The 57,671-nt window shown below is 62.4% G+C and carries 46 protein-coding genes, 1 other RNA gene and 1 pseudogene (2 of these 48 cut by a window edge); 24 read left to right on the top strand and 24 right to left on the bottom strand.

Annotated elements, in window-relative coordinates; genetic code table 11:
* The 3 genes from ccoS to hemN all read left to right on the top strand — a co-directional run.
* Nucleotides 1–193, top strand: the 3' portion of a protein-coding gene (ccoS, locus tag BLL38_RS02745; protein ID WP_057960320.1) for a cbb3-type cytochrome oxidase assembly protein CcoS. The gene continues 35 nt to the left of window position 1, outside the view; only the last 193 of its 228 coding nucleotides appear in the window; its start codon lies beyond the left edge, outside the window; its stop codon occupies nucleotides 191–193.
* On the top strand, nucleotides 186–869 hold the full coding sequence (locus BLL38_RS02740) for a sulfite exporter TauE/SafE family protein (protein WP_076961236.1): 684 nt from the start codon (nucleotides 186–188) through the stop codon (nucleotides 867–869). The genes ccoS and BLL38_RS02740 overlap by 8 nt, the downstream gene beginning before the upstream one ends.
* 102 nt (nucleotides 870–971) lie before the next feature.
* Entirely contained in the window at nucleotides 972–2,354 is a 1,383-nt protein-coding gene (gene hemN / locus BLL38_RS02735; RefSeq protein WP_076961235.1) for an oxygen-independent coproporphyrinogen III oxidase, read from the top strand.
* A gap of 6 nt (nucleotides 2,355–2,360) precedes the next feature.
* On the opposite strand, the gene BLL38_RS02730 is transcribed toward hemN, so the two are convergent.
* Nucleotides 2,361–2,831, bottom strand: coding sequence for a hypothetical protein (locus tag BLL38_RS02730; protein WP_076961234.1), 471 nt, complete (start codon nucleotides 2,829–2,831; stop codon nucleotides 2,361–2,363).
* A gap of 154 nt (nucleotides 2,832–2,985) precedes the next feature.
* Between BLL38_RS02730 and fnr the strand changes: the two genes are divergently transcribed.
* Nucleotides 2,986–3,720, top strand: a complete 735-nt coding sequence (gene fnr / locus BLL38_RS02725; protein WP_076961233.1) for a fumarate/nitrate reduction transcriptional regulator Fnr — start codon at nucleotides 2,986–2,988, stop codon at nucleotides 3,718–3,720.
* 90 nt (nucleotides 3,721–3,810) lie between these two features.
* On the top strand, nucleotides 3,811–4,359 hold the full coding sequence (locus BLL38_RS02720; RefSeq protein WP_076961232.1) for an adenine phosphoribosyltransferase: 549 nt from the start codon (nucleotides 3,811–3,813) through the stop codon (nucleotides 4,357–4,359).
* A gap of 118 nt (nucleotides 4,360–4,477) precedes the next feature.
* Here the strand turns inward: BLL38_RS02720 and BLL38_RS02715 are convergent, their stop codons facing one another.
* From BLL38_RS02715 to dnaX, 5 genes are all read right to left on the bottom strand, one after another.
* Nucleotides 4,478–5,626: an acyl-CoA dehydrogenase family protein gene (locus BLL38_RS02715; RefSeq protein WP_076961231.1), complete on the bottom strand. Its 1,149-nt coding sequence runs from the start codon at nucleotides 5,624–5,626 to the stop codon at nucleotides 4,478–4,480.
* A gap of 201 nt (nucleotides 5,627–5,827) precedes the next feature.
* The gene (recR, locus tag BLL38_RS02705) at nucleotides 5,828–6,430 is read right to left on the bottom strand and encodes a recombination mediator RecR (RefSeq protein WP_076961229.1); all 603 of its coding nucleotides are present in this window, start codon (nucleotides 6,428–6,430) and stop codon (nucleotides 5,828–5,830) included.
* A 58-nt stretch (nucleotides 6,431–6,488) separates the two neighbouring features.
* On the bottom strand, nucleotides 6,489–7,514 hold the full coding sequence (locus tag BLL38_RS02700) for an NADP-dependent oxidoreductase (protein WP_076961228.1): 1,026 nt from the start codon (nucleotides 7,512–7,514) through the stop codon (nucleotides 6,489–6,491).
* A gap of 141 nt (nucleotides 7,515–7,655) precedes the next feature.
* The gene (locus tag BLL38_RS02695) at nucleotides 7,656–7,994 is read right to left on the bottom strand and encodes a YbaB/EbfC family nucleoid-associated protein (RefSeq protein ID WP_003193199.1); all 339 of its coding nucleotides are present in this window, start codon (nucleotides 7,992–7,994) and stop codon (nucleotides 7,656–7,658) included.
* Nucleotides 7,995–8,060: 66 nt separating this feature from the next.
* Nucleotides 8,061–10,115: a DNA polymerase III subunit gamma/tau gene (gene dnaX, locus BLL38_RS02690; protein ID WP_076961227.1), complete on the bottom strand. Its 2,055-nt coding sequence runs from the start codon at nucleotides 10,113–10,115 to the stop codon at nucleotides 8,061–8,063.
* 133 nt (nucleotides 10,116–10,248) lie between these two features.
* On the opposite strand from dnaX, the gene BLL38_RS02685 reads away from it, so the two are divergent.
* Nucleotides 10,249–11,016: a substrate-binding periplasmic protein gene (locus BLL38_RS02685; RefSeq protein WP_076961226.1), complete on the top strand. Its 768-nt coding sequence runs from the start codon at nucleotides 10,249–10,251 to the stop codon at nucleotides 11,014–11,016.
* On the opposite strand, the gene BLL38_RS02680 is transcribed toward BLL38_RS02685, so the two are convergent.
* The 3 genes and pseudogenes from BLL38_RS02680 to BLL38_RS31780 form a co-directional block, all read right to left on the bottom strand.
* Complete coding sequence (locus BLL38_RS02680; protein WP_076961225.1) at nucleotides 10,995–12,686, bottom strand: putative bifunctional diguanylate cyclase/phosphodiesterase; 1,692 nt, start codon at nucleotides 12,684–12,686, stop codon at nucleotides 10,995–10,997. The genes BLL38_RS02685 and BLL38_RS02680 overlap by 22 nt on opposite strands.
* Before the next feature lie 18 nt (nucleotides 12,687–12,704).
* Nucleotides 12,705–13,772 carry a methyl-accepting chemotaxis protein gene (locus tag BLL38_RS02675; RefSeq protein WP_425311922.1) on the bottom strand — a complete coding sequence of 356 codons (1,068 nt, stop codon included), beginning with the start codon at nucleotides 13,770–13,772 and terminating at the stop codon, nucleotides 12,705–12,707.
* A gap of 216 nt (nucleotides 13,773–13,988) precedes the next feature.
* Nucleotides 13,989–14,270 (bottom strand): annotated as a pseudogene (locus BLL38_RS31780) (PAS domain-containing protein); the annotation flags it as partial.
* A 457-nt stretch (nucleotides 14,271–14,727) separates the two neighbouring features.
* On the opposite strand from BLL38_RS31780, the gene BLL38_RS02670 reads away from it, so the two are divergent.
* Nucleotides 14,728–15,042 carry a helix-turn-helix domain-containing protein gene (locus BLL38_RS02670; RefSeq protein WP_029298195.1) on the top strand — a complete coding sequence of 105 codons (315 nt, stop codon included), beginning with the start codon at nucleotides 14,728–14,730 and terminating at the stop codon, nucleotides 15,040–15,042.
* A gap of 182 nt (nucleotides 15,043–15,224) precedes the next feature.
* Nucleotides 15,225–16,127, top strand: a complete 903-nt coding sequence (locus BLL38_RS02665; RefSeq protein WP_076961223.1) for a DUF2167 domain-containing protein — start codon at nucleotides 15,225–15,227, stop codon at nucleotides 16,125–16,127.
* Nucleotides 16,128–16,257: 130 nt separating this feature from the next.
* On the opposite strand, the gene ffs is transcribed toward BLL38_RS02665, so the two are convergent.
* From ffs to BLL38_RS02635, 6 genes are all read right to left on the bottom strand, one after another.
* Nucleotides 16,258–16,354, bottom strand: an RNA gene (ffs, locus tag BLL38_RS02660) — signal recognition particle sRNA small type.
* A 146-nt stretch (nucleotides 16,355–16,500) separates the two neighbouring features.
* Complete coding sequence (locus BLL38_RS02655) at nucleotides 16,501–17,667, bottom strand: zinc-binding metallopeptidase family protein (protein WP_076961222.1); 1,167 nt, start codon at nucleotides 17,665–17,667, stop codon at nucleotides 16,501–16,503.
* Nucleotides 17,668–17,863: 196 nt separating this feature from the next.
* Nucleotides 17,864–20,221, bottom strand: coding sequence for an NAD-dependent DNA ligase LigA (gene ligA, locus BLL38_RS02650; protein WP_076961221.1), 2,358 nt, complete (start codon nucleotides 20,219–20,221; stop codon nucleotides 17,864–17,866).
* Between the two features lie 86 nt (nucleotides 20,222–20,307).
* Complete coding sequence (gene zipA, locus BLL38_RS02645; protein ID WP_076961220.1) at nucleotides 20,308–21,171, bottom strand: cell division protein ZipA; 864 nt, start codon at nucleotides 21,169–21,171, stop codon at nucleotides 20,308–20,310.
* A 253-nt stretch (nucleotides 21,172–21,424) separates the two neighbouring features.
* Complete coding sequence (gene smc, locus BLL38_RS02640) at nucleotides 21,425–24,913, bottom strand: chromosome segregation protein SMC (protein WP_076961219.1); 3,489 nt, start codon at nucleotides 24,911–24,913, stop codon at nucleotides 21,425–21,427.
* Between the two features lie 2 nt (nucleotides 24,914–24,915).
* Nucleotides 24,916–25,575, bottom strand: coding sequence for a GntR family transcriptional regulator (locus BLL38_RS02635; protein WP_076961218.1), 660 nt, complete (start codon nucleotides 25,573–25,575; stop codon nucleotides 24,916–24,918).
* 267 nt (nucleotides 25,576–25,842) lie between these two features.
* Here BLL38_RS02635 and xdhA point away from each other — a divergent pair, with 267 nt between their 5' ends.
* The 4 genes from xdhA (at nucleotide 25,843) to guaD (ending at nucleotide 31,953) form a co-directional block, all read left to right on the top strand.
* Nucleotides 25,843–27,291 carry a xanthine dehydrogenase small subunit gene (gene xdhA / locus BLL38_RS02630; protein WP_076961217.1) on the top strand — a complete coding sequence of 483 codons (1,449 nt, stop codon included), beginning with the start codon at nucleotides 25,843–25,845 and terminating at the stop codon, nucleotides 27,289–27,291.
* Nucleotides 27,284–29,683: a xanthine dehydrogenase molybdopterin binding subunit gene (xdhB, locus tag BLL38_RS02625; RefSeq protein ID WP_076961216.1), complete on the top strand. Its 2,400-nt coding sequence runs from the start codon at nucleotides 27,284–27,286 to the stop codon at nucleotides 29,681–29,683. The genes xdhA and xdhB overlap by 8 nt, the downstream gene beginning before the upstream one ends.
* Before the next feature lie 115 nt (nucleotides 29,684–29,798).
* Nucleotides 29,799–30,641, top strand: coding sequence for a xanthine dehydrogenase accessory protein XdhC (gene xdhC, locus BLL38_RS02620; protein ID WP_076961215.1), 843 nt, complete (start codon nucleotides 29,799–29,801; stop codon nucleotides 30,639–30,641).
* 7 nt (nucleotides 30,642–30,648) lie between these two features.
* On the top strand, nucleotides 30,649–31,953 hold the full coding sequence (gene guaD / locus BLL38_RS02615; RefSeq protein WP_076961214.1) for a guanine deaminase: 1,305 nt from the start codon (nucleotides 30,649–30,651) through the stop codon (nucleotides 31,951–31,953).
* Between the two features lie 80 nt (nucleotides 31,954–32,033).
* Here the strand turns inward: guaD and BLL38_RS02610 are convergent, their stop codons facing one another.
* Nucleotides 32,034–32,798, bottom strand: a complete 765-nt coding sequence (locus tag BLL38_RS02610; protein ID WP_076961352.1) for a GntR family transcriptional regulator — start codon at nucleotides 32,796–32,798, stop codon at nucleotides 32,034–32,036.
* 220 nt (nucleotides 32,799–33,018) lie between these two features.
* Between BLL38_RS02610 and BLL38_RS02605 the strand changes: the two genes are divergently transcribed.
* The gene (locus tag BLL38_RS02605; RefSeq protein ID WP_076961213.1) at nucleotides 33,019–34,209 is read left to right on the top strand and encodes a benzoate/H(+) symporter BenE family transporter; all 1,191 of its coding nucleotides are present in this window, start codon (nucleotides 33,019–33,021) and stop codon (nucleotides 34,207–34,209) included.
* A 51-nt stretch (nucleotides 34,210–34,260) separates the two neighbouring features.
* Here BLL38_RS02605 and BLL38_RS02600 read toward each other — a convergent pair whose 3' ends face one another.
* On the bottom strand, nucleotides 34,261–34,605 hold the full coding sequence (locus tag BLL38_RS02600) for a YggL family protein (protein ID WP_032863368.1): 345 nt from the start codon (nucleotides 34,603–34,605) through the stop codon (nucleotides 34,261–34,263).
* Between the two features lie 236 nt (nucleotides 34,606–34,841).
* Between BLL38_RS02600 and dacB the strand changes: the two genes are divergently transcribed.
* Entirely contained in the window at nucleotides 34,842–36,302 is a 1,461-nt protein-coding gene (gene dacB, locus BLL38_RS02595; RefSeq protein WP_076961212.1) for a D-alanyl-D-alanine carboxypeptidase/D-alanyl-D-alanine endopeptidase, read from the top strand.
* A 146-nt stretch (nucleotides 36,303–36,448) separates the two neighbouring features.
* Here the strand turns inward: dacB and BLL38_RS02590 are convergent, their stop codons facing one another.
* A complete protein-coding gene (locus BLL38_RS02590) occupies nucleotides 36,449–38,848 on the bottom strand; it encodes a sensor domain-containing diguanylate cyclase (protein WP_076961211.1) in 2,400 nt (799 codons plus the stop codon).
* Between the two features lie 135 nt (nucleotides 38,849–38,983).
* The gene (rlmKL, locus tag BLL38_RS02585) at nucleotides 38,984–41,254 is read right to left on the bottom strand and encodes a bifunctional 23S rRNA (guanine(2069)-N(7))-methyltransferase RlmK/23S rRNA (guanine(2445)-N(2))-methyltransferase RlmL (RefSeq protein ID WP_076961210.1); all 2,271 of its coding nucleotides are present in this window, start codon (nucleotides 41,252–41,254) and stop codon (nucleotides 38,984–38,986) included.
* A gap of 533 nt (nucleotides 41,255–41,787) precedes the next feature.
* Here rlmKL and rmf point away from each other — a divergent pair.
* Nucleotides 41,788–42,003: a ribosome modulation factor gene (gene rmf, locus BLL38_RS02575; protein WP_002553055.1), complete on the top strand. Its 216-nt coding sequence runs from the start codon at nucleotides 41,788–41,790 to the stop codon at nucleotides 42,001–42,003.
* Between the two features lie 118 nt (nucleotides 42,004–42,121).
* Here the strand turns inward: rmf and BLL38_RS02570 are convergent, their stop codons facing one another.
* The 4 genes from BLL38_RS02570 to BLL38_RS02555 all read right to left on the bottom strand — a co-directional run bounded on the left by BLL38_RS02570 (nucleotide 42,122) and on the right by BLL38_RS02555 (nucleotide 45,247).
* Complete coding sequence (locus BLL38_RS02570; protein ID WP_076961209.1) at nucleotides 42,122–43,147, bottom strand: quinone-dependent dihydroorotate dehydrogenase; 1,026 nt, start codon at nucleotides 43,145–43,147, stop codon at nucleotides 42,122–42,124.
* Nucleotides 43,148–43,238: 91 nt separating this feature from the next.
* Complete coding sequence (locus BLL38_RS02565; RefSeq protein WP_076961208.1) at nucleotides 43,239–43,703, bottom strand: transglycosylase SLT domain-containing protein; 465 nt, start codon at nucleotides 43,701–43,703, stop codon at nucleotides 43,239–43,241.
* Nucleotides 43,700–44,122, bottom strand: coding sequence for a winged helix-turn-helix domain-containing protein (locus tag BLL38_RS02560; RefSeq protein ID WP_076961207.1), 423 nt, complete (start codon nucleotides 44,120–44,122; stop codon nucleotides 43,700–43,702). The genes BLL38_RS02565 and BLL38_RS02560 overlap by 4 nt, the downstream gene beginning before the upstream one ends.
* Nucleotides 44,123–44,317: 195 nt before the next feature.
* On the bottom strand, nucleotides 44,318–45,247 hold the full coding sequence (locus tag BLL38_RS02555; RefSeq protein WP_076961206.1) for a secretin N-terminal domain-containing protein: 930 nt from the start codon (nucleotides 45,245–45,247) through the stop codon (nucleotides 44,318–44,320).
* Between the two features lie 24 nt (nucleotides 45,248–45,271).
* Between BLL38_RS02555 and BLL38_RS30280 the strand changes: the two genes are divergently transcribed.
* From BLL38_RS30280 to cobA, 9 genes are all read left to right on the top strand, one after another.
* Nucleotides 45,272–45,487 (top strand): hypothetical protein, encoded by a 216-nt coding sequence (locus BLL38_RS30280; protein ID WP_076961205.1) that lies wholly within the window; start codon nucleotides 45,272–45,274, stop codon nucleotides 45,485–45,487.
* The gene (locus BLL38_RS02545; RefSeq protein ID WP_076961204.1) at nucleotides 45,480–46,706 is read left to right on the top strand and encodes a CmpA/NrtA family ABC transporter substrate-binding protein; all 1,227 of its coding nucleotides are present in this window, start codon (nucleotides 45,480–45,482) and stop codon (nucleotides 46,704–46,706) included. The genes BLL38_RS30280 and BLL38_RS02545 overlap by 8 nt, the downstream gene beginning before the upstream one ends.
* A gap of 13 nt (nucleotides 46,707–46,719) precedes the next feature.
* Nucleotides 46,720–47,295 (top strand): ANTAR domain-containing response regulator, encoded by a 576-nt coding sequence (locus tag BLL38_RS02540; protein ID WP_076961203.1) that lies wholly within the window; start codon nucleotides 46,720–46,722, stop codon nucleotides 47,293–47,295.
* A 283-nt stretch (nucleotides 47,296–47,578) separates the two neighbouring features.
* A complete protein-coding gene (locus BLL38_RS02535; RefSeq protein ID WP_076961202.1) occupies nucleotides 47,579–48,790 on the top strand; it encodes a nitrate/nitrite transporter in 1,212 nt (403 codons plus the stop codon).
* Nucleotides 48,790–50,457 (top strand): bifunctional protein-serine/threonine kinase/phosphatase, encoded by a 1,668-nt coding sequence (locus BLL38_RS02530; protein ID WP_076961201.1) that lies wholly within the window; start codon nucleotides 48,790–48,792, stop codon nucleotides 50,455–50,457. Before BLL38_RS02535 ends, BLL38_RS02530 begins: the two co-directional genes overlap by 1 nt.
* Nucleotides 50,458–50,726: 269 nt before the next feature.
* Nucleotides 50,727–53,180, top strand: a complete 2,454-nt coding sequence (gene nirB / locus BLL38_RS02525) for a nitrite reductase large subunit NirB (RefSeq protein ID WP_076961200.1) — start codon at nucleotides 50,727–50,729, stop codon at nucleotides 53,178–53,180.
* The gene (gene nirD, locus BLL38_RS02520; RefSeq protein ID WP_076961199.1) at nucleotides 53,177–53,494 is read left to right on the top strand and encodes a nitrite reductase small subunit NirD; all 318 of its coding nucleotides are present in this window, start codon (nucleotides 53,177–53,179) and stop codon (nucleotides 53,492–53,494) included. The genes nirB and nirD overlap by 4 nt, the downstream gene beginning before the upstream one ends.
* The gene (locus BLL38_RS02515; RefSeq protein ID WP_076961198.1) at nucleotides 53,494–56,217 is read left to right on the top strand and encodes a nitrate reductase; all 2,724 of its coding nucleotides are present in this window, start codon (nucleotides 53,494–53,496) and stop codon (nucleotides 56,215–56,217) included. The genes nirD and BLL38_RS02515 overlap by 1 nt, the downstream gene beginning before the upstream one ends.
* Nucleotides 56,214–56,951: a uroporphyrinogen-III C-methyltransferase gene (gene cobA, locus BLL38_RS02510; protein ID WP_076961197.1), complete on the top strand. Its 738-nt coding sequence runs from the start codon at nucleotides 56,214–56,216 to the stop codon at nucleotides 56,949–56,951. The genes BLL38_RS02515 and cobA overlap by 4 nt, the downstream gene beginning before the upstream one ends.
* A gap of 60 nt (nucleotides 56,952–57,011) precedes the next feature.
* On the opposite strand, the gene BLL38_RS02505 is transcribed toward cobA, so the two are convergent.
* Nucleotides 57,012–57,671 carry the 3' portion of an OmpA family protein gene (locus BLL38_RS02505; RefSeq protein WP_076961196.1) on the bottom strand. Its footprint extends 321 nt past the window's final position, so 660 of the gene's 981 nt are visible here — the last part of the coding sequence; its start codon lies beyond the right edge, outside the window; it ends in the stop codon at nucleotides 57,012–57,014.

Here is a 57,671-nt window from a genome sequence, read left to right as displayed (position 1 = left end):
GCTGATCGTCGCCATCGCCATCTACATCTTCTTCTGGGCGGTGGACAGCGGCCAGTATGACGACCTCGACGGGCCGGCCCACAGCGTGCTGTTCGATGACCAGGACCCCAAGCACCTGGCCGCTGTCGACGAGGCCAGCAGCCACCCGCAGCCACCGGCCAAGCCAGACGAACCGGCGCCGCCCCATGCTTGACCTCGCGCCGCTGCTGGTTTCCGCGCTGATCCTCGGCCTGCTGGGCGGCGGCCATTGCCTGGGCATGTGTGGCGGCCTGATGGGCGCGCTGACCCTGGCCATCCCCCCGGAACAGCGCAGCCGGCGTTTTCGCCTGCTGCTGGCGTACAACCTGGGACGCATCCTCAGCTATGCCACCGCCGGCTTCTTGATCGGCCTGGCCGGCTGGGCCGTGGCCAACAGCCCGGCGGCGATGTTCATGCGTATCCTCGCCGGCCTGCTGTTGATCAGCATGGGCCTGTACCTGGCCGGCTGGTGGAGCGGCCTGACCCGTATTGAAAGCCTCGGGCGCGGCCTGTGGCGCCATATCCAGCCGTTTGCCAACCGTTTGCTGCCGGTGTCCAGCCTGCCCCGCGCCTTGCTGCTGGGCGCACTGTGGGGCTGGCTGCCCTGCGGCCTGGTCTACAGCACACTGTTATGGGCCGCCAGCCAGGGCAATGCACTGGACAGCGGGCTTTTGATGCTCGCCTTCGGCCTCGGCACCTGGCCGGTATTGCTCGCCACCGGGCTGGCGGCAGAGCGTATCACCGCGCTATTGCGCAAACGCAGCGTGCGCATGGCCGGCGGCCTGCTGGTGATTGTGTTCGGTATCTGGACCCTGCCCGGCCCCCATCAGCACTGGCTGATGGGCCATTAAAAGGCCATGTGGCATAGCGCCGCTCCCCGTTGATACAAATCAAGATGCCCCGCCAGCCATGCCCCTAGACTCGGCCCACTAGCCAATCCGGGGAACGCCCGCATGCTCGACGCCATTCGTTGGGACACTGATCTGATTCATCGCTACGATTTGGCGGGGCCGCGCTACACCTCCTACCCCACCGCCGTGCAATTCACCAGCCAGGTCGGCACCTTCGACCTGCTGCACGCCCTGCGCGACAGCCGCAAGGCCGTGCGCCCGCTGTCGCTGTATGTGCACGTGCCGTTCTGCGCCAATATCTGCTACTACTGCGCCTGCAACAAAGTCATCACCAAGGACCGGGGCCGCGCCCAGGCCTACCTGCAACGCCTGGAGCAAGAGATTCAACTGGTCGCCTGCCACCTGGACCCCAACCAACAGGTGCAGCAACTGCATTTTGGCGGCGGCACCCCGACCTTTCTCAGCCACGACGAATTGCGCCAGCTGATGGCGCAACTGCGCCAACACTTCAACCTGCTGGATGACGACTCTGGCGACTACGGCATCGAGATCGATCCACGGGAAGCCGACTGGGCCACCATGGGCCTGCTGCGTGAACTGGGTTTCAACCGGGTGAGCATCGGCGTGCAGGACCTGGACCCCGAAGTGCAACGGGCGGTCAATCGCCTGCAAAGCCTGGAAGAGACCCGCGCGGTGATCGATGCCGCGCGCACCCTGCAGTTTCGCTCGATCAATATCGACCTGATCTACGGCCTGCCCAAGCAGACACCCGAGCATTTCGCCCAGACGGTGGCCGAGGTCATCAGCCTGCAACCGGACCGCCTGTCGGTGTTCAACTATGCCCACCTGCCAGAACGTTTCCTGTCCCAGCGGCGGATCAACAGCGAAGACCTGCCGGCCCCTGCCGTCAAGTTGCAGATGCTTGAGCAAACCATTGAGCAGCTGACGGCGGCCGGCTACAACTACATCGGCATGGACCACTTCGCCCTACCCGATGACGAGTTGGCCATTGCCCAGGAAGAATCCACCCTGCAACGCAATTTCCAGGGCTACACCACCCACGGCCATTGCGATTTGATCGGGCTCGGGGTCTCGGCCATCAGTCAGATTGGTGACTTGTACTGCCAGAACAGCAGCGACCTGAATCATTACCAGAACGCCTTGGCCGGGGCGCAACTGGCCACCAGCCGCGGCCTGCTCTGCAGCGCAGACGATCGTTTGCGGCGGGCGGTGATTCAACAGCTGATCTGTCACTTCAGCCTGGACTTCGACAGCATCGAGCAGGCCTTCACCGTGGATTTTCGCGGCTATTTCGCCCAGATCTGGCCACAACTGGAAGTGATGGCCAGTGACGGCCTGATCGAACTCGACGCCGAGGGGATCCGGGTGCTGCCGGCCGGGCGCCTGCTGGTACGCTCGGTGTGCATGGTGTTCGATGCCTATCTGGAGCAACACAATAGGCAACGATTTTCACGGGTGATCTGAGCCGGGCTACTTGGCCATCAACGAGGCGGTCTTCACCGCGTCCCCAGCACTCAGGTTCTTCATTGCTTCGTTCAACGACGCATAGGCGGCGGTCAGCGCGGCTTGCAAGCCGCCCAACGCCGACTGCACGCCGCTCAGTTTCGCCAGGGCCTGCTCCGGGCTCAGGCGCTTGTCGGCCATGACCGCCGACATCTCTGCCATCTTTTCCGCGATCTGCTGCTTCAACTGGCGAATCATTTTCAGCAGTTTCTGCACGTTCTCGTCCAGCCCGCTTTCTTCAATATCGTTGTTGGCCGTTTTCTCGGCGTTGGCGGCCCTCAGCGACGCACCGGAAAAGGTCACACTCACGCCTTCGGCAGGCTTGGTTTCACCGAGCGCCGTTGTCTCGGCCCCCGCGCCCACGGCGCTGGTTTTTTTCGGTTCAAGCAGCGTCGGCACTGTGGTGCGGGACGGAAGATTGCCGTCGATGGAAAGCATATCGTGAGCCTCCAAGCTCTTGGTCGTTAGCAGTCCATCGGCCGCCGTGCAAAATTCTTTATACCCCTGCCGGTTTTTTGTACAGGCTGGCCGGATAGTCCCTCAGTGCGGTACCCTTACGGCTTATGTGTGTTTTCCCACAAGGATTTAAGAAATGTCCGAGCCAGTTAAACTGCGCGCTCATAGCCAGGCTCACTGCAAGGATTGCAGCCTGGCACCCCTCTGCTTGCCACTTTCGCTGAATCTGGAAGACATGGATGCGCTGGACGAAATCGTTAAACGTGGCCGCCCCCTGAAGAAAGGCGAGTTTCTGTTTCGCCAGGGTGACAAGTTCGATTCCGTCTATGCGGTGCGCTCGGGCGCCTTGAAGACATTCAGCCTCAGTGATGGCGGCGAAGAGCAGATCACCGGCTTCCACCTGCCCAGCGAGCTGGTTGGCTTGTCGGGCATGGACAACGAGATCCACCCGGTATCGGCCCAGGCCCTGGAAACCACATCGGTGTGCGAGATCCCGTTCGAGCGCCTGGACGAACTGGCCCTGCAATTGCCCCAGTTGCGCCGCCAACTGATGCGGGTCATGAGCCGGGAAATCCGTGACGACCAGCAAATGATGCTGTTGTTGTCGAAGAAAACCGCCGACGAACGGATTGCCACCTTCCTGGTCAACCTGTCGGCACGCTTCCGCGCCCGTGGCTTCTCGGCCAACCAGTTCCGCCTGAGCATGTCGCGCAACGAAATCGGCAACTACCTGGGCCTGGCGGTGGAAACCGTGTCCCGGGTATTCACCCGCTTCCAGCAGAACGAACTGATCGCCGCCGAGGGCAAGGAAGTGCACATCCTCGATCCGATCCAGCTCTGCGCGCTGGCCGGCGGCTCCCTCGACGGCTGATCGCCGGACAAGGGGCGCGACACTTGCGGCCAAGCCAACCGGCGAGGCCGCAGGTATACTGCCGAGTCTTTGCGCCCAGGACTCCCGACGATGACTTTCGACGCCTTCGACATCAAATCCCTGATTCGCCCCGTCATCGACTTCCCCAAGCCTGGGGTGATCTTTCGTGATATCACGCCGCTGTTCCAGTCGCCCAAGGCCATGCGCCTGGTGGCCGACACCTTTATCCATCGCTACGTCGAAGCCGAGTTCAGCCATATCGGCGCCATGGATGCCCGCGGTTTTTTGATCGGCTCGATCATTGCCTATCAGTTGAACAAGCCGCTGATCCTGTTCCGCAAGCAGGGCAAGCTGCCGGCGGACGTACTGTCCGAGGGCTATCAGACCGAATACGGCGAAGCCTTCCTCGAAGTACACGCCGACAGCCTGTGCGAAGGGGATTCGGTATTGATGTTCGATGATCTGATCGCCACCGGTGGCACCCTGATTGCTGCGGCCAACCTGGCGCGGCGCATGGGCTCACGGATTTTCGAGGCGGCGGCGATTATTGATCTGCCGGAGCTGGGGGGTTCGCAGCGTTTGGAGGATATGGGGATCGCAACCTTCTGTTTGACGCAGTTTGGCTTGGCTGAGCGGTAATTTACGCTGGTCTTGCGGGCCTCATCGCGAGCAAGCCCGCTCCCACCTTTGAATGGGTTCACAAATCAAAATGTGGGAGCGGGCTTGCCCGCGATGAGGCCAGTGATAACAGCCTCAATCACAACCCCATCTGCTTACTGATGATCTCGTTCATCACCTCGCGAGTCCCGCCGCCAATCGACAAAATCCGGTTGTCCCGGTACAGCCGCTCCACCAGGCTGCCGCGCATATAACCCAGGCCACCCAGGATCTGCACCGCGTCATATGTCACCCGGTCGGCGGTGTCGGTGGCGAGGTTCTTGGCCATGGAAATCTCCTTGATCACACTCTTGCCCGCCGCCATCTTCGCCGCCTGGCGGTAAGTGAACTCCCGGGAAACCTCGACCGCCGTGGCCATCTCCGCCAGGCGGTGCTTGAGCACCTGGAACTTGCCAATCGGCTTGCCAAAGGCCTCGCGCTGCGCGGCCCACTTCAGGCTCTCTTCCAGGGCCATCTGCGCCGTCATGTTGGCCATCAAGGCCAGGGCCAGGCGTTCGCTCTGGAAATTGCCCATGATGCAGGCAAAGCCCATGTTTTCGGCGCCGATCAGGTTGCCTACCGGCACCTGGCAATCGTCGAAGAACAGCTCGGCGGTGTCCGATGCCCACCAGCCCATTTTCTTCAGCGGCTGGCCGACGGTGAAGCCTGGTGTGTCCTTTTCGATCAACAGCAGGCTGATGCCGGCAAAACCCGGCCCGCCGGTACGCACGGCGACGGTGTAGTAGTCGGCGCGCACGCCGCTGGTGATAAAGGTCTTGCTGCCACTGACCCGATAGCAGTCGCCATCACGCACCGCACGGGTTTGCAGGCTAGCCACATCGGAGCCGCCACCGGGCTCGGTGACGGCCAGGGCCATGATTTTCTCGCCGGACAAGACTTGCGGGGCCACGCGCTCGCGCACTTCGGGGCGCGCCCATTTGACGACGGGCGGCAGGCCGATATCCAGCGAACCCAGGCCCGCCACTACGCCACCAGAACCACAGCGCATCAGCTCTTCGCTGGCGGCAACCTTGGCAAACAGGTCGCCTTCATGACTGCCGCCCAGGGCTTCGGGGTAGCCAATGCCGAGAATCCCTGCCGCGCCGGCCTTGAGGTACAGCTCACGGGGGAAGTGTTCGGCCTCCTCCCATTGCTCGATGCCCGGCAGCATCTCGCGCTCGACAAAACGGCGCACACTGTCGCGGACCAATTGGTGACTGGGGTCGAAGTATTCCTGATAGGCAGACATCGGCAAGCTCCATGCAGAGATGGAGCGAACTTACCAAGCGCTTGCTTGGTTATCAAGCAGTACGCAAAAGCAATGTGTGTCGCTTATGTGGGAGCTGGCTTGCCTGCGATGCAGGCACTGCGGTGTATCAGGGGGACCGAGGCGATGCCATCGCAGGCAAGCCAGCTCCCACACAAGCCAGCGTGCTACAGGATATTAGGCTTAGAGCGCGATAGGTTTACGCCCGGCAAACGAGTGCGCCAGGGTGCCGCCGTCCACCAGCTCCAGTTCGCCCCCCAACGGCACGCCATGGGCGATGCGCGAGGTGATCAAGCCTTTGTTGGTCAGCAGTTGCGCGATGTAATGCGCCGTGGCTTCCCCCTCCACCGTCGGGTTGGTGGCCAGGATCACTTCGGCAAAAGTGCCCTGCTCTTCAATGCGCGCCACCAGTTGCGGGATACCAATGGCTTCCGGCCCCAGGCCGTCGAGCGGCGACAGGTGGCCCTTGAGCACGAAGTAGCGCCCGCGATAGCCGGTCTGTTCCACCGCGTACACGTCCATCGGTCCTTCGACGACACACAGCAGTGTGTCGTCGCGACGGGGATCGGCGCATTGCGGGCACAGTTCTTCTTCGGTCAGGGTGCGGCACTGGCGGCAATGGCCCACACCGTCCATGGCCTGGCTCAAGGCCTGGGCCAGCCGCGAGCCACCGCTGCGGTCACGCTCCAGCAGTTGCAGCGCCATGCGCTGGGCGGTTTTCTGGCCCACGCCCGGCAGGGTCCGCAGGGCATCGATCAGTTGACGAATCAGAGGGCTGAAGCTCATGGGGCAAAGGTCCGACAAAACAACGAGACGCGGTTTATACCCGCGCCTCGGATAAGCGTCAAATACGCACGACCAACTTGCCGAAGTTGCGCCCTTCCAACAGCCCGATAAAAGCCTCGGGTGCCTGCTCCAGGCCGTCGACCACGTCTTCGCGGAACTTGACCTTGCCGTCACGCACCCAGGGCGCCATGGCGCTGATAAATTCCGGGTGGCGGTCGCCATAGTCGTCGAACACGATAAAGCCCTGGATGCGCACGCGCTTGGTCAACAAGGTGCGTTGCAGCGCCGGCAGCCGATCGGGGCCGCTGGGGGCCTCATGGGCGTTGTAGCCGGCAATCAGGCCACACAGGGGGATCCGCGCCTTGGGATTGAGCAGAGGCAGTACGGCGTCGAAGACCTTGCCGCCGACGTTTTCATAATAGATGTCCACCCCGCTGGAACAGGCCTGGGCCAGTTCATCGGCAAAGTCCGCGCTTTTATGGTCGATGCACGCATCAAAACCCAGCTCCTCCACCACATAGCGGCACTTGTCTGCACCGCCCGCGATGCCGACCACCCGCAAGCCCTTGAGCTTGGCCACCTGGCCGACCACCGAGCCCACCGCGCCCGAGGCTGCCGCGACCACCAGGGTTTCCCCGGCCTTGGGTTGGCCGATATCCATCAGGCCCATGTAGGCCGTCATGCCGGGCATGCCCAGCACGCCAAGGGCCATGGACGAGCTCGGCAGGCCCTTGGGCACCGGCATCAGGTTGCGCCCATCGCTGATGCTATGGCTTTGCCAGCCGGTGGCGCCAACCACTAGGTCGCCCACCTCGAATTCGGGGTTGCGCGACTGTTCGATACGGCTGACAGCGCCGCCGGTCATTACCTCGCCGATTGCTACCGGCGCGGCGTAGGACGGCGCATCACTCATGCGCCCACGCATGTAGGGGTCCAGGGACAGGAACAGGGTCTTGAGCAGGACCTGGCCGTCCTCCAGGTCTGGCAGCGCCACGCGCTCCAGGCGAAAGTTCTCCGGCACGGGCGCGCCTTGCGGGCGGGAGACCAGGACGATGCGCTGGTTAAGGGTCATGGCTTGGGTCATCAGCAAGGCTCCTTTATATCGGTGATTGAATTCAGCGGTATAGGGTGCAGACAGCTGTTGCAAGGCTAACGTTCGATTGTGCCCGACACACACAAAAATGCCAGGCGCTAGGCCTGGCATTGTCAGTGTCGCGCTAGCCGATCAGAACGGCAGCTTCATGCCCGGCGGCAGTTGCATGCCCGCGGTCACGCCGGACATTTTGTCCTGGCTGTTGGCTTCGATCTTGCGCACGGCGTCGTTGACGGCCGCGGCGAACAGGGCTTCGAGCATTTCCAGGTCGTCTTCGCCAACGCCCGGCAATACGCTTGGGTCGATGCTCACACGCTTGATGTCGTGACGACCGGTCATCACCACGCTGACCATATCGCCACCGGCTTTACCGGTGACTTCGGCGTTGGCCAGCTCTTCCTGCATCTTGGCCATCTTTTCCTGCATCTGCTGCGCCTGCTTCATCAGGCCGGCCATGCCACCTTTCATCATGGGAATCACCTCAAAAGTACGTGGATCAATACGGCGCCGTGCCTTGGGGCACGGCGCCTGCAATTATCAGCCTGCTGCAACCTGGGCTTCGACAGGTTCAATAGTATCGTGTCGCACCACCGCGCCAAACTGCTCCATCATCTGCTGGATCAGCGGATCGGCCTGGATCGACGCCTCGGCCTCGCGCTGGCGGTTGAGCCGGCGACGGGTGGCAGCCTGGGCCGGGGTTTCCTGTTCGGGCTTGATCAGCTCGATGGTCACCGTCAAGGTGCGCTCGTGGAACTGGTTCAGGGCGTCGTTGAGCCGGCGCTGCTGGGTCGCGTTGAACAGGGCACTGTGGGCCGGGTCCAGGTGCAACAGCCAGTGATCGCCCTCGACCGCAATCAGCGTGCAGTTGGCGGCGATGCTGCCGGTCATGCCGGAGATCGGCAGTTTCGGGAACAGCTCCAGCCATTGCAGGGCCAGGCCGGTGGCCGGCATGGCGGCAGGTTCCGCCTCCGGCTCGGGCGCCGGCTCAGCGGCGTGCTCGCTGGCCAGGTCGTCCAGGTAGCTGTAGGCCGAATCCATGTCCGGCTCAATGTAGTCTTCATCCAGCGGCGGCTCATCATCGTCCAGGTCGATGCCCGGCGTGGCGGCGTCCACCTCGGCGATGGTCGGTTCAGGCACGGGAGCCGAGACCCATTCCGGCGCGTCCGGCACCACGCTGTCGGGAGTCGGCGTCGGCATCGGCGTAAGCTCAGGCTGCTCGCCGGTGGTTTCCAGTACGGGCTCGACGGCAGGTGCCTGCTCGGCCACGACCTCTACCGGCTCGTTCCAGGGCAGATCGACCACGGGCGCGGGCGCAGGCTCGACAACCGGCTCCGGCGCCGCCACAGGCGCCACAGGCTCAACCGCAACCGGGGCTGGAGCGACGGCCACAGGTTGCGGCGCGATCACTGGCGCGACGACGGCCGCGCCAGCCACTGGTTTGGCGGAATCAACTGTGGCTTGGCTGATCCCCACTGGCTTTAGCGGCTGTCTCGGCGCATCGGCGGTGTCTGCGGGGCGGAATGCCAGCATGCGCAGCATGACCATTTCAAAACCGCCGCGCGGGTCTGGCGCCAACGGCAGGTCGCGGCGCCCGATCAGGCCCATCTGGTAGTAGAACTGCACATCTTCGGCCGGCAGCGCCTGGGCCAGGGCCAACACGCGATCGCGGTCGCCGTGGCCGTTATCGACCCCTTCAGGCAGTGCCTGGGCGATGGCGACGCGGTGCAGCACGTTGAGAATTTCCGAGAGCACGCCATTCCAGTCCGGGCCCTGTTCCGACAAATGGCGTACGGCTTCGAGCAGCGCCTTGGCGTCGCCTTCGATCAGCGCATGCAGCACGTCAAACACTTGGCCGTGATCGAGGGTGCCGAGCATGGCGCGCACGTCGGCGGCCATCACCTTGCCTTCGCCGAAGGCTATCGCCTGGTCGGTCAGGCTCATGGCGTCACGCATCGAGCCATCGGCGGCGCGGCCGAGCAACCACAGCGCGTCATCTTCAAACGGCACGTTCTCCACACCCAACACATGGGTCAAGTGCTCGACCACCCGCTCGGGGGTCATGTTCTTGAGGGAGAACTGCAGGCATCGCGACAAAATCGTTGCAGGAAGTTTCTGCGGGTCGGTGGTGGCCAGGATGAATTTGACGTAGGGCGGCGGCTCCTCCAAGGTCTTCAACAGCGCGTTGAAGGAGTGGCTGGAGAGCATGTGCACTTCGTCGATCAGGTAGACCTTGAAGCGGCCACGGCTGGGGGCGTACTGCACGTTGTCCAGCAGTTCGCGGGTGTCCTCGACCTTGGTGCGGCTCGCGGCGTCGATCTCGATCAGGTCGACAAAGCGCCCCTCGTCGATCTCCCGGCACACCGAGCAGGTGCCGCAGGGCGTGGAGGTGATGCCGGTCTCGCAGTTCAGGCACTTGGCAATGATCCGTGCAATGGTGGTCTTGCCCACCCCGCGCGTGCCGGTGAACAGGTAGGCGTGGTGCAGCCGTTGGCTGTCCAAGGCATTGATCAGAGCCTTGAGCACATGGGTCTGGCCGACCATTTCGCGGAACGAGCGCGGGCGCCATTTACGTGCAAGAACCTGATAACTCATCGAAAACCGTCGCAACTGGGAAGCGGAAGCCGGTAATGCTAGCGGAGCAGGGGGGAAATTGCATCCGGCACGCTCGCCTAATCTGACTAAGCTGTCTTAGCACGCCCGTACCAGGGCGGATCCCGGAGAGTTTATGCGCGTAGTCCTGGGCGCTTTATGGATGATCAGCACACTGAGCCTGGCGGCGCCTGCGCCGTTGCGCTTCGCCATTTCCGACAGCTGGGCCATGCCTCTGGTGCAGATCGAGCGGGACCAACCGACCCAGGGCATTTTGTATGACCTGATGTTGAGCCTGGCGACCCAGGTCGGCCATCCGGCCCGGTTCCAGGTATTGGCCCGGGCCCGCATCGCCCCGGCCATGAAAAATGGCGAAGTCGACGTGCGCTGCTACGTCGCACAGGCGTGGCTCAATGACCTGTCCGGCGATTATGTGTGGAGCATCCCGTTGCTGGTACAGCGCAATGTGCTGGTCAGCGCCCACGTGCCGCCGCTGTCGGTCATTGTGGACAAGCTGTCGACACAGAATATCGGCACCGTGCTCAACTACAGCTACCCGACCCTTGAACCCTTCTTCGCCACGGGCCAACTCAAGCGCGACGATGCCCGCAGCGAAGCGCAAGTGCTGCAAAAGCTGGTGGCCGGGCGTTTCAAGTACGCAGTCACCAACGAGTGGGCCCTGGAGCGCTTCAACCAGCAACTGCCGCTGGGCCGCCGCCTGCACGTGGTGGCCGTGGTCGAAGAGCAAAGCCTGGGCTGCTATGTGCGCAACGACCCGGCCCTGCCCGTCCAGCGGATTTTGCGCACCTTGCTGCGGATGAAGATGTCAGGGGAAATCGACGGCATCGTCCAGCTCTACACCGGCAACGGTGGGCGCCAGCCTCAATCTTCATCAACGCCATAGTTGAGCAGATCGAACCCCGCCGCCCAGGCCGGCACCTCGGCGGCGGGCATGGGCTGGGCAAAATAATAACCCTGGGCCACTTCACACCCCATGCGCAGCAGCAACTGGCCATGCTCCAGGGTTTCCAGGCCCTCGGCGATCACTTCGCGGCCAAAGGCCCGGGCCAGGCCGATCACCGCCTGGGTCAGCGCCAGGTCGTCCTTGTCATGCAGGATGTCGCGCACAAACGACTTGTCGATCTTGATGGTCTGGGTCGGCAGGCGCTTGAGGTAGCTGAGGGACGAATAGCCGGTGCCGAAATCATCCAGGGAGAACCGCACCCCCAGCGCCTGGCATGCCGCCAGGTGCTCGGTAACGCGCTGGATATGATCGATGGCCACCGATTCGGCGATCTCCAGGTCAAGCATGTGCGGCGCAACATCGGGATGCTGGGCCAGCAGCTGTTGCAGGCGCTCGACAAAATCCGCGCGCTGGAAATGCCGCGCCGCGATGTTCACGCTGACCGGCCAGCAATGCCCGGCCTCTTGCCACTGGCGTATCTGCGCCAGCACCTGGTCCATCACCCATTCGCCGACGTCGACGATCAGGTCGGTCTGCTCGATCAGCGACAGGAAATCCTTGGGCGACACCAACCCGCGTATCGGGTGCTGCCAGCGCAGCAACGCCTCAAACCCCACGACCTGGCCGTGGCGCAGGTTGATCTTGGGGTGGAAGTGCAGGCACAACTCCCCCGCCGCCAGGGCCTGGCGAATCTGCTGCACGGTCTGGTGGGTAGCCTTGACCTCCTGCTCCAGGGACACGTCAAACAGCTGGTAGCGGTTACGGCCGCTTTGCTTGGCCACATACATCGCCTGGTCGGCATGGCGCAGCAAGGTGTCGGCATCCTCGTCATCCAACGGGAACAGCGTGACGCCAATGCTGGCAAACACGTTGATCTGCGCCCCCAGGATCGAGTACGGCTCGGAAATGGCCGTGAGGATGCGCCGCAAAGCGCGGTTCAACTCCTCGGCATCGCGCACGTAGCGCAGGATCAGCACAAACTCGTCACCGGCCAGCCTGGCGACCACGTCTTCGCCGCGGATGATGTCCCGCAGGCGGCTGGCGACCTCCACCAGCAACAAGTCGCCGGAGGCATGGCCGTAGCCGTCATTGACCGCCTTGAAGCCATCCAGGTCGAGCATGCACACCGCCAGGGGGATGTGCTCGCTGCGGGAAAACTCCAGGGATTGCACAAGCAATTCCGAAAGATAGGCGCGGTTGGGCAGCCCGGTCAGTACATCGTGGCCGACCCGCCATTGCAGGGTTTGCAGCAACTGGCGCTTTTCGCTGACATCAAACCGAATCGACACGTACTTCTGCACCTGGCCGGTACGCTCATCGACCAGCGGCACCATGGTGCTGTCGACCCAATACAGCGACCCATCCTTGGCGCGGTTGCAGATTTCCCCGCGCCAGACCTTGCCCTCGGTGATGGTGCGCCACATGCCCTGGAAAAACCCGGCAGGGTGCAACCCAGAGCTGAGGATCCGGTGGTTGCGCCCCAGCAACTCGTCGCGGCTGTAGCCGGACATGCCGCAGAATTGGTCGTTGACGTAGGTGATGCGGCCGGTGAGGTCGGTCTCGGAGAAAATGGCGGCGGCATCCACGGCCCTGCGGTATTTCTCATCCATGAATGAGGCTCTAGGTGGCTAGCGGTTGAACCGCTCGACCAGGGCACGCAACCCGGAAGAGATGCTTTCAAGTTCCCGGCCCCGGGTAACTGCAGCGTTGGCATTGCCCGCTGTCTTTTGTACCGTGGCCGCGACGTTATTGATCTGTTGTGAAACATCCTCTGCGACGTGGGATTGTTCCTGTGAGGCAGCAGCCATTTGCTGGCTCATGCCGGTAATGCGCTCCACCGCCTGGCGAATGCCCAGCAGTGCCTGTTGCGCCTGCAATACCTGTTGCACGCCCTGCTCGGCCTCGTGAATGCCGGTGCTGGCAATGTTCACCGCTTCGTCGGCGCCTGCGCGCAGACTCTGGATAATGCCCTGGATCTGCTCGGTGGACTCACGGGTCTTGCCCGCCAGTGCCCGCACTTCATCGGCCACCACGGCAAAGCCGCGACCCTGCTCGCCGGCCCGCGCCGCTTCGATAGCGGCGTTGAGGGCCAGCAGGTTGGTCTGGTCGGCGATGGCCTGGATCATGCTCGCGGCCACGCGGATTTCCTGGGTCTGGCCGGCCAGATGGCCCACCGCCTGGTTGATCTGGGTGACGGTGCTCGCCAGCAACTGGATCGCCTCGCGGGTGCTGCCGACCACCTGGCTGCCGTGCCCGGCCAGGTCATTGGCGGTGCGGGCTTCGCTGGCGGTCTGCTGCACATGCGTCGCCACTTCGGCGATGGACGCGGCCATTTCGGTCATGGCGGCGGCGGTCATATCGGTCTCGGCGCGCTGCTCCAGCAGCGCCGACTCGGTCTTGCCCGACAACACACTGGAATCGGTCGCCGCCTCGGCCATCTGCGTGGCCAGGTCGCTGAGCCGCGTGAGGGCGGTTTTCAAGCGCGCCTCCTCGCTGATCAGGATCATTTCCAGCTGCGCCGCCGGGCCCAGTGCATCGCTGTAGGTCATGGCGCTGATGGGGTCGGAAAAGGTGTTGGGCGTGTGCTCGACAATCTGCTTGAGCTGCTGCCCCAGACGCCGGTGTGCCCAGGCCCCCAGGCCGAGAAACAGCAGCGCGGCCGATGCCTGCGCCCAGCCGGTGGGCAGCCATTGCACCGCGCCACCAGCGACCAGCGCCGCCAGGGCGGGCACGGCCAGGGCATTGCCGAGCTGGCCCAGGCGCTGTGGCAGCGACACCGCCGAGCGCCCGGCACGCAAGCGTGCGTAGAGCGCTTCGGCACGCCGCACCTGCTCGCGCGTCGGCTTGACCCGCACCGACTCGTAGCCCACCAAGCGGCCCTTTTCGAGGATCGGCGTGACATAGGCGCTGACCCAATAGAAGTTGCCATTCTTGCAGCGATTCTTGACCACGCCCATCCAGCTGTGGCCGGCCTTGAGGTAGCGCCACATCAGTTCAAACACCGCAGGCGGCATGTCCGGGTGGCGTACCAGGTTGTGGGTACTGCCGATCAGTTCGGCCTGGGTGAAGCCACTCATGGCCGCAAACTCGGCGTTGCAGTAGGTAATATGGCTATTGATGTCCGTCGCGGAAATGAGCCGTTGCTGCTCCCCGAAAGTCTGTTCAACTGTGGTGACCGGCAAATTGACGCGCACTTTAAAGCTCCATGGACAGCATTCGATCTACCGGCCCGGGATCGGGTAGATCCGGCAGGTAGAGGGGTATTTCCAGACGGGTAAACCGTCAATCGGCTGGCTGGCCCCATTCAGCGGGCAAACCAGGTTTTACCCAGCACCTGACCTTCGGTTCGACGAAGATCAACTAGGCTTTAATTCGAGCGTCTGGTACGAAAGACGGGTGCTGCAGGGCCGTGCTAGAGCGCCCCTGGCGCTGCGGCCAAGCAACTTTCAGCGGTCACCTTTATGAAAGTGAGGAGAAAGCGATGATTTCCTGTTTCATAAAGCTGCCCTGTGAAACAAGCCCGTCAAATACTTGTCCTAAACGCCGATTCTACGAATTACATCACACTTTGCAAGAAAAGGTGATGGTGCGTGCCGTTGCCTAATGCCAATATTTATCGTTAAGTTCTTGATTCTAAATGGGAATTGAGCGATGCAAATTTCAAGTTTGGGTCCAGCCATCAGACGCTACCGAAAGGTAGCGGGGCTTACTCAGGCTGAACTAGGTGAGAAAACCGGTTTTGACCCTAAAACCATCAGCCGCTTCGAAACCGGCACCTATACACCCAGCGTTGACGCTCTCTTCTTGTTTGCAGAGGCCCTGGGAGTGAAGCTGAAAGTCTTTTTTGCCGATCTGGGCGATGAGGAAGAACAGCGCGCTTATCTGTTCGGTGTCATTCATAAAGCCACCCCGAAGGATCTGGGAAAGCTGATAGCGGCGGTAGACCAGGCCTTGTCCAAGCCTTAGAGCTCGCACGACATAAAAAGAGCAGGCCGCTGATGTTGCCTGCCCTTTGCCTCCAGACATGATCCAACCGGACAGCCCCTCTTTTGGCAGGCGCTGGGCCACGCCTTTTGTCAACATGGTCGCGCGGCCCAGGTGGATTCGGTATCCTTTTGCGCAATTATTTCAAAATGTAAAGGACTACCATGAACTACCTCCGCCTACTGGTGGCGGCTGCCGTCTTGAGCCTGCCTGTCGCGCCGGTCCATGCCAGCACCGCCCCGGCGCCGGTCGAAACCAGCGCCCCCGCCGAAACCGCCGAACACTTCCTCGCCTCCCTCAAACAGCAAACCGGCACCATCACCCTGCCCGGCGGTATCGCCACGCTCAAGCTCAACGACGAGTTCTACTACCTTGACCCCAAGGACAGCGAACGCCTGCTCACCGACGGCTGGGGCAACCCGCCGGGCTTCAGCACCCTGGGCATGATCGTGCCCAAGGCCGTCAGCCCACTGTCGGCACGCGGCTGGGGCGTGATTGTCAGCTACAAGGACGACGGGCATATTTCCGACGAAGACGCGGCCAAAATCGACTACGCCGAACTGCTCAAGCAGATGCAGGAAGACGATGCCGAGGACAACCAGGAACGCCAGAAACAGGGCTACGCCGGCCTGCACCTGCTGGGCTGGGCCGAACCACCGCACTACGACCAGCAGTCCCACAAGATGTACTGGGCCCGTGAACTGAAAGCCGACGACGCCGAACAGAACACCCTCAACTACAGCATCCGCGTGCTGGGCCGCGAGGGCGTGCTGGAACTCAATGCTGTCGCCGCCATGGCCGACCTGCCCACCATCAAGCAGGAACTGCCCAAGGTCCTGGCCTTCACCAACTTCACCGATGGCAACCTCTACACTGACTACAACCCGGGCACCGACAAGCTGGCGTCCTACGGCCTGGCCGCACTGGTCGCAGGCGGGATCGCCGGCAAGGCCGGGCTGTTCGCCAAGATCGGCATCTTCCTGCTGGCGGCGAAGAAGTTTCTGGTAATTGGTGTGATTGCCCTGCTGGCCGGCGCGCGCAAATTCTTCAACCGTCACAAAGGCTGATTGCCAGACACGCAAACGCCGCGGGAAACCGCGGCGCATGGATAGCTTCGCCCGCTGCACAGGAGTGCATGGCAAAGTAAAAATACGGATGAGTTGCAGAGTTGTTGCAAGGAGAGCGTTATGGAGGCAACCCCACCAGCCACACCCCGGCACACAATGTTCCCGCTGTGGCTGCTGCCTTCCGGCTCTGACCAGGTTCACGGGTAATCGTTGCGGGGGGACCGATGGGGTCACCATAACGACGCTGGCCTCTCGGCAAGCCGCGCCATTGTACCGATCTCATCGGAAGTTACAACCGTTGACGCAGGATTAAAAAGCCAAGAGGTTCAAGTACTTGCCATAGCCCTCAGGAACACCCGCCCCCACATTTCGATTATTGGGCGTTCAATGCCTCATCCGCCCGGCCACCCTCCTCCTGGATCACCAGGTGGATGAAGTGCAACTTGGCAATCACCGCCGGGGGCAGCACAAAAGGATAGAAATCCGGCTGCCCCATGCTGCGGGACAGTTCGTTGAGCATGCCGGCCAGCTCGATCCAGGCATTGACGAAGGACAGGAACGCCGTGCCGCCAGGGTGCTGCGGGTCATAGAGGGTGGTGAGGGGAAATGACGGGTAGTCCAGGTCCATCTCCCGCGCGCTCATGCCAAACCCCAGGGCGGTGTCGACCGCGTCCATCATGTGCAGGTAATGGGCCCAGGTTTCCGCCCAGTCTTCCCAGGGGTGCATGGTGGCATAGGCGCTGACGCAGGTTTGCTGCCAATCCGGGCGCGGGCCGTTCTGGTAGTACTGGTCGAGGGCGTCGGCATAACTGGCGCGCTCATCGCCGAACAGGTTGCGAAACGGCTGCAGCCAATGACTGCCGGCGATCAGGCGATCCCAATAGTAGTGGCCGACCTCATGGCGGAAATGACCGAGCAAGGTGCGGTACGGCTCGCGCATCTGCACGCGGATTTTCTCGCGATGCTCGTCGTCGGCTTCCTTGATATCGAGGGTGATCAAGCCGTTGGCGTGCCCCGTGGTGGGCACCTTGCCTTGCAGGTCGATGCCGACAAAGTCGAAGGCCAGGCCGCTGGCTTCATCCACAGACTTGGGGATCACCTGCAACCCCAGGCCGATCAATTGCGCCACCAGCCGGCGCTTGGCGGTTTCGACTTTGCGCCAGCGTTCGGGGTTTTCCGCGATCGACAGGTCGGGGATGGTGCGATTAAGGCTGCACGCTACGCACAGCGGCGCAGTGCTGTAGGCCGGGATCAGCCAGTTGCAGGCGGCGGGAGTGTCGAGGTTGGCGCAACGGCGAAAGGCGCCGGCGTCGAGGTTATCGTCCTGCAGCCAGGTATCGACGACAGGCCCCGGTTGCAGGGATGACAGCCGGCTTTGCTGAGGCAGGTAGCCCAGCAACGCCGAACAGGCCAGGCACTGGCTGTTGCGAAAGAACAGGGATTGCCCGCAACGGCACTGCCAGACCTTACTGTTGCGCGCAGCCCCGGCCATGAACGGTGCGGCGATGCGCGAACTGAGCTGCTCGAAGAAGCGGTACATGGCGATCTCTCCAGGGGCGTGCCCAAGACTAGATCATTTACCACGCAAGATCGTTCCCACGCTCTGCGTGGGAATGCACCCCAGGACGCTCCGCACCCCAACAGCGGACGCAGAGCGTCCATGGCGGCGTTCCCACGCAGAGCGTGGGAACGATCAGCAGAGCGTGGGAACGATCAGCGGAGCGTGGGAACGATCATCAGAGGGGGATGTTATGGCTGGCCAGGAAGGCCACGAATGCCTCTTCGTCCAGCACCTTCAACCCCAGCTCGCTGGCCTTGGCCAACTTGGACCCGGCGCCCGGCCCGGCTACCACGCAATGGGTTTTCGCCGATACCGACCCCGCCACCTTGGCGCCCAGGCTTTCGAGCTTTGCCTTGGCCACGTCGCGGCTCATCAGCTCCAGCGAGCCGGTCAGCACCCAGGTATGCCCTGCTTCGGGCAAGCCCTCGACCACTTTCTTCTCGCTCTGCCAGTGCATGCCGAAGTCCTTGAGCTGCTGTTCGATGGCCAGGGCGTGCTTGGCATTTTCCTTGATGTCGAAGAAGTCACGAACTGTCTTGGTTTGTTTTTCTGGTAGTGCTTGGCGGATATCGAACCAAGGCGCGTCAATCAATTCAGCTAGAGAATTGAATTTATCTGCCAACTTTTGCGCCGCTCCGGGCCCAACCGAAGGGATGTGCAGCTTATCCAGAAAGCCGCCCAAGGTAGTGCTGGCAGCAAACTCGGCGCTCAGATCACCTTGATCTTGTAGCTCAAGGCCGCATTTATCCTTAGATAGCAAATCATCAATCACTTGCTGGTTGTGGCTGTCCTCAAAGAAGCTATGGATCTCGTGAGCCACTTCCAGGCCCACATCCGGCAAGTACGTCAACACTTCCGGCAACGCCTGCTGCACACGCTCAAGGGAGGCCAGCGAGCGCGCCAGCACCTTGGCGGTTTCCTCGCCCACATCGGGAATGCCCAGGGCGTAGATAAAGCGGGCCAGGGTCGGGGTCTTGCTGTTTTCGATGGCGGCGATCAGTTTTTTGCTGGAAACATCGGCGAAGCCTTCCAGGTCAATGATCTGCTCGTACTTGAGCTTGTACAGGTCAGCCGGCGAGCCGATGAGCTTTTCGTCGACCAACTGCTCAATGGTCTTGTCGCCCAGGCCGTCGATATCCATGGCCCGGCGCGAGACAAAATGGATAATCGCCTGCTTGAGCTGCGCGCCACAGGCCAGGCGCCCGACACAGCGATACACCGCGCCTTCGCTGACGGTTTCCCGGCCCTTGCTGCGCTTGACCAGTTGCGTGCGCTCCACATGGGAACCGCACACCGGGCAGTTTTCCGGGATCTGTACGGCGCGGGCATGTTCCGGGCGGCGCTCGGTAACCACCGACACAACCTGTGGGATCACATCACCGGCACGGCGGATGATCACCGTGTCGCCGATCATCAGGCCCAGGCGCGCCACTTCGTCCATGTTGTGCAACGTCGCATTGGACACGGTAACGCCCGCCACCTTGACCGGCTTCAGGCGCGCCACCGGCGTCACGGCGCCGGTGCGGCCGACCTGGAACTCAACGTCGAGCAACTCGGTGAGCTCTTCCATCGCCGGAAACTTATGGGCGATGGCCCAGCGCGGCTCGCGGGCGCGAAAGCCCAGTTCGCGCTGGTACGCGATACTGTTGACCTTGAACACCACACCGTCGATTTCATAGGCCAGGCTGTTACGCCGCTCTCCGATATCGCGGTAGTACGCCAGGCAATCCTCAATGCCCCTGGCCAGCTTCAGCTCGTGGCTGATGGGCATGCCCCACTGCTGCAGCTGCTGCAGGTTGCCGATATGGGTGTCGCTGATATCGGTGGTCACGCCATAGCAGCAGAACTCCAGGGGGCGGCTGGCGGTGATCTTCGAGTCGAGCTGGCGCAGGCTGCCGGCGGCGGCGTTGCGCGGGTTGGCGAAGGTCTTGCCGCCGACTTCCAGTTGCGTGGCGTTCAAGCGCTCGAAACCGGCCTTGGACATAAAGACTTCGCCGCGCACCTCCAGGGTCGCCGGCCAGCCCGTGCCGTGAAGCTTCAAGGGGATATTGCGCACGGTGCGCACATTGACGCTGATGTCTTCGCCCGTGGTGCCGTCGCCACGGGTCGCGCCGCGTACCAACTCGCCATCCTGGTACAGCAGGCTGACCGCCAGGCCATCGAGCTTGGGCTCGCAGCTGTATTCCACCGCCACGCCAGCGCCAAACAGATCGCCCACCGGCAGGTCGAGGCCCTCGGTGACCCGGCGATCAAATTCCAGCAGGGTGGCTTCATCAAAGGCGTTGCCCAGGCTGAGCATGGGGATCTCGTGACGCACCTGGGTAAACGCCGACAACGCCGCGCTGCCGACCCGCTGCGTGGGTGAGTCGCGGGTCACCAGGTCCGGGTGCTCGGCTTCCAGCGCCTTGAGTTCGTGGAACAACCGATCGTACTCGGCGTCCGGGATGCTCGGCTCGTCGAGTACATGGTAACGGTAGTTGTGCTGATCCAGTTCAGCGCGCAGCTCGAGGATGCGGGTGTGGGCGGCGGTCATGGGTGTTCTCTCATAAAGCAAAAGAGCAGCCGAAGCTGCTCAATATGTAGTGCACGGATTCTACAGGCAACGCTTAGGATTAAACCTTAGCGCTTCTGTGTCAGGGCGCGACGCTCGAACTCGACGATGCGCTGACGGTAATGCTCGATGGTCTGGGCGGTCAGCACGCTGCGCTGGTCGTCCTTGAGCTCGCCGTTGAGTTCCTGGGACAGCTTGCGGGCTGCGGCCACCATGACGTCGAACGCCTGTTTCGGATGACGCGGGCCTGGCAGGCCGAGGAAGAAGCTCACCGCCGGGGTGCTGAACAGGTCGATATCGTCCAGGTCGAAGGTGCCCGGCTTGACCGCATTGGCCATGGAGAACAGCACTTCACCGTTGCCGGCCATGCTTTCGTGACGGTGGAAAATATCCATCTCGCCAAAACGCAGGCCGCTTTCCAGGATGTTCTGCAACAGCGCCGGGCCCTTGAAGCCGGCCGCGTCGCGGCAGATCACGCTGATCACCAGCACTTCTTCAGCCGCGGGTTGATCCTTGGCGGCCTCACGCGATGCGCTCTTGGCCGGGCGCTCATCGGGGAAGTCGCCGTCACGGCTGCTGAAGCTCGGGCCTTCATCCACGTCAAGGTTCAGGTCACCCTGATGCGGCTCGGCCACGGCAGCGCTGCCACGCTTGCCGCGCTTGGACGACGGCTCGCGGGCTTCACGCACCGGCGCGCTCATCGACGGCAGGTCGTGCTCGTCCAGTTGCGGTTCTTTATGGGTGTCCAGGACACGGGGCGGCCCCAGCAGCTCGGCGGCGCCGTCGTCGTCGGGCAAATTGGACAGGTTGCGGTCCAGACGGAATTTCAGCTTGCCCTTGCCGCCGCGCATCCGGCGCCAGCCATCAAAAAGAATACCGGCTATTACAATAATGCCGATGACGATCAGCCACTCGCGCAGACCGATTTCCATGTAATCCCTTGCCTCTATAAAAAATGCTGAAAAATAAGGGGTTTAGCACCGTGCAAACCGCTTTAAAACGTGGCGCCAACTCTATGTTCTGACTGACGTTTTGCCCACGCATACGAAAAATTGACATTAAACTAGCACGACCAAAGATAACTTTACACAGTTGGCGCAAAATGTGTCGGCTGACGCAGGAATTAAGCTACAAGCCATACGCTTCAAGCCGACACTCTTGCCGCTTGAAGCTAGCAACTTGCCGCTAACTTTCCACCATCGCCATCGCCTCTTCCACATCCACCGCCACCAGTCGCGAACAGCCCGGTTCATGCATGGTCACCCCCATCAATTGATCGGCCATTTCCATGGCGATCTTGTTGTGGGTGATATAGATGAACTGCACCGTCTGGGACATCTCTTTAACCAGGCGGGCATAGCGTCCAACGTTAGCGTCATCCAACGGCGCGTCAACTTCATCAAGCATGCAGAACGGCGCCGGGTTCAACTTGAAGATGGCAAATACCAGGGCCAATGCGGTCAGGGCCTTCTCGCCACCGGACAACAAATGGATGGTGCTGTTCTTCTTGCCCGGGGGCCGCGCCATGATCGTTACCCCTGTATCGAGTAGATCTTCGCCCGTCAGTTCCAAGTAAGCGCTGCCACCACCGAAAACTTTTGGAAATAAGGCCTGTAAACCGCCATTAATCTGATCAAAGGTATCTTTGAAGCGGTTACGGGTTTCCTTGTCGATCTTGCGAATGACATTTTCCAAGGTGTCCAGGGCTTCCACCAGATCGGCGTCCTGGGCATCCAGGTAACGTTTGCGCTCGGACTGCTGCTGGTATTCGTCGATGGCCGCAAGGTTGATCGCGCCAAGTCGTTGAATACGCGCAACAATGCGCTCAAGTTCTTCCTCGGCGTCTTTCTCGTTGGCCTGGGCGGTCAGGGTGTTGAGTACGCCGTGCAGGTCGTAGCCATCTTCGAGCAACTGGTCCTGCAGGGTTTTGCGGCGCACCGTGAGGGCCTGCCATTCCATGCGTTGCTGTTCAAGCTGGCTGCGGATCAATTGGGATTGCTGCTCGGCCTGGGTCCGGCGCTTTTCTGCGTCGCGCAGTTCGCGGTCGGCGTCTTCCAGGGCGATTTGCGCGGTCTTGAGTTCTACGTCGACGCTCATGCGTTTATCGAGCAACTCTTCGAGCTTCAAGCGCAGCTCTTCCAGGGGCGCCTCGCCCTCCTCCAGGTTGAGGCTCAGTTGCTCGCGCTTTTCCGTCAGGCGCTCGGACTGCATCTCCAGGCGCTCCAAGGCTTGGCGCGTGGAGTCGTGCTGGGCGCGCAACGAGCCCAGGCGCACCGCCAACTGGTGGGCGTGATCCTTGTGCTGGCGCGCTTCCTGGCGCACCCGGTCGAGGCGTTCGCGCAGGCTGTCACGCTGGGCCAGCAGCAGTTCGCGCTGCTCGGTGTCCAGAGCCATGCTGTCGAGGGCGTCCTGCAACTGCAGGCGCGCTTCGCCGACTTGTTCGTGTTCGAGGGCGCGCTGCTCGCCCATCTCGGCCACTTCTTCATCGAGACGGGTACGGCGCAGGGTCAACTGCTCGGCCTTGGCCTTGCTGGCCGAGAGCTGGGCTTTCAGTTCGCCCTGCTGGCGCGCTTCGTCCTGCAACAGGCGGCGCAAATGTTCGCGACCGGTCTCTTGCTGGCGCTGGGTGGCGCGCAGGGTTTGCAGTTGGGTTTCCAGGGACTCCAGGGTCGCCTCGCGCTCTTCACGCTCGGCGCTCAGGTTGACGATTTCCTGGCCACGGGCCAATACGCCACTTTCGGCTTCACTGGCGCGGCGCACCCGCAAAAAGTGCCGGCCCACCCAATAGCCATCGCGGCTGATCAGGCTTTCGCCAGAGGCCAATTGGCCACGCAGCGCCAGGGCCTGTTCCAGCGAGTCCACCGGCTTGACCTGGCCCAGCCAGGGCGCCAGGTCAATCGGCGCCTCGACTTTATCCAGCAGGCTGCCCGGCACGCGGGTGCCATCGGCTGCCGGACTGAGCAGGCGCAAGTCGCCCTGGGTAAAGCCCGCCAGGTCAAGGCCGCCAACATCGTCCACCAGCACCGCTTGCAGGTCTGCACCGAGCACGGTTTCCACAGCCAATTCCCAACCAGCTTCAACCTTCAAGCCTTCGGCCAGGCGCGGACGCTCGGCCAGGTGCTGGTCGCGCAGCCATTCGGCGGTGCCGGTGCCGGGGTCCAGTGCGGCTTGCTGCAAGGCCTCAAGGGAGGCCAGGCGCCCGTTGAGGCGCTGCAAATCGCCTTGGGCCTGCTGCTGCGCCTGGGTCGCCTGCTGCAGTTCCTGGCGCAATTGCTCCAGGCGCTCCACTTGTTGTTCTTCGCTGGCCTCCAGCTCTTCCAGGGTCATTTCGCTTTCAGCCAGTTGCTCGCTCAACGCCATGATCGCCGCGTCTTCCGGGGCAGCAGCCAGCAAGGCGCGCTCTTCCAGGACCCGGCGCTGGCGCTCGGCCAGGCGTTCCATGCTGGTTTCCAGTTGCTGGATGCGCGACTGCTGCACCTCAGCCTGGCGCCGCGGTTCGGCGGAACGCAGGTTGAACGCATCCCACTGCTCCTGCCAGCCGTGCATGGAGGTTTCCGATTCTTCCAGGGCCGCGGCGGCTTCTTCGGCGGCGGCGCTGGTGATTGCCTGCTCGGGGGTGAGCATGTCCAGCTCCTCCCCAAGGGTCAGCAGCAAGGTGCGGTCGTGACCCAGGTGCGACTCGGTTTCCAGCCGCGCCCGCTCCGCTTCCTTGAGGTCATCCTGCAACTGGCGCAAACGCTGCTGGCCGTGCTGGATGCTCTGTTCGACCCGCGCAATATCGCCGCCCACCGAATAGAAGCGGCCCTGCACCAGATTGAAGCGCTCGGACAGGTCATGGTGACCGTCACGCAGGCGCTCGATGCTGGCGTCGGCATTGCGCTGCTCGGCCACCAGGGCCTCGAAGCTGACTTCCTGGGTGCCGATGATCGCTTCGCGCTGGCCCACCTGGTCATTCAAGGCCTGCCAGCGCAGCGCCGAGAGTTGCGCCTTGAGCTGGCGTTCTTCGCCTTTGTATTCCTGGTACTTCTCGGCCGCCTGGGCCTGGCGGTGCAGGCGCTCCAACTGGCGCTCCAGCTCTTCACGCAGGTCGGTCAGGCGCGCGAGGTTTTCGTGGGTGCGGCGGATGCGGTTTTCAGTCTCGCGGCGGCGCTCCTTGTACTTGGAGATGCCGGCCGCTTCCTCGATAAAGTTGCGCAGGTCCTCGGGCTTGGCTTCGATCAGCTTGGAGATCATGCCCTGCTCGATGATCGAGTAGCTGCGCGGGCCCAGGCCGGTGCCGAGGAAGATATCGGTAATGTCCCGGCGCCGGCACTTGGTGCCGTTGAGGAAGTAACTGTTCTGGCTGTCGCGGGTCACTTTGCGGCGGATGGAGATTTCCGCGTAGGCGGCGTACTCCCCCACCAGGGTGCCGTCGGAGTTGTCGAACACCAGTTCGATGCTGGCCTGGCTGACCGGCTTGCGGCTGGTGGAGCCGTTGAAGATGACGTCGGTCATCGACTCGCCACGCAGGTTTTTCGCCGAGCTCTCGCCCATCACCCAGCGTACGGCGTCGATGATGTTCGACTTGCCGCAGCCATTGGGCCCGACCACTGCCGCCATATTACTGGGGAAGTTGACCGTGGTCGGGTCGACGAAGGATTTGAACCCCGCCAGTTTGATGCACTTGAGCCGCACGCTTAGGCGTCCGCCAGGGCTGCGATGACCAATGAGGCACTGCGCTGGCAGTAAGCCGAGAGCACCTGGCGGATCTGCGGCAGGTCTCGGGCGAGGACGGCGGCGAGCAGTTGCTCGAACAGCGCCAGGTACTCGCTCATGGAGGCCTTGCGCTGATCCAGGGCCAGGTAATAGGCGCGGTTCATCGCCGGTTGCAGGTTCTCGACGGTTTCCTGCAGGTACGGGTTATTGGCAAAGGGGTACGCGGCGCGCATGACATTGAAGCATTCTTCGACAAAGGCGCGGATGTCCTGGCGTTCAAAATTGCTCACCAGCCGTTGCTGGATCTGCACGAACGGCGCCATGTCGGCCTGGGTCTGCCAACCCTTGGCCACCGCATCCCCCAGCAGAATGTACAACTCGCTCATCAGCGTACACAGGCTCTGCACCTTGTGCGCGGTGAGTTCGGTAACGTGGGCGCCACGGCGCGGCAGGATGGCGATCAGGTGCCGGCGCTCAAGGATCAGCAAGGCTTCGCGCACGGAGCCACGGCTGACATTGAGTGCCAGCGTGACTTTCTGTTCCTGGATCCGTTCCCCAGGCTTGAGATCGCCGCGAATGATGCGTTCGGCGAGGTGGTGAGCGATTTGCTCGGCGAGACTGTCCGGCGCCTTGAACGTCATGTTTTCCCTTCAAAATCTGCTATCGGTACAAGGGCGGCAGTGTAGCGCAATCGCTGGGCCGACAACGCCGAATTTGGCATGAAATACGCAGACGATAAAGCCCAGGCGCCCCTGAAAACGGCGGTTACAGGGATCTGAACCATAATCAAAGGGGTTGCAACCGCACTTTCTTGACCTTTCGGTCAGAAAATCGTTGACCGAAAAGTCAGACATGACTAGATTCGGCGCAAAGCGGTTAACAACAATAATGAGTCTGCGAGGCCTTCCGTGATCCAGTTTTTACTCAACCAGGAGCTCCGTAGCGAGCATGCCCTGGACCCGAACCTGACAGTGCTCAACTACCTGCGTGAGCACCTGGGCAAATCCGGAACCAAGGAAGGCTGCGCCAGCGGCGACTGTGGTGCCTGCACCGTGGTGGTCGGCGAGTTGCAGACCGACGAGCAAGGCGCCGAGCAGATTCGCTATCGCAGCCTCAATTCGTGCCTGACGTTTGTCTCGTCCCTGCACGGCAAACAGCTGATCAGCGTCGAAGACCTCAAGCACCAGGGCCAACTGCACAGCGTGCAACAGGCCATGGTCGAGTGCCATGGCTCGCAGTGCGGTTTCTGCACCCCCGGTTTTGTGATGTCACTGTTCGCCCTGCAAAAGAACAGCGACGCCCCGGACAGCGCCAAGGCCCACGAAGCCCTGGCCGGCAACCTGTGCCGTTGCACCGGCTACCGGCCGATCCTCGCCGCTGCCGAACAAGCCTGCTGCAACAAGCCCCAGGACCAGTTCGACAGCCGTGAGGCGCAAACCATCGCCCGCCTCAAGGCCATCGCCCCGACGCAAACCGGTGAACTGAACAGCGGCGACAAACGCTGCCTGGTGCCCCTGACCGTCGCCGACCTGGCCGACCTTTACGACGCCTACCCCCAGGCCCGGTTGCTGGCCGGCGGCACCGACCTGGCGCTGGAGGTCACCCAGTTCCACCGCGTGCTACCCGTGATGATCTATGTCGGCAACATTGAAGCCATGAAGCGCATCGAGACCTTTGCCGACCGCCTGGAAATCGGCGCCGCCACCGCCCTCTCCGACTGCTACAGCGCACTGCACCACGAATACCCGGACTTCGGCGACCTGCTGCACCGCTTTGCCTCCCTGCAAATCCGCAACCAGGGCACCCTTGGCGGCAATATCGGCAACGCCTCGCCGATCGGTGATTCGCCGCCGCTGCTGATCGCCCTCGGCGCGCAGATTGTGCTGTGCAAAGGCAGCGTGCGCCGCACCCTGGCCCTGGAAGACTACTTTATCGACTACCGCGTCACCGCCCGCCAGGACAGCGAGTTCATCGAGAAAATCATCGTACCCAAGGGCCACACGCTGTTTCGCGCCTATAAGGTGTCCAAGCGCCTGGACGATGACATCTCGGCGGTCTGCGCGGCGTTCAACCTGAAGATCGACAACGGGGTGATCAGCGATGCCCGCGTCGCCTTCGGTGGCATGGCCGCCACGCCCAAGCGCGCGCAACATTGCGAGGCGGTGCTGATCGGCGCCACCTGGAACAGTGCCACCGTGGAGAAAGCCTGCGCGGCCCTGGCCGAGGACTTCACCCCGCTGTCGGACTTCCGGGCGAGCAAGGAATACCGCCTGCTCAGCGCACAGAACCTGCTGCGCAAATACTTTATCGAACTGCAAACGCCGCACATCGAGACTCGGGTGACCGCTTATGTCTAACCATCACGCCGTGGTAAAAACCCAAGCCGAAATGGCCGCGCTGTTTGCCCAGGACCTGACGTCCGGGGTCGGGCGTAGCGTCAAGCATGACAGCGCCGCCAAACATGTGTCGGGCGAGGCGCAGTACATCGATGACCGCCTGGAATTCCCCAACCAGTTGCACCTGTATGCGCGCCTGTCCGACCGCGCCCATGCCCGGATCCTCAGCATCGACACGGCGCCCTGCTACGCCTTCGACGGCGTGCGCATCGTCATTACCCACGAAGATGTGCCGGGCCTGAAAGATATCGGCCCGCTGATGCCCGGCGACCCGTTGCTGGCCATCGACACCGTGCAGTTCGTCGGCCAGGTGGTACTGGCCGTCGCCGCCCGCGACCTGGAGACCGCACGCAAGGCCGCCATGGCGGCGGTGATCGAATACGAAGACCTGGAGCCGGTGCTGGATGTGGTCGAGGCCTTTCGCAACAAGCATTTTGTGCTGGACAGCCACACCCACCAGCGCGGTGATTCGGCGCTCGCCCTGGCGAGCGCGAAACACCGCATCCAGGGCACCCTGCATATCGGCGGCCAGGAACACTTCTACCTGGAGACCCAGATCTCCTCGGTGATGCCCACCGAAGACGGCGGCATGATCGTCTACTGCTCCACCCAGAACCCCACCGAAGTGCAAAAGCTGGTGGCCGAAGTGCTCGACGTGTCAATGAACAAGATCGTGGTCGATATGCGGCGCATGGGCGGCGGTTTTGGTGGCAAGGAAACCCAGGCCGCCAGCCCGGCCTGCCTGTGCGCGGTGGTGGCGCGCCTGACCGGCCAGCCGACCAAGATGCGCCTGCCACGGGTCGAAGACATGCTGATGACCGGCAAGCGCCACCCGTTCTATATCGAATACGACGTGGGCTTCGACGACAACGGCCGCCTGCACGGGATCAATCTGGAGCTGGCGGGTAACTGCGGCTGCTCGCCGGACTTGTCGAACTCGATTGTCGACCGCGCGATGTTCCACTCCGACAACGCGTATTACCTGGGCGACGCCACCGTCAATGGCCATCGCTGCAAGACCAACACCGCCTCCAACACCGCCTACCGTGGCTTCGGCGGCCCGCAAGGCATGGTCGCCATCGAGGAGGTGATGGACGCCATCGCCCGCCACCTGGCCCTGGACCCGCTGGCGGTGCGCAAGGCCAATTACTATGGCAAGACCGAGCGCAACGTCACCCACTACTACCAGACCGTCGAGCACAACATGCTCGAAGAGATGACTGCCGAGCTTGAGGCCAGCAGCCAATATGCCGAGCGCCGCGCAGCGATCCGCCTGTACAACGCCCACAGCCCGATCCTGAAAAAGGGCCTGGCGCTGACCCCGGTCAAGTTCGGTATTTCGTTTACCGCCAGCTTCCTCAACCAGGCCGGCGCCCTGATCCATATCTACACCGACGGCAGCATCCACTTGAACCACGGCGGCACCGAGATGGGCCAGGGCCTGAACATCAAAGTCGCGCAAGTGGTGGCCGAGATTTTCCAGGTGGACATCGACCGGGTGCAGATCACCGCGACCAACACCGACAAAGTGCCCAACACCTCGCCGACCGCCGCCTCCAGCGGTGCCGACCTCAACGGCAAGGCCGCGCAGAATGCCGCCGAGACCATCAAGCAGCGCCTGGTGGAGTTTGCCGCGCGCAAATACGACGTCAGTGAGGCCGATGTTGAGTTCCACAACGGCCATGTGCGGGTGCGCGAGCAGATCCTGACGTTCGAGGAACTGATCCAGCAGGCGTATTTCGCCCAGGTGTCGTTGTCGAGTACCGGCTTCTACAAGACCCCGAAAATCTTCTACGACCGCAGCCAGGCGCGGGGCCGACCGTTCTACTACTTCGCCTTCGGCGCGGCCTGTTGCGAAGTGATCGTCGACACCCTGACTGGCGAGTACAAGATGCTGCGCACCGATATCCTCCACGATGTGGGCGCCTCGCTGAACCCGGCCATCGATATTGGCCAGGTGGAAGGCGGCTTTATCCAGGGCATGGGCTGGCTGACCATGGAAGAGCTGGTGTGGAACAACAAAGGCAAGCTGATGACCAATGGCCCGGCCAGCTACAAGATTCCGGCGGTGGCGGACATGCCCCTGGATTTGCGGGTCAAGCTGGTGGAAAACCGCAAGAACCCGGAAGACACGGTGTTCCACTCCAAGGCGGTGGGTGAGCCGCCATTTATGCTCGGGATTGCCTCGTGGTGCGCGATCAAGGATGCGGTGGCGAGCCTGGGTGACTATCACCATCAACCGAAGATCGACGCACCGGCGACCCCGGAGCGGGTGTTGTGGGGCTGTGAGCAGATGCGCCAGTTGACCGCTGCGAAGGCTGTTAAAACCGAAACCGAGTTGGCTTCGCTCTAGACCGAGGCGCTGCTATCGCGGGCAAGCCCGCTCCCACAGGGGAATGCATTCCATATGTGGGAGCGGGCTTGCCCGCGATGACGGCCGAACTGACAACAGAAATGTTGAGGTAGACATGAACAACTGGATCAGCGCCCTCGCCGACCTGCAACACCAGGGAGAACCCTGCGTGCTGGTGACCATCATCGAAGAGCTCGGCTCCACGCCGCGCAACGCCGGTTCCAAGATGGTGATCAGCGCCGCCCGGACCTTCGACACCATCGGCGGCGGCCACCTGGAATACAAGGCCATGCAGATCGCCCGCGATATGCTCGCCAGCGGTCAGCACAACACCCATCTGGAGCGCTTCAGCCTCGGCGCCAGCCTCGGCCAGTGCTGCGGCGGCGTGACCGTGCTGCTGTTCGAGCCCATGGGCCAGGTACAGGCGCAGATTGCCGTGTTCGGCGCCGGCCATGTCGGCCGGGCGCTGGTGCCACTGCTGGCCAGCCTGCCGTGTCGGGTGCGCTGGATCGATTCGCGGGAACAGGAATTCCCGGAGCATATCCCCCAGGGCGTGCGTAAAATCGTTAGCGAAGAGCCGGTCGATGAAATTGCCGACCTGCCGGTGGGCAGTTACTGCATCGTCATGACCCACAATCACGCGCTGGACCTGGAACTCACCGCCGCCCTACTCAAGCGCAATGACTTTGCCTACTTCGGCCTGATCGGCTCGCAGACCAAGCGCGTCAAATTTGAACACCGCCTGCGCGAGCGCGGCTTCGAGGCCGCGCAGTTACAACGCCTGCGCTGCCCCATGGGCCTCACCGAGGTGAAGGGCAAGCTGCCGGTGGAAATCGCCATTTCCATCGCCGGCGAGATCATCGCCACCTATAACGCCAACTTCGGCCAGCACACCGCGAGCGCCGAACCCATTGCCAAACTGCTGCCGGCCTCGCGCCGCAGCCAAGCTACCCACTGAGACGACCATGCCTTTGACTCGCAAAGCCTACCGTGCCGCCATCCTGCACAGCCTCGCCGACCCCGCCCTCGTTGGGATCGAAGCCTCCTACGAGTATTTTGAAGACGGCCTGTTGGTCATCGATAACGGCCAGATCAGCGCCCTGGGGCATGCCAGCGACTTGCTGCCGACGCTGGCGGCCGACATCCAAGTCACCCATTACCAGGATGCGCTGATCACCCCCGGCCTGATCGACACCCATATCCACCTGCCGCAAACCGGCATGGTCGGTGCCTACGGCGAACAGCTGCTGGATTGGCTCAACACCTACACCTTCCCTTGCGAAAGCCAGTTCGCCGACCAGGCCCACGCCGAAGAAGTGGCGGATATCTTTATCAAGGAACTGCTGCGCAACGGCACCACCACCGCCCTGGTGTTCGGCAGCGTGCACCCGCAATCGGTCAACTCATTCTTTGAAGCCGCCGAGAAGCTCGACCTGCGCATGATCGCCGGCAAGGTGATGATGGACCGCAATGCGCCGGACTACCTGACCGACACCGCCGAGTCCGGCTACCAGGAAAGCAAGGCGCTGATCGAGCGCTGGCACGGCAAGGGCCGTTTGCACTACGCCGTCACGCCGCGCTTTGCCCCCACCAGCACCCCGGAACAGTTGACCCTCGCCGGGCAATTGCTGGGGGAATACCCGGACCTGTACATGCAGACGCACATCAGCGAAAACCTGCAGGAAGTGCAATGGGTCAAGGAACTGTTCCCGGAGCGCAGCGGCTACCTGGATGTGTACGACCATTACAAACTGCTGGGTGAACGTTCGGTATTCGCCCATGGCGTGCACCTGTGCGACGACGAGTGCGCGCGGCTGGCCGAAGCCGGTTCGGCCGTGGCGTTCTGCCCAACGTCGAACTTCTTCCTCGGCAGCGGCCTGTTCAACCTGCCGATGGCCGAGAAGCACCAGCTCAATGTGGGCCTGGGCACGGACGTGGGCGGTGGCACCAGTTTCTCGCTGCTGCAAACGCTGAACGAAGCCTACAAGGTCATGCAATTGCAGGGCGCACGCCTGAGCCCGTTCAAGTCCCTGTACCTGGCGACTCTGGGCGGTGCCAGGGCGCTGCGCCTGGAAGACAAGATCGGCACCCTGCAGCCGGGCACCGACGCCGACTTCCTGGTCCTGGACTACAACGCCACGCCGCTGCTCAGCTATCGCCTGAAGCAGGCCAAGCATATTGCCGAGACGTTGTTTGTATTGATGACGCTGGGGGATGATCGGGCGGTGATGCAGACGTATGCAGCGGGCCAACTGGTGCATCAGCGCTGATTTTGAAGGGCACCCCAAACCAATGTAGGAGCTGGCTGGCCTGCGATGCAGGCAAGCCAGCTCCTACCGTTTGATCGGGTTTACAGCTTGATCGAGGAGCGGCCCGGCTTCTTGGTCTGCAGCAAATGCGAGAACACCGCATGCAAATCATCCGACGCGCTTTCCTCATCGAGGTTGAGCTTGCTGTCGATGTGATCCATGTGATGCATCATCAGGTTCACCGCCAATGCCGCATCCCGGGCTTCGATGGCGTCGATCAACTGGGTGTGCTCGTCGTAGGAACAGTGTGAGCGGTTGCCGCTTTCATACTGGGCGATGATCAGCGAAGTCTGGGATACCAGGCTGCGCTGGAAGCTGATCAGCGGGGCATTTTTTGCCGCCTCGGCCAGTTTGAGGTGGAACTCGCCGGACAGCCGGATACCCGCGCCGCGATCGCCACGGGAGAAACTGTCGCGCTCGTCGTTGACCATCTGGCGTAATTGGGCCAGTTCTTCGGCCGAGGCATGCTGCACTGCCAACTCGGTGATCGCCCGCTCGACCAGGCGCCGGGCCAGGAAGACCTGGCGGGCTTCCTCGACACTGGGGCTGGCCACCACCGCACCCCGATTGGGGCGCAACAACACCACGCCTTCATGGGCCAGGCGCGACAAGGCGCGACGGATGATGGTACGGCTGACGCCAAAGATCTCGCCCAGTGCTTCTTCACTCAATTTGGTGCCGGGCGCCAGGCGTTGTTCGAGGATGGCCTCGAAGATATGCGCGTAGACGATATCGTCCTGGGTTCCACTGCGACCGGCCTTACCGGCTCGCGGCTGTTTCTTGAGGGGCTGCAACTGTTCGTTCATGGGCACTCGGGTCGGGAGAACGGCGGCGAATTGACGTTGGCTGTAATAAGCGTACAGCGGGTCGCTGGCAAGTATCGCGTAAAAACAGTGCACATTGTACACAACCCATTGCGCCAACACACTGTACGGCTGTTTGCGCGGCCGGCTGTATTGCAATAGTCAGTTACGTTTGAGTTTAGGCTTGCCTCCCCGATTTCCCAGGTACAAGGAATACCGCACCATGACCGACGCGCCCCTGACGCCACTGCGTCCACTGGCCGACACTTCGCCTTCGGCCATCGTCGCCGGCTTTATCGCCATGATGACCGGATACACCAGCTCCCTGGTGCTGATGTACCAGGCCGGCCAGTCTGCGGGCCTGACCACCGGGCAAATTTCCTCGTGGATCTGGGCGATCTCCATCGGCATGGCAGTGTGCAGCATCGGCCTGTCCCTGCGCTACCGCACGCCCATCACCATCGCCTGGTCGACCCCCGGCGCGGCGTTGTTGATTACCAGCCTGGGTGGGGTCAGCTACGGCGAGGCCATCGGCGCCTACATCACCTGCGCCGTACTGGTCACCCTCTGCGGCCTCACCGGCAGCTTTGAAAAACTGGTCAAGAAGATCCCCGCCTCGCTGGCCGCCGCGCTGCTGGCCGGGATCCTGTTCAAGATCGGCAGCGAGATCTTCGTCGCCGCACAGCACCGCACGGCCCTGGTACTGGGCATGTTCTTTACCTACCTGATCATCAAGCGCCTGTCGCCCCGGTATGCTGTGCTGGCCGCGCTGCTGATCGGCACGGCCTTGTCCGGGCTGATGGGGCTCCTGGACTTCAGCGGGTTCAGCCTGGAAGTGGCGACGCCGGTGTGGACCACGCCGCACTTCTCCCTGGCCGCGACCATCAGCATCGGTATTCCGCTGTTTGTGGTGGCAATGACCTCGCAAAACATGCCGGGGGTTGCGGTCTTGCGCGCCGACGGCTACGACGTGCCCGCCTCGCCGCTGATCACCGCCACCGGCCTGGCTTCGCTGGTGCTGGCGCCGTTCGGCTCCCACGGCATCAACCTGGCAGCGATCAGCGCGGCCATCTGCACCGGGCCCCATGCCCATGAAGACCGTAACAAGCGTTACACCGCAGCGATGTGGTGTGGGATTTTCTACGGGGTTGCCGGGGTATTTGGCGCGACCTTGGCGGCGTTGTTCGCCGCATTGCCCAAGGAACTGGTGCTGTCGATTGCCGCCTTGGCGTTGTTTGGCTCGATCATCAATGGCCTGAGCATTGCCATGAATGAGCCCAGGGAACGGGAAGCAGCGCTGATCACCTTTATGGTCACGGCGTCGGGGTTGACGCTGTTTTCCATCGGCTCGGCATTCTGGGGGATTGTCGCGGGGGTGTTGACGCTGGCGATTCTGAACTGGCGCAAGGCCTGATTATTACCCTGAAACGAAAAAGCGACCCGGGCGGGTCGCTTTTTCATGACATCAGACAGCCGGGTTGATCGGCTTTTCTGGGTGCCAGGCGTCCAGCAATTCGCTGACTTCAACGCGGGTCAGCTCTGGGCGAGCCTTGAGCCACGCTTCAACGGCAGCACGCTGCTCAGCGGTCACCGAACCACGAGTGGCTTTGCAGACCAGACCGAAGTCGTCGCCGCCCACGTAGTCCAGGCCGTTGCCATCCATTGCTTCGGTCAGGAAGGCGTCGAGGAAAGCGTCAACCGCTTCGTCGTCCAAACCTTCTTTGAAATCCAGGTTCAGTTCGAAACCCAGCTCTTGAAATTCATCAACGCACAGTTTTTTGCGCAGACGCCGGGAACGGTTAGTCGCCATTGGAACAATCCTCTTAAGTATTAACGGCCGGCACTCTACCAGTTTAAGGCGATCATTGCCCGGCAATCCAAGACGGGTGGCACCATAGCGCGAAAAAAATCCGTCATTTGCAGCTATCGTTGAAGCACAAGTCGCCCTACCTTGGGCATAATGCCGACACTTTCATGACCACTGGGGGATTTTCTTACATAGCCCCCGCCACATTCACCCTCCTCTGCAGTAGGGTCTTACTTCTTATGATCAAATCCTTGCGTCCATTATTACTTGCCAGTTTCCTTTTGCCCCTGGCCCTCTCTGTCACCGCCGCCCCGATCAATACCACCCTGCCCCCCAAAGTCCAGGAAGCCCTGCAGAAAGCCAAACTGCAAAACAATGCGCTGTCCCTGGTGATGATCCCACTCAATGGCCCCGGCACCGCCACGGTGTTCAATGCAGACGTCTCGGTCAACCCGGCGTCGACCATGAAGCTGGTCACCACCTACGCGGCCCTGGAAATGCTCGGCCCCAACCATCAGTGGAAAACCGAGTTCTATACCGATGGCACCCTCAGTGGCGGCGTCCTGCGGGGCAACCTGTACCTCAAGGGCGGCGGCGATCCCAAGCTGAACATGGAGAAACTCTGGCTGCTGATGCGCGACCTGCGCGCCAATGGCGTACAGCAAGTCACCGGCGACCTGGTACTGGACCGTGGCTTCTTTATCCAGCCGCAATTACCGGAATTCAACGACGACGGCAACGATGCCAACAAGCCGTTCCTGGTCAAGCCGGACGCCCTGCTGGTCAACCTCAAGGCCCTGCGCTTCGTGACCCGCAATGATTCAGGAAAGGTGTTGGTCTCGGTCGAACCGCCGATTGCCAGCATTCAGATCGACAATCAGGTCAAGGCCACCAACGCCAAGCAGTGCACCGGGGACGTGCGCTACAACCCGGTTACCGCCGCCGACGGCAGTGTCACTGTGACCGTCAGCGGCCAGTTGGGCGATGGCTGCAGCTCGCAGACGTATCTGTCGCTGCTCGACCATGCCACCTACACCGCAGGCGCCGTGCGCGCGATCTGGAAAGAGTTGGGCGGCACGATCCAGGGCCGCGACGTGCTGGCCCCGGTGCCGAAAACCGCCAAGGTCCTGGCCCGGACATTCTCCCCGGACTTGGCCGAGATCATTCGCGACATCAACAAATACAGTAACAACACCATGGCCCAGCAACTGTTCCTCAGCCTCGGCGCGCAATACCGCACCGATGCCGACGGCGACGATGCCAAGGCCGCGCAACGCGTGGTACGCCAGTGGCTGGCGAAAAAGGGCATCACCGCGCCGCACCTGGTGATGGAGAACGGTTCCGGCCTGTCCCGTGCCGAACGGGTAAGCGCCCGGGAAATGGCGACCATGCTGCAGGCCGCCTGGAGAAGCCCGTATGCGGCCGAGTTCATCAGCTCGATGCCGATTGCCGGCAGTGATGGCACCATGCGCAAGCGCCTGAAAACCACGGCCCTGCGCGGTGAAGCCCACGTCAAGACCGGCACCCTGAACACCGTGCGCGCGATTGCCGGCTTCAGCCGTGACAACAATGGCAATACCTGGGCGGTGGTGGCGATCCTCAACGATCCGAAGCCATGGGGCGCCTCGTCGGTGCTGGACCAGGTGCTGCTGGACCTGTATCGCCAGCCGAAGCTGGCGGCGGCGGCACCGGGTCTATAGCGTGGTTGGCTTACCAACCCTTTGAAAGCGCTGCGAACCAAATGTGGGAGCGGGCTTGCTCGCGATAGCGGTGTATCAGTGCCAGATTTATTGGCTGACACACCGCTATCGCGAGCAAGCCCGCTCCCACATTAGGGATACGGTACTCAGGCAGGCAACCGCTGCGCCTCGACCCGATCCCGACCCGCCTGCTTGGCCGCATACACCGCCGAGTCCGCGCGCAGCAACAAGCTATCCACGCCCTCATCGACCCGCCAACTGGCCACGCCGAAACTGGCCGTTACCGTCCCAACGCCGTCCATCGGCGTACTGCGCAGCACTTCCCACAATTCAACCGCCAGGCTGTAGGCCTGGACGCCATCGGTGTTCGGACACAGCACCATGAACTCCTCGCCCCCCAGGCGACAGAACACATCACTGCGGCGCACGCGCAGGCGGATACGCCGACACAGTTCCTGCAGCACGCCATCCCCCACCGCATGCCCATGCTGGTCATTGATGCGCTTGAAGTGATCGATATCCAGCATGATCAGCGCCAGTGCCCCCGATGTGCGTCGGACCCGGCTCATTTCGGCCTTCAAGCGGTCCTGGAAGTAGCGACGATTATGGATCCCCGTCAGCGAGTCGGTGATGGACAGTGCTCGCAGCTCTTCCTCCACCCGTTTGAGATCGGAGATATCCGACACATAGCCATGCCATAGCGTACCGCCGCCAGGTAACTCTTCCGGCGTCGCCTCGCCACGGATCCAACGCAAGCCCCGCCCCGGCAGTTGCACCCGGTACTCTTCGCGCCAGTGGCTCAATTGCAACGCTGACAGGCGGATGGACGCGCGGATGCGTTCAGCATCCTGGGGATGGATACGCTCAAAGACTTGCTTGGCATCCTGTTGCAGCAACCCCGGGTCGATTTCGTAGATATCGCGGATACCGTCGCTGGCGTAGATAAACCGCCAGTTGTCATTGGGTTCAAGGGTGAACTGGAAGATCCCGCCCGGCACATGGGCACTGAGTTTTTTCAGTAAGCGATCCCGCGCCGCCAGGGCCTCATAAGCGCGTTTCTGTTCGGTGACATCCAGGCAGATCGCCAGGTGGCCGACCCACAAACCATGATCGTCAAGCAAGGCCGTGGCCAGCATATTCACGGTCAACTGGCTACCGTCCTTGCGTACCAACGTCCACTCCCGCGCCTCATGCAGGCGGTCGATGCCCTCCACCAGCATCGCCTGGCCGGGCATGATCCGTTTGCCCAGCGCCAGGCTCAACTGCACCGCACGGGCTTCCAGTTCGGGCGCCAGGTGCAGGCTTTCGAGGGTCATGTGACCGAGTACCTGGTCAGCCTGATAACCCAGCATCTGCTCGGCCCCCGCATTGAAGGTGCTGATCACGCCACGCAAGTCCGTGGCAATGATCGCCACCTGGGTCGCGGCATTCAGCACACTGCGCAACTGACCATGGGCACCGCGCAACTCATACTCGCGCTGGTGCAATTGCCTGGTGCGCTGCTGTACCAGCCTCACTGCCCGCTGACGCTGGCTGACCAGTACGTAGAGCAAGGCGCTGAGCAACAGGCTGAGCAAACAGCCCATGACCAGGATACTGGTGAACGCGGAATGATTGGCCTGGGTGAAGACCTGGCTGGGGCGCAGGCTCAGGGCGTAGACATGATCGCCCAGGGTCAGCCGGCGGATCGCCTCCAGGCTGCTATCGCCCACGGCATTATCCGACTCATAGAGCACCCGCTGCTGGGTATCGGAAGTATCGACAATCTGCATCACCAGGTTATCGCGCGCGGGCTTGGGCAAACCATCGGCCATCAATTGGCGCATGCTGATCACCGCCATGACGAAACCGTAGGGTTCGTTGTAGGGCATTTGCGCGGTGAACGGTCGAATAACGGGCGCTACCAGCAACACCCCCATGGCATACGCCGGCTCCACCCCCACCAGCGACATGGGCTGGGACACGGCGATGGTCCCGGAACGGTACGCCCGCTCGATCGTCGAGCGGCGCAGTGGCTGGGCCAGCAGGTCGAACCCCAGGGGCGAGCCGAGCAGGCTTTGGGTCTGGCTGTACATCACCGGCACATATTCGTCACGCTCCCCCGCCGGCACCAGCGCCCCGGCCTCGTTCAGCTCGCGAATGGCGAAAGGCGTACCGCGCTGACGTGACACCTGTTGTTCAAACGCCTGGCGCTGATCGCGAAATATACGTGGCGCCCAGGCATAGGCGCGCGCGCGCAACAGCAACGGCTGGGCGAACCCATCGAACTCTTCGCGGGACACATCATGGGAGTTGACGAAAAAGCGACGCAGGCTGCCCAGGCGCTGTTCCTGGTCTTCAAAACGCTCTTCCAGGCGGCTATAGCGTTCGTTGACCAATAGCTGAAAACGCTGGCGGACCTGCTGGCGATGCAGATCGGCCGTGGCCAGTGCCAGCACGACGGTGAGCGCCACACCCACCAGCACAACCACCAACGCCACCAGCCAAGCCGACGCCTGTTCGCTGATAAATCCCAGTATTTTCGGGCGGACGGCTTGCAACGGCATAGGTAAAACTCGCAACACCAGCGTGCAGGGGCGCCACTTTGGCTAAGAGGTTAGTTATAGCCATCGAGTCCACTTTTGACCAGCGCAAAAAAGCCGCGAACCCGGAAAAATCCAGGCCTGCGGCTTCAAGGCCGATCAACGCGCGGTGATTTTCCAGGCGCGGTGGATTTTCGCGTTACGGGCAAAATCCGGGTCGATGGTTTTATCGCTGATGTCCTCGACGGCATAACGCTCGCCCAGGTTGTCTTCCAACTGGAACTTGCGGAAGTTGTTGGAGAAGTACAGCACCCCGCCCGGTGCCAGGCGGGCCATGGCCAGGTCGAGCAATTGCACATGGTCACGCTGGACGTCGAACACACCTTCCATGCGCTTGGAGTTGGAGAAGGTCGGCGGGTCGATGAAGATCAGGTCGAACTCATCACGGCTGGCTTCCAGCCATGCCATCACATCCCCCTGCTCCAGGCGGTTCTTGTCGGAGAAGCCATTGAGTGACAGGTTGCGCCGTGCCCAGTCCAGGTAGGTTTTCGACAGATCGACGCTGGTGGTGCTGCGCGCACCGCCCTTGGCCGCGTGCACACTGGCGGTAGCAGTGTAGCAATACAGGTTGAGGAAGCGCTTGCCGGCGGCTTCTTTCTGGATGCGCATGCGCATCGGGCGGTGGTCGAGGAACAGGCCGGTGTCCAGGTAGTCGGTCAGGTTGACCAGCAGCTTCACCCCGCCTTCGCTGACCTCGGTGAACTTGCCCTGGGCGCTCTGGCGCTCGTACTGCTTGGTGCCGCTCTGACGCTCGCGGCGCTTGACCACCACCCGGCTCTTGTCGATGTTCAACGCCTGGGGAATCGCGGCCAGGGCATCGAACATGCGCGCCGAGGCTTTCTCCGGGTCGATGGATTTGGGCGCCACGTATTCCTGGACGTGCACCCAGTCGTGGTACAGGTCGATGGCCATGGAGTATTCCGGCATATCGGCATCGTACACGCGGTAGCAATCGACCCCCTCGCGCTTGGCCCACTTGCCCAGCAGTTTGAGGTTCTTTTGCAGGCGGTTGGCAAACATCTGCCCGCCTTCGCTCAAGCGCGCCTGCTCAACCACCGGAGCCGGGACCGGCGCGGGCTTGATCGGGTTGCCGTTCTTGTTGTACTGGCGCTCTTGCGGCTCGGTCGGGGCCTGGTCGTAGGCGGCCTGCTCACGTTCGGCCTGGCGCTGTTCCGGGGTGCGGCGCTCGCCGGTGACGAACTGGTCCGGGTTGACCTTGATCAGCAGCAGCTTGCACGGCAAGGCGCCGTTCCAGAACGAGTACTGTTTGTGGCTACGAATGCCCATGCGCTTGCCCAGGTCCGGGGCGCCGGTAAACACCGCCGCTTCCCAGCCCATGCACGCCTGGCGCAGACGCTCGCCAAGGTTCTGGTAGAGGTACAACAGGCTGGCTTCATCACCCAGGCGTTCGCCGTAGGGCGGGTTGCAGATCACCAGGCCTTTCTGGTTCTGGTCCGGGCGCGGCTCGAAGGTGCCGACTTCGCCCTGGTAGATCTTGATCCAGTGGCTCAGGCCAGCACGCTCGATGTTGTTGCGCGCGGGCTGGATCAGGCGCGGGTCGGCTTCGTAACCACGGATCCACAGGGGCGGCTTGTTCATGCCGATGGCTGCGCGCTCGCTGGCCTCGGTGTGGAGTTTTTTCCACAGCGCCGGCACGTGGCCGAGCCAGGCGGTGAAACCCCACTGCTCGCGATTGAGGTTGGGGGCCATGTCGGCGGCGATCATCGCGCCTTCGACCAGGAAGGTGCCGACGCCGCACATCGGGTCGGTCAGCGCGCCATTTTCCGCGGCAATGCGCGGCCAACCGGCACGGATCAGAATCGCCGCCGCGAGGTTTTCCTTCAACGGTGCCGCGCCCTGCTGCAGGCGGTAACCGCGCTGGTGCAGGCTGTGGCCGGACAGGTCGAGGGAGAGGATCGCTTCGCCACGGTCCAGGCGCAGGTGAATGCGCAGGTCGGGGTTGATCTTGTCGATGGACGGACGCTCGCCGGTCGGGGTGCGCAGCTTGTCGACAATCGCGTCCTTGACCTTCAGCGCGCCGAAGTGGGTGTTGTCGATACCCGAACCGTGGCCGCTGAACTCCACCGCCAGGGTGCCGTCAGGGACCATATGGTCTTGCCATTCGATATCCAGTACGCCGTGGTACAGGTCTTCGGCATCCTTCATCGGGAAGCGCTTGAGCACCAGCAACACACGGTTGGCCAGGCGCGACCAGAGGCACAGGCGATAGGCGGTTTCCATGTCGGCCATGCCGCGCACGGCCGAGGTGTGCTCGCGCGCGTCTTCAAGGCCAAGCCCGACGGCTTCCTCGATCAGCAGGCCTTCGAGGCCCTTGGGGCAAGTGAGGAAGAGTTCGTAACGGTCCGACATGGGGATTCCAGGCTTTTCAGCAATAAGTGAACGGGCGACGCATCGCGCGTTCGGTTTTCAATCAAGCGCTTTTCTTGAAGAGCGCTCGCGTGGCACGAATGTGTGCCGTTCCACCCCGGTGTCCAGGCCTGTAGGCCTTGATTGCCGGGGCAGATCGAGAATGTTTGCAACAAAAGGAAATATTCCGACCCTTCGTCGAATAATAACCGACTGCAAGCGGCGGGTATTCTCACTGAAGGATTAAACCCATCCTCTATACAGGGCACATCATAGCTGGCTTTGCCCAATAAATGGGACGAAAAGCCCCACCAGCTTATGGCTATAGCATCATTATCGTTACGTGCTTATGACAAAACGATCATTGAAACCATGTGACCTATTGGTTAGAACTCAACACAGGTTAGCGCCGCAACGACGCTGACACATCGGCTCGCCACGCCGGCAGCGAGCCACACCAACGGCAGAAAAACTCTGCCCGACCTCGGATGAGGTCGAAGGATATCAAGACAGTCAACAAGTGAGGGAAACACCCTATGAGAAGACTTAAGCGTGATCCGTTGGAAAGAGCATTTTTACGCGGATATCAGTATGGCGTTCATGGCAAATCCCGTGAGCTTTGCCCATTTACTCTACCGTCAGTACGCCAAGCCTGGATCAACGGCTGGCGCGAAGGACGCGGCGACAACTGGGACGGTATGACCGGCACTGCGGGGATCCACAGACTCAACGAACTTCACGCCGTCGGCTAATCAGGGCACTTAAATTCCGACAAACACCTTGAAGAATGTAACAACTTAACCACGCACGCCCCATCCGGGCGGCGGGCTTCGGCCCAGGGGCTCCTTCGAGGAGCCCTTTTTTATGGGTTCAGGCTTTGGGTAACGCCGCGATGGCGTCCACCGCCTGGCGAATCAACGCCGGCCCCTTGTAGATAAACCCAGAATACAGCTGCACCAGGCTGGCACCGGCGGCGATTTTCTCGGCCGCGTGTTTGCCTTCGGTGATCCCGCCCACGGCAATGATCGGTAAACGCCCGGCCAACTCGGCCGCCAGCACCTTGACGATATGGGTGCTCTGGTCACGCACCGGCGCACCGGACAGCCCACCGGCCTCGTCACCGTAGGCCAGGCCTTCGACGCCGGCACGGCTGAGGGTGGTGTTGGTCGCAATCACCGCGTCCATCCCCGAATCCACCAGGGCCTGGGCCACCAGCACGGTTTCTTCGTCGCTCATGTCCGGGGCGATCTTGATCGCCAACGGCACGCGCTTGCCATGGCGTACCGCCAGGTCTTCCTGGCGCTGGCGCAAGGCTTCAAGCAGTTGCTTGAGGGAATCGCCAAACTGCAGGCTGCGCAGGCCCGGGGTGTTGGGCGAGCTGACGTTGACCGTCACATAGCTGGCGTGGGCGTAGACCTTGTCCAGGCAGATCAGGTAGTCATCCACCGCACGTTCCACGGGGGTATCGAAGTTCTTGCCGATATTGATCCCCAGGATGCCCTTGTATTTGGCGGCCTGGACCCGCGACAGCAAGTGATCGACCCCCAGGTTGTTGAAGCCCATGCGATTGATGATCGCCTCGGCCTCCGGCAGGCGGAAAATGCGCGGTTTGGGGTTGCCCGGCTGTGGGCGCGGCGTAACCGTGCCGATCTCGACAAAGCCAAACCCCAACTGCGCAAAGCCGTCGATGGCCGCGCCGTTCTTGTCCAGGCCAGCCGCCAGGCCAACCGGGTTGGGGAAGTCGAGCCCCATCACCGACACCGGCATCTTCGCCGGCGCCTTGCACACCAGGCCATTGAGCCCCAGGCGGCCACCCGCGCCGATCAGGTCCAGGGACAGATCGTGGGAAGTTTCCGGGGAGAGTTTGAACAACAGCTGGCGGGCCAGGGTATACATGGGCGGGCTTGACTCGGATGGCGGCGAAAGGTGGCGGCGATTATAGCCGGGGTGGCGGGTACGTGCGAGGCATGGCACACCCGACGCTCGTTCATCCTTTGCGGTGGGCCATCAATTCTTCGTAGCGCGCCCAGATCTTCTGCGCATAACGCAGACGCAGCGCGTCACGCTCGGGCCCAGCGCCTGGCCCGACGTTGTAGGCCCCCACGGCGGTCCAGTTGTAGCCAAACTGCTTGATGAAGTCGGCCAGGATCGAGGCTCCCACCTCCACCGACAGGCACGGCTCATCCAGCAGCCGCTGCTCGGTAATCCCCAGCTTGAGCAGGCGCGGCAGATGGATGCTGTTGATTTGCATCAGGCCAATGTCGCGGGTGCCGTTGTTATTGCTGTAGTTCATGGCTTCGGCGCGATAGCCAGACTCCACGGCGGCAATGGCCTGCAGCAACTCCGGCTCGATATCGTACTGGCGGGCGACCTCGGCCCAACAATAAGCCCTGGCCTCACTCGCCCCACCCAGGATAAACAGCAGCAATCCCAGCCTGGCGGCTCGCCTCATACCCGCTCGACACCCAGTTCGGCGCACCATCCACAGGCCGGGCAAATACGGGGTGGGGCACTTACCGTCGGCGCCGCCTGGTCAGGCCGTTCGATCACCCGCACCCGGCCATTGAAGCGATAGCCGCGGCCATACACCGTCGCAATCAATCGCCTGTCGCCCTGCATTTGCTTGCGCAACGCGTAGATGCAACGGGTCAGGGATTCCTCGGCAATATCGGCATGGGGCCAGACCTGCTCCAACAGATAGTCTTTGGTGACCAGTACGCCGGGCGTGGCCAGCAACAGGCGCAAGACATGAAACTCCTTGGGCGGTAACTGAATGTCGCGACCGTCGGCGGTCAACCTGCCATCACCCTGCAACTTCCAACTACCAAAGGCCAGGGAGACCATGGCCAGGCCCTCAATTGCAGCAACCATTCAAACCTCTGTTCCTGTCTGACATTCACGGCGCCTTGACTTTGGAGATCGCAACGCCTGGGAGATATCACGACTATAGAAACCCGCCGCCAATTTCACGCTAGGAAAAAGCCCGCTGCATCAAAGTTTTCCGGGAGTGTTTCGTAGGAACTTTCAAGACCATCGCCCCCCGTTCGGGGCTGGCCATGCTGGGGTTCATTGCTCGGCGATGCGTGCAAATGCACGCCGCACACGCTCGTATTGATCGACGCTCAGGGGGGTCGAAACGGGGGGAGCCGAAACGCCATTAACCCCCGCCAGGGTCTTCTGCGACGCAGGCCCATCCGAAGCCACCTCCACCGCGAGCGTGGGTATATCCAGCTCGGCCACCAGTTGCTTGATAAGCCATAATTGCTGCTCGCTTCCCTTGATCAACAGGCTGTTGGTCTGCGGGTAGGCGATAACCGTTGCGCCGAGGCCTGCCTTCAGCCCCAGATCGGCAAGCCGTCGTTCGAGCAGCGTCGCCATGCCGGGCACGGTAACGTGTTGCGCCCCCGTGCCGGACTGATGGTCCGCGACGTCGACATTGAACACCTGGACGACCCCCACTCGCGGCAAGCCCTGGTGCCGTGCCGGACGCGGGCGGTCCATAAGCTGGGCCAGGCGCAAAACGTGATCGACGTAATTGGCGGGGCCTGACACATAAAACAATCGCGGACCGGCCTTGCGCAGGGGGTAGCGCGTCTCATCCAGCCCCGAGCGCGCCATGACCTGGCGCAACCGGTCGACCGTCAGATGCCGCAGGATCACCCCGGAACTCTTGGCCTCGCTCGCGTCATACAGATGCAGCACCTGGCCGTCGCTGTACCAGATCAGTTCGTGCTGCAACGCCACCGCCTCCAATACCGCTTGCGCATTGGCAAAATCAAACTGCCCGGTAATGCGCTTGCCCGCCGCCTGCCTGCTGACCACGATGGGCTGGCCCAAGGGCAACGCGAGCCGGCTGAAAAAGCCTTGCAGGCTTTCGTCCCACACCAGGGAGGTCTCGCCCACGGCAGGCAGGGCATTGAATATCAACAACCCGCCCAGCAGCCCGCGCTGCAGAAAGGCACGGCAGGTGGCTGCGGTCAGTCGATCAAGGAGCACGTTGGGTTTCCTGGGTGGCGTTGCATGAAGGAGCGCCATAGTGAAAGGCCATTGCGCGGCAATCTTGATGAAAACCTGATCGGCCACCGCCCCCCCACACGCCGTGGCATGTGCCTTGCTTTGGTTGCATATCGCGGCCCGCGCCAACGACGCAACGGGCTCAAGGACAAAGGTGTCGTGACCGGCCGGGGGCTGAAGCGGCGCTTTTTTTTCACACAGAAGGTAGGTGTTGATGATTGATCAGGTCGGCAACAGCCAGGCCAATAACCCCCTGGCCTGGGTCAACGGCAGCGATGCCCCGGAAAAGAGCAGCCTCGACCTGGGCTTCATGGCCTTGAGCGATTGCGCCTCGCTGGTGGTCGCGGCGACCCAGGGGTTTGCCCAGCCCTATGGCCTGACCTTGAACCTCAAGCGCCAGTCATCCTGGGCCGGCCTGCGCGACAAGCTGGTCAGTGGCGAACTGGACGCCGCCCATAGCCTGTACGGCCTGATCTATGCCGTGCACCTGGGCATCGGCGGCGTTGCGCCGACCGACATGGCAGTGCTCATGGGCCTGAACCAGAACGGCCAAGGCATCAACCTGTCCCAGGGCCTGCAGCAGCAGGGCGTGACCCGCCCTGAGGCGCTGGCGCGCAAGGTGCACCAAAGCCGCACAAAACTCACCTTCGCCCAGACGTTTCCCACCGGCACCCACGCCATGTGGCTGTATTACTGGCTGGCCAGCCAGGGCATCCATCCACTGCGCGATGTCGACAGTGTGGTGGTGCCGCCGCCGCAGATGGTCGCGCACCTGCAAGCCGGGCGAATCGACGGCCTGTGCGTCGGCGAACCCTGGTGCGCCAGCGCGGTGCAGCAGAACCAGGGCTTTACCCTCGCCACCAGCCAGGCGATCTGGCCGGATCACCCGGAAAAAGTCCTGGGCTGCACCCAGGCGTTTGTCGAGCAATACCCCAACACCGCCCGCGTGCTGGTGATGGCGATCCTGGAGGCCAGCCGCTTTATCGACGACAGCCTGGAGAACCGGCGCTCCACCGCGCAACTGCTCAGTGCCAGGGATTACCTGGATGCGCCCCTCGACTGCATCGAACCGCGCCTGCTGGGGGCTTATGACGATGGCCTGGGCAACCACTGGCAAGACGGGCACGCGCTGCGCTTCCATGGCGGTGGCGAGGTCAACCTGCCTTACCTGTCCGACGGCATGTGGTTCATGACCCAGTTCCGCCGCTGGGGGCTTTTGCGTGAAGACCCCGATTACCTCGCGGTTGCCCGGCAGGTGCAGCAACTGGCGCTCTATCGCCAGGCCGCAAGCGCGGTGGGTGTAGCGGCCAGGGGCGAGGACATGCGCAGCAGCCAATTGATCGATGGCAAGGTCTGGGACGGCTCGGACCCGGCCGGCTACGCCCGCAGTTTCCGCCTGCATGCCCTGGCCGACGATGTTGTCCGCCACGCCCTGCGCTGAAGGGAGGCCATCCATGCTGCGAATCCTGCTGATCAATGACACCCCGCGCAAAGTCGGGCGCCTCAGGAGCGCGCTGACCGAGGCCGGCTTTGAGGTGATCGACGAATCCGGCCTGACCATCGACCTGCCGGCGCGCGTCGAAACGGTGCGCCCGGATGTGATTCTGATCGATACCGAGTCACCCGGGCGCGATGTGATGGAGCAAGTGGTGCTGGTCAGCCGCGACCAACCGCGGCCCATCGTGATGTTTACCGACGAACATGACCCCGGGGTGATGCGTCAGGCGATCAAATCCGGGGTCAGCGCCTACATCGTCGAAGGGATCCAGGCCCAGCGCCTGCAACCGATCCTCGACGTGGCCATGGCGCGCTTCGAGAGCGACCAGGCTCTGCGCGCACAACTGCAGGCCCGCGACCAGCAACTGGCGGAACGCAAGCGCATCGAGCTGGCCAAGGGCTTGCTGATGAAAATGAAGGACTGCAACGAGGAACAGGCCTACACCCTGATGCGCCGCCAGGCCATGAGCCGCCAGCAGAAGCTGATCCAGGTGGCGGAGCAGATTATTGCCATGAGTGAGTTGTTGGGCTGAGACAGCGGCACCTACAAAACCGCCATCGCGGGCAAGCCCGCTCCACATTGGAATGCATTTTAAATGTGGGGCTTGCCCGCGATGGCGGCGTCACGGTTGGCGCAAGACTTGCTATGTAAACATCACAGGTAACCAACGGCGGTTGCCCCTCCACGACAAAGACGTCGCACATCCGGTTGGCCCAGGCGAACCCGGTGGCGGCGTTTTTTCGTTTCGGTGGGGCGGCCCTGGCCGGCCGTTCCATCACCAGGCCTTCTACAAGATCCCCCATCTGAGGTGCGTGATGAAATCAAGCTTCTGGAAATCCGGGCACACCCCGACCTTGTTTGCCGCGTTCCTGTATTTCGACCTGAGTTTCATGGTCTGGTATCTATTGGGCCCGCTGGCGGTACAGATCGCCGCCGACCTGCAACTGACCACCCAGCAACGCGGGCTGATGGTTGCCACACCGATCCTGGCGGGGGCGATCCTGCGCTTCTTGATGGGCATGCTGGCGGACAAGCTGTCGCCCAAGACCGCCGGCCTGATTGGCCAGGTGATCGTGATTGTGGCGCTGTTCTGTGCCTGGAAGCTGGGGATCCACAGCTATGAACAGGCGCTGCTGCTGGGGCTGTTCCTCGGCATGGCCGGGGCCTCGTTTGCCGTGGCCCTGCCACTGGCGTCCCAGTGGTACCCCGCCGAACACCAGGGCAAGGCCATGGGCATCGCCGGCGCCGGCAACTCCGGCACCGTGTTCGCCGCCCTGCTGGCGCCGTTGATCGCCGCCGCCTTTGGCTGGAGCAACGTGTTTGGCTTTGCCCTGATCCCGCTGATCCTGACCCTGGTGGTCTTTGCCTGGCTGGCGCGCAATGCGCCCGAGCGACCGAAAGCCAAATCCATGGCCGACTATTTCAAGGCCCTGGGCGACCGCGACAGTTGGTGGTTCATGTTCTTCTACAGCGTGACCTTCGGTGGTTTTATCGGCCTGGCCAGCGCCCTGCCCGGCTACTTCAACGACCAATATGGCTTGAGCCCGGTCACCGCCGGCTACTACACCGCCGCCTGCGTGTTCGGCGGCAGCCTGATGCGGCCCCTGGGCGGTGCCCTGGCCGACCGTTTCGGCGGGATCCGCACCTTGCTGGGCATGTACGGCGTGGCGGCCGTGTGCATCGCTGCCGTGGGTTTCAACCTGCCCAGCTCCTACGCCGCACTGGCCCTGTTCGTGTGCACCATGCTCGGCCTGGGTGCCGGTAACGGCGCGGTGTTCCAACTGGTGCCCCAGCGCTTTCGCCGGGAGATTGGCGTGATGACCGGGCTGATCGGCATGGCCGGCGGCATCGGCGGTTTCGCCCTGGCGGCAGGCATGGGCGCAATCAAGCAAAGCACCGGCAGCTACCAGTTGGCGCTGTGGCTGTTCGCCAGCCTGGGCGTGCTGGCATGGTTCGGCCTGTACGGCGTGAAGCGACGCTGGAGGACCACCTGGGGTTCGGCAGCCGTCACCGCAGCGCGAGTCTGATGAGCCTGCAACTGAGCGTGGCTCAGGCCAGCGCCATCGGGCCACGGGCGGAAAACCAGGACGCCCTGCGCCTGGTCACCCCGGCCCCGGAACTGGCCGCGAGCAAGGGCTATCTGTGTGCTATCGCCGATGGTGTCAGCCAATGTGCCGACGGCGGCCTGGCCGCGCGTTCGACCTTGCAGGCCCTGGCCCTGGACTACTACGCCACGCCGCAGACCTGGGGCGTGGCCCAGGCCCTGGACCGCTTGTTGCTGGCACAGAATCGCTGGCTACAGGCCAATGGTGGCGGCCAGCCGTTGCTGACCACCCTCAGCGCCCTGGTGTTTCGCGGGCAGCGCTTTACCCTGGCGCATGTCGGTGACTGCCGGGTGTATCGCTGGTTCGAGGGTGAACTGCTGCGCATCACTCAAGAGCATGTCTGGGAGCAACCGGGCATGGAGCATGTGCTCAAGCGTGCCCTGGGCCTGGACCAGCACCTGGTGGTGGACTTTCTCGACGGCGAACTGCGCCAGGGCGAATGCTTCCTGCTGCTCAGCGACGGTGTGTGGGCGACCCTGGCCGATCACAGCATCCGCGCGATCCTGCGCGAACAGGCCGACCTGGACCTGGCCGTCACTACGCTGGTCAACGCCGCGCACCTGGCAGGCAGCCAGGACAACGCCAGCGCCCTGCTGGTGCGCATCGACCAGCTCGGCGCCGCGACCCTGGGCGATGCGCTGGCGCAGTTGCAGCAATGGCCGTTGCCGCCACCGCTGAAGGCCGGGCAAGCCTTTGAAGGCTGGCAGGTAGAACGCGTGCTGGCGCACAGTCGCCAGTCGTTGCTGTACCGGGTGCGCGATGCCCTGCAGCAACCCTGGCTGCTGAAAACCCTACCCCCTGGCCACGATGATGATCATGACGCCGGCCAGGCCTTGCTCGCAGAAGAATGGTTTCTGCGCCGGGTGGCCGGGCGGGCCTTTCCTGAAGTCCACCCGGCCGGCGGGCGTCAGCATTTGTACTACGTGATGCGTGAATACAGCGGGCAGACCCTGGCCCAACTGTTCCAGCAGCAAGGCCCGTTGCCGCTGGCGCAATGGCAGTCCATCGCCGAGCGTTTGCTGCGCGCGGTGGGCATGCTGCATCGCCGGCAAATCCTGCACCGCGACATCAAGCCGGAAAACCTGCTGTTGGGCGATGACGGCGAACTGCGGGTATTGGATTTTGGCCTGGCCTATTGCCCCGGGTTATCCGAAGACCGTGCCCACCTGCTGCCGGGCACCCCCAGCTTTATCGCTCCCGAAGCCTTCGGCGGCGAACGTCCGACTCCGCAGCAGGATTTGTACAGCGTCGGCGTGAGCTTGTATTACCTGCTGACCGGGCACTATCCCTACGGTGAAATCGAAGCTTTCCAGCGGCCCCGGTTCAACACGCCCGTCAGCGCCAGTCGTTATCGACCGGACCTGCCCGACTGGTTGCAGCAGAGCCTGGAGCGCTCGGTGGCCGCGCAAGCCGATCAACGTTACGAAACCGCCGAGGAGTGGCTGCTGGTCCTGGAGCAGGCCGAACGCCGCGAACTGAGCCTGCGCCCGCGGCCGCTGCTGCAGCGCGAGCCGCTGAAGGTCTGGCAAACCCTGGCGTTGGTGTCGGTGCTGATCAACCTAGTGTTGCTGTATCTGCTGTCCTTGTAACCCGATGGCCCAATTCTGGGCAGCGCGCCTTCAAATGGTGCGAAAAAGCCTTGCCGCACCGGCCCAAACCCCAATAACCCCGGCTTTTCACGACTTGGCACAAGCGCTGCATTAGCTACCCCAATACCCCCACATACAGCCCACCCTTCAACGACGAAGATGGGGCTTTCCCGAGAGAACGGGACCAGGACAAAGGCGTCCTCGCTAGGTAACTAGCGGGACGCCTTTTTTGTTTGCGCGTGATTGGTCGAACCACTGCGGAGAACGACATGAAAAAACTCAAACTGGTGATGATCGGCAACGGCATGGCCGGGGTTCGCACCCTTGAAGAGCTGCTGAAACTGAGCAGCGAGCTGTACGACATCACGGTCTTTGGCGCCGAGCCCCACACCAACTACAACCGCATCCTGCTCTCGCCGGTGCTGGCCGGCGAGCAGACGTTTGAAGAGATCGTGCTCAACGACCTGGACTGGTACCTGCAACACAACATCAAACTGCTGCTCAACCGCAAAGTGGTGCAGATCGACCGGGTCAAGCGCAAAGTCATCGCCGAAGATGGCAGCGAGGCCGAGTACGATCGCCTGCTGATCGCCACCGGTTCGACCCCATTTATCCTGCCGATCCCCGGCAACACCTTGCAGGGCGTAATTGGCTACCGCGACATTGCCGACACCCAGGCCATGATCGACACCGCCAAGACCCACAAGCACGCCGTGGTCATCGGTGGCGGCCTGCTCGGCCTGGAGGCGGCCAACGGCCTGATGCTGCGCGGCATGCACGTGACCGTGGTGCATATCGGCGAATGGCTGCTGGAACGGCAACTGGACAAGACCAGCGGCCAGTTGCTGCAAACCGAGCTGGAAAGCCGTGGCCTGGTGTTCCGCCTGTGCGAACAGACCCAGGCCCTGCATGACGCCGGCAACGGCCGCGTAGGCTCGGTGCAGTTTAAAAATGGCGAGGTGATCCCGGCCGACCTGGTGGTAATGGCCGCCGGCATCCGCCCCAACACCGAGCTGGCGGAACAGTCCGGCATCCCGTGCAACCGTGGGATTCTGGTCAACGACACCATGCAAACCTACGACCCACGCATCTATGCCATCGGCGAATGCGCCAGCCATCGCGGGATTGCCTATGGCCTGGTGGCACCGCTGTTCGAGCAGGCCAAGGTCTGCGCCAACCATCTGGCGCAGTTGGGCTTCGCCACTTATAAAGGCTCGGTGACCTCGACCAAGCTCAAAGTCACCGGCATCGACCTGTTTTCTGCCGGCGACTTCATGGGCGGCGAAGGCACCGAGACCATCACCTTGTCCGACCCCATCGGTGGCGTCTATAAAAAGCTGGTGATCAAGGACGACATTCTGGTCGGCGCCTGCCTGTACGGCGACACCGCCGATGGCGGTTGGTATTTCCGGCAGATCCGTGAGAACCATGGCATTGGCGAGATCCGCGATCACCTGATGTTCGGCGAAAACGCCCTGGGTGATGTGGGCCACCAGGGCCAGGACAAAGCCATGAGCATGGCCGACAACGCCGAAGTCTGCGGCTGCAACGGGGTGTGCAAGGGCACCATCGTCAAGGCGATCCAGGAACAGGGCCTGTTCAGCGTCGATGAGGTAAAAAAGCACACCAAGGCTGCCAGCTCCTGTGGCTCCTGCGCCGGCTTGGTGGAGCAGATCCTGATCAATACCGTGGGCGGCGCCGCCGACGTCAAGCCCAAAAGTGAAAAAGCCATTTGTGGCTGCAGCGACCTCAACCACGGGCAAATCCGCCAGGCCATCCGCGACCAGCATCTGCTGACCATCGCCGGCACCATGAGCTACCTGAACTGGCGCACGCCCAATGGCTGCGCCACCTGCCGCCCGGCCTTGAACTATTACCTGATCTCCACCTGGCCAGGCGAAGCCCGTGACGACCCGCAGTCGCGCCTGATCAACGAACGGGCCCACGCCAATATCCAGAAAGACGGCACCTACTCGGTGGTCCCACGGATGTGGGGCGGTGTGACCAACCCTTCCGAACTGCGGCGGATTGCCGATGTGGCCGACAAGTACAACGTACCGATGGTCAAGGTCACCGGTGGCCAGCGCATCGACTTGCTGGGCATCAAGAAACAGGACCTGCCCGGGGTGTGGAAAGACCTCGACATGCCATCCGGGCATGCCTACGGCAAATCCATCCGTACCGTGAAGACCTGTGTCGGCAGCGAGTTCTGTCGCTTCGGCACGCAGAACTCCACGCAACTGGGCATTGAGCTGGAGCATGACCTGTTCAATATGTGGTCGCCCCACAAGGTCAAGCTGGCGGTGTCCGGGTGCCCGCGCAACTGCTCGGAAGCCGGGATCAAGGATGTGGGAATAATCGGCGTCGACTCGGGGTGGGAGATGTATATCGGCGGCAACGGAGGGATCAAGACCGAGGTCGCGGAGTTTTTCGTCAAGCTCAAGACCGCCGAGGAAGTACGTGAGTACAACGGCGCTTTCCTACAGCTGTACCGCGAAGAAGCCTTCTACCTGGAACGCACGGTGCACTACCTGCAACGGGTGGGCATGGACCATATCAAGAAGGCCGTGCTGGAAGACCCGGCGCGGCGCCAGGCCCTCAACGAGCGCCTGCAATTTTCCCTGTCGTTTGAACAAGACCCGTGGAAAGAGCGCCTGGAGCAGCCATTGCTGAAAAAGGAATTCGACACCATCGCCGTCAAACAGCTGGAGGTAGTGCTATGAACTGGCTGGATATCTGCGCCCTCGAAGAAATCAATGCCCTGGGTTCGCGCATCGTCAGCGGCCCGAAAGGGCAAATCGCGATTTTTCGTACCAGTGACAATGAAGTCTTCGCCCTCGACGACCGCTGCCCGCACAAGGGCGGGCCGCTGTCCCAGGGGCTGATCTATGGCAAACGCGTGGCCTGCCCGCTGCATAACTGGCAGATCGACCTGGTATCCGGTGAAGCCCAGGCCCCGGATATCGGCTGCGCCCATCACCACCACGCCCGGGTGGAAAACGGCCGGGTGATGCTGGCCCTGCGGGACGCCGGTTGATGAGCCGCCAGGTCACGGCATCGACCTGCTGCTACTGCGGGGTCGGCTGCGGCGTGTTGATCGAGCATGATGACACGCAGATCCTCGGGGTCAGCGGCGATCCGACGCACCCGGCCAACTTCGGCAAACTGTGCAGCAAAGGGGCCAGCCTGCACCTGACCGGCGACCTGACGGCACGGGCGCTGTACCCGCAGTTGCGCCTGGGCAAAGACCTGGCCCGCAGCCGCACCGACTGGGACACCGCCCTGGAACACGCGGCCAATGTATTCGCCGACACCCTCGCCGAACATGGCCCCGACAGCGTGGCGTTCTATATCTCCGGGCAACTGTTGACCGAGGACTACTACAGCTTCAACAAACTCGCGCGGGCCCTGGTGGGTACCAACAATATCGACAGCAATTCCCGGCTGTGCATGTCCTCGGCGGTGGTCGGCTACAAGCGCAGCCTGGGTGCCGATGCGCCGCCGTGCAGCTATGAGGACCTGGAGGTCAGCGATTGCGTGATGATCGTCGGCAGTAACATGGCCTACGCCCACCCGGTACTGTTTCGCCGGCTGGAAGAAGCCAAGGCGCGCCGACCCGCCATGAAAGTGCTGGTCATCGACCCCCGGCGCACCGACACCTGTGACTTGGCGGATCTGCACCTGGCGATCCTGCCGGGGACTGATGTGGCGTTGTTCCATGGGATTTTGCATCTGTTGCTGTGGGAAGGCAGGATCGACCGCGACTTTATCCAGGCCCACACCAAGGGTTTGGTCGAGTTGAAACGGCTGGTCCACGACTACACGCCGCAGATGGTCACGCAAGTGTGCGGGATCAGCGTTGAGCAACTGCGCCAGTGTGCAGAGTGGCTCGGGACTTCGCCGAGCTTTCTGTCGTTGTGGTGCATGGGGCTGAACCAGTCCACCGCCGGCAGCGCGAAAAACAGTGCGCTGATCAACCTGCACCTGGCCACCGGCACCATTGGCCGCCCGGGTTGCGGGCCCTTTTCCCTGACCGGCCAACCCAACGCCATGGGTGGCCGGGAAACCGGTAGCCTGTCAAACCTGCTGCCGGGCCATCGCGAGGCCAGCAACGCCGAGCACCGCGCCCAAGTAGCCACCTACTGGGGGGTTGAACAACTGCCATCCAGCGTCGGTTTGACCGCTATCGAACTGTTCGAGCAGATAAACGCCGGCAAGATCAAGGCACTGTGGATCGCCTGCACCAACCCGGCGCAATCACTGCCAGACCAGAACAACGTGCGCCAGGCCCTGGCCGCGTGCCCGTTCGTGGTGTTGCAGGAAGCCTTCCGCACCACAGAAACCGCCGCCTTTGCCGATCTGTTGTTGCCGGCGGCCAGTTGGGGCGAAAAAGACGGCACGGTGACCAACTCCGAACGGCGTATTTCCCACGTGCGCCAGGCCATTGCCCCACCGGGTGAAGCGCGGCCGGACTGGGCGATTACCGTGGATTTCGCCCAACGCCTGGAGCGACGCTTGCGACCTGGCCTGCCCAGCCTGTTTGCCTTTGAGCAACCTGCGCAGGTTTTTGACGAGTTCAAGATGCTGACTCGTGGTCGGGACCTGGACCTGTCGGGCATCAGCCACGCCCTGCTCGACCGAATCGGCCCGCAGCAATGGCCGTTTCCCACAGAGGCGCAGGCTGGCACGCCACGGCTGTACATCGACGGCCGCTTCCCGACCGCCAGTGGCCGTGCGCAGTTTGTCGCCGAGCCATATCGCGCCGCCAAGGAGCAACGTGATGCGCGCTTTCCCCTGACCCTGATCACCGGCCGCCTGCGTGACCAATGGCACGGCATGAGCCGTACCGGCACGGCGGCGCAGCTCTTCGGCCATGCCAGCGAAGCCTTGCTCAGCCTGCACCCGGACGAGTTGCGCCGGCACCGTCTCAAGGAGGGCGATCTGGTCAACCTCAAGAGCCGTCGCGGCCAGGTGATTGTGGCGGTGACCCGCGATGACAGCGTACGACCCGGCCAGGCATTCCTGCCCATGCATTGGGGCGATCGCTTTCTCAAGGGTGGCGTCAACACACTGACCCAGCCGGCGTTCGACCCCTTGTCGAAACAACCGGAGCTCAAGCACAGCGGTGTGCGCCTGGAAGCCGTGCAATTGCCCTGGCACTTGTTCGCGCTGATCGAGGGCGATGTGCAACAACACTTTGAAGCGTTGCGCCCCCTGTGCGAGGGTTTTGCCTATGTCAGCCTGAGCCTGGCGGGGCGCGAGCGGCCTGCCCTGCTGGTGCGGGCGGCACATAGCGAAGCGCCGGATCTGCAACTGCTCCAGAACATCGACCAATTGCTGGGGCTCAATGACGGCCCGGTCATGGCCTATGACGACCCACGGCGCTCCATCGGTAAACGGGTAAAGATCGAAAAAGGCCGGATTACCGCAATCCGCCTAGCCGGCGAAACCCTCGCCCGCCACTGGCTGCAAAGCCTGTGGCTGGAGGGCCGGGCCGACGAGCAATTACGCCGTTGGCTGCTGGCACCGCTAAGCGCGCCGCCCGGTGGTGGAGCGACCCGTAACAGAATTCTCTGCAACTGCAAAAACGTCAGTGAAAGCGCGATAGGCGCCGGCATTGACCGTGGCTTGGACCTGGACGGGCTGAAACAAGCATTGGGCTGCGGCACGCAATGTGGTTCCTGCGTACCCGAAATCAAACGGCTATTGGCGAGCACTTCACAACCAATCGCCATCAGTGTGCGAGGGCAATACCGATGAACGCAAAAGTCTGGCTGGTGGGCGCAGGCCCAGGTGACCCGGAGTTGTTGACCCTCAAGGCGGTACGCGCCCTGCACGAGGCCGATGTGGTGCTGATTGATGATTTGGTCAACCCGGCGGTACTTGAGCATTGCCCCGGGACACGGGTGATTACCGTCGGCAAGCGCGGGGGGTGCCGTTCCACGCCTCAGGATTTCATTCATCGCTTGATGCTGCGTTATGCACGCCAGGGTAAATGCGTGGCGCGCCTGAAGGGCGGCGATCCATGCATTTTTGGGCGAGGTGGCGAAGAGGCCAGCTGGCTGCGGGCTCGTGGGGTGAGCGTGGAATTGGTCAATGGCATCACGGCTGGCCTGGCGGGTGCAACCCACTGCGACATACCGCTGACGTTGCGTGGAGTCAGTCGTGGCGTAACGCTTGTCACCGCCCATACCCAGGACGACAGTAGCCTGAATTGGCGGGCACTGGCCGAGGGTGGCACGACACTGGTGGTCTACATGGGTGTGGCGAAGCTTTCAGAGATTGCCCAGCAGTTACTGGAAGGTGGGATGGCCGCAGATATGCCAGTGGCCATGATCGAGAACGCCTCGCTGCCCCAGCAGCGCGAATGCCGCAGCTCCCTGACGCGCATGCAGGAGGACGCCAAGGCGTTTGCCCTGAAGAGCCCTGCCATCCTGGTGATCGGCGCGGTAGCGGCCACGGCCGTGGAGGCAGCCTTGCTGGCCAGCGCCTGAGGCAAATGGCAGGCGAAAAAAAGCCCGGCCTAAGCCGGGCTTTTTTCTAGCACTCAGTAATTACTGAGCTTGAGCTTCAACCGACGCTTCTACACGACGGTTAACAGCACGACCAGCTTCAGTTGCGTTGTCAGCAACTGGGCGGGATTCGCCGTAACCAACCGAAGTGATACGGCTAGGAGCTACGCCATCTTTAACCAGGACTTGCTTAACAGCGTCAGCACGACGCTGGGACAGCTTCTGGTTGTAGGCGTCTGGACCGACGGAGTCAGTGTGACCAGCAACTTCTACGTTGGTAGCTGGGTACTGAGCCATGAAGTCGGCCAGGTTTTTCACGTCGCCGTAGCTGTTAGGCTTAACAGTGGCCTTGTCGAAGTCGAACTTCACGTCCAGCTCAACACGAACAACCTGAGCAACCGGAGCTTCTGGCTCTGGAACTGGCTCTGGAGCTGGTGCTGGGGTAGGAGCTGGAGCTGCTGCGCCAGCGTTACCGCCGAAGTTTACGCCCAGGCCGACCAGTGCGGAGTAATCCCACTTGCCGTTGTCCAGACCGTAGTCAGCTTCAACACCGGCACGAGCGTACAGGTTGTTGGTGAAGTAGTACTTAACACCGGTGCCGATGATGGCTTGAGTGGTCTGATCGCGACCGCTGTGACCGTCAGCCAGTACGTTGGTACGGCTCTGGTGACCGAAACCGCCTTCTACGTATGGACGCAGGCT

The sequence above is a fragment of the Pseudomonas gessardii genome (assembly GCF_001983165.1).
In the GTDB taxonomy this organism is placed as follows: domain Bacteria; phylum Pseudomonadota; class Gammaproteobacteria; order Pseudomonadales; family Pseudomonadaceae; genus Aquipseudomonas; species Aquipseudomonas gessardii.
This window is presented reverse-complemented; position numbering and strand designations above follow the sequence as displayed.

Excerpts from the sequence above, each read along its gene's own strand:
- BLL38_RS02740 (WP_076961236.1), top strand. The coding sequence starts at position 186 with ATGCTTGACCTCGCGCCGCTGCTGGTTTCCGCGCTGATCCTCGGCCTG.
- hemN (WP_076961235.1), top strand. The coding sequence starts at position 972 with ATGCTCGACGCCATTCGTTGGGACACTGATCTGATTCATCGCTACGAT.
- BLL38_RS02730 (WP_076961234.1), bottom strand. The coding sequence starts at position 2,831 with ATGCTTTCCATCGACGGCAATCTTCCGTCCCGCACCACAGTGCCGACG.
- fnr (WP_076961233.1), top strand. The coding sequence starts at position 2,986 with ATGTCCGAGCCAGTTAAACTGCGCGCTCATAGCCAGGCTCACTGCAAG.
- BLL38_RS02720 (WP_076961232.1), top strand. The coding sequence starts at position 3,811 with ATGACTTTCGACGCCTTCGACATCAAATCCCTGATTCGCCCCGTCATC.
- BLL38_RS02715 (WP_076961231.1), bottom strand. The coding sequence starts at position 5,626 with ATGTCTGCCTATCAGGAATACTTCGACCCCAGTCACCAATTGGTCCGC.
- recR (WP_076961229.1), bottom strand. The coding sequence starts at position 6,430 with ATGAGCTTCAGCCCTCTGATTCGTCAACTGATCGATGCCCTGCGGACC.
- BLL38_RS02700 (WP_076961228.1), bottom strand. The coding sequence starts at position 7,514 with ATGACCCAAGCCATGACCCTTAACCAGCGCATCGTCCTGGTCTCCCGC.
- BLL38_RS02695 (WP_003193199.1), bottom strand. The coding sequence starts at position 7,994 with ATGATGAAAGGTGGCATGGCCGGCCTGATGAAGCAGGCGCAGCAGATG.
- dnaX (WP_076961227.1), bottom strand. The coding sequence starts at position 10,115 with ATGAGTTATCAGGTTCTTGCACGTAAATGGCGCCCGCGCTCGTTCCGC.
- BLL38_RS02685 (WP_076961226.1), top strand. The coding sequence starts at position 10,249 with ATGCGCGTAGTCCTGGGCGCTTTATGGATGATCAGCACACTGAGCCTG.
- BLL38_RS02680 (WP_076961225.1), bottom strand. The coding sequence starts at position 12,686 with ATGGATGAGAAATACCGCAGGGCCGTGGATGCCGCCGCCATTTTCTCC.
- BLL38_RS02670 (WP_029298195.1), top strand. The coding sequence starts at position 14,728 with ATGCAAATTTCAAGTTTGGGTCCAGCCATCAGACGCTACCGAAAGGTA.
- BLL38_RS02665 (WP_076961223.1), top strand. The coding sequence starts at position 15,225 with ATGAACTACCTCCGCCTACTGGTGGCGGCTGCCGTCTTGAGCCTGCCT.
- BLL38_RS02655 (WP_076961222.1), bottom strand. The coding sequence starts at position 17,667 with ATGTACCGCTTCTTCGAGCAGCTCAGTTCGCGCATCGCCGCACCGTTC.
- ligA (WP_076961221.1), bottom strand. The coding sequence starts at position 20,221 with ATGACCGCCGCCCACACCCGCATCCTCGAGCTGCGCGCTGAACTGGAT.
- zipA (WP_076961220.1), bottom strand. The coding sequence starts at position 21,171 with ATGGAAATCGGTCTGCGCGAGTGGCTGATCGTCATCGGCATTATTGTA.
- BLL38_RS02635 (WP_076961218.1), bottom strand. The coding sequence starts at position 25,575 with ATGACGTTCAAGGCGCCGGACAGTCTCGCCGAGCAAATCGCTCACCAC.
- xdhB (WP_076961216.1), top strand. The coding sequence starts at position 27,284 with ATGTCTAACCATCACGCCGTGGTAAAAACCCAAGCCGAAATGGCCGCG.
- xdhC (WP_076961215.1), top strand. The coding sequence starts at position 29,799 with ATGAACAACTGGATCAGCGCCCTCGCCGACCTGCAACACCAGGGAGAA.
- guaD (WP_076961214.1), top strand. The coding sequence starts at position 30,649 with ATGCCTTTGACTCGCAAAGCCTACCGTGCCGCCATCCTGCACAGCCTC.
- BLL38_RS02610 (WP_076961352.1), bottom strand. The coding sequence starts at position 32,798 with ATGAACGAACAGTTGCAGCCCCTCAAGAAACAGCCGCGAGCCGGTAAG.
- BLL38_RS02605 (WP_076961213.1), top strand. The coding sequence starts at position 33,019 with ATGACCGACGCGCCCCTGACGCCACTGCGTCCACTGGCCGACACTTCG.
- BLL38_RS02600 (WP_032863368.1), bottom strand. The coding sequence starts at position 34,605 with ATGGCGACTAACCGTTCCCGGCGTCTGCGCAAAAAACTGTGCGTTGAT.
- dacB (WP_076961212.1), top strand. The coding sequence starts at position 34,842 with ATGATCAAATCCTTGCGTCCATTATTACTTGCCAGTTTCCTTTTGCCC.
- BLL38_RS02590 (WP_076961211.1), bottom strand. The coding sequence starts at position 38,848 with ATGCCGTTGCAAGCCGTCCGCCCGAAAATACTGGGATTTATCAGCGAA.
- rlmKL (WP_076961210.1), bottom strand. The coding sequence starts at position 41,254 with ATGTCGGACCGTTACGAACTCTTCCTCACTTGCCCCAAGGGCCTCGAA.
- rmf (WP_002553055.1), top strand. The coding sequence starts at position 41,788 with ATGAGAAGACTTAAGCGTGATCCGTTGGAAAGAGCATTTTTACGCGGA.
- BLL38_RS02570 (WP_076961209.1), bottom strand. The coding sequence starts at position 43,147 with ATGTATACCCTGGCCCGCCAGCTGTTGTTCAAACTCTCCCCGGAAACT.
- BLL38_RS02565 (WP_076961208.1), bottom strand. The coding sequence starts at position 43,703 with ATGAGGCGAGCCGCCAGGCTGGGATTGCTGCTGTTTATCCTGGGTGGG.
- BLL38_RS02560 (WP_076961207.1), bottom strand. The coding sequence starts at position 44,122 with ATGGTTGCTGCAATTGAGGGCCTGGCCATGGTCTCCCTGGCCTTTGGT.
- BLL38_RS30280 (WP_076961205.1), top strand. The coding sequence starts at position 45,272 with ATGAAGGAGCGCCATAGTGAAAGGCCATTGCGCGGCAATCTTGATGAA.
- BLL38_RS02545 (WP_076961204.1), top strand. The coding sequence starts at position 45,480 with ATGATTGATCAGGTCGGCAACAGCCAGGCCAATAACCCCCTGGCCTGG.
- BLL38_RS02540 (WP_076961203.1), top strand. The coding sequence starts at position 46,720 with ATGCTGCGAATCCTGCTGATCAATGACACCCCGCGCAAAGTCGGGCGC.
- BLL38_RS02535 (WP_076961202.1), top strand. The coding sequence starts at position 47,579 with ATGAAATCAAGCTTCTGGAAATCCGGGCACACCCCGACCTTGTTTGCC.
- BLL38_RS02530 (WP_076961201.1), top strand. The coding sequence starts at position 48,790 with ATGAGCCTGCAACTGAGCGTGGCTCAGGCCAGCGCCATCGGGCCACGG.
- nirB (WP_076961200.1), top strand. The coding sequence starts at position 50,727 with ATGAAAAAACTCAAACTGGTGATGATCGGCAACGGCATGGCCGGGGTT.
- nirD (WP_076961199.1), top strand. The coding sequence starts at position 53,177 with ATGAACTGGCTGGATATCTGCGCCCTCGAAGAAATCAATGCCCTGGGT.
- BLL38_RS02515 (WP_076961198.1), top strand. The coding sequence starts at position 53,494 with ATGAGCCGCCAGGTCACGGCATCGACCTGCTGCTACTGCGGGGTCGGC.
- cobA (WP_076961197.1), top strand. The coding sequence starts at position 56,214 with ATGAACGCAAAAGTCTGGCTGGTGGGCGCAGGCCCAGGTGACCCGGAG.